The sequence below is a fragment of the Amycolatopsis sp. NBRC 101858 genome (assembly GCF_030269325.1).
GTDB classification, from domain to species: Bacteria; Actinomycetota; Actinomycetes; order Mycobacteriales; family Pseudonocardiaceae; genus Amycolatopsis; species Amycolatopsis ponsaeliensis.
Genome location: NZ_BSTD01000009.1, coordinates 222433 through 280103, shown reverse-complemented (window position 1 = coordinate 280103; position 57671 = coordinate 222433). Strand labels below are relative to the sequence as shown.

Here is a 57671-nt window from a genome sequence, read left to right as displayed (position 1 = left end):
CCGACCGCCGCGATCCGGGCGCCGATCGGCGTCTCCACCAGGGAAAGCTGGGGCACCCCGTGCGTCGCCGCCGCGAGGGCGAGCGTCGCGTCGCCGTCGTGGATGAGTGCGGTACACGTCGGGAGGAGCGCTGCCGGGGGTGCCGTGTCGACCAGGCGGACGTTGGGTGGCATCGATACCCCGGCCGGCGCGGAGTCCGTCGCCCAGACCACTTCCGCGGCAAGGCCGCCGACGGCGTCGAACACCGGGCCCGCCAGCGTCGCGTCCGTCAGCGAGAGCAACACCCGGCCGCGCCTTGCCTTGCGGCGCAACCACTCCGGCACCACCACCGGGCCGAAGTAGGGCACGTGCCGGACCGGACGGACGTCCGACGCGTCCCGCAGCGACGGCGGCACCGTATCGAAAGTGCCAGTGCCGGACGAATCGAGCGGGCCGAGCAGCCGGACTCCGCCCGCAACCGGGGCTCCCGGGGAAGAGACCACGACGTCCGGCCGCCACAGTTCGGCGAACTCGGCCAGCGCCACCGACTCCGTGTCCTCAGTCCCGAGATCGACGGCCACGCAACCGGTACTCAGGATCTCGTCGACGAACGACGCCCGCCCCGCGATCTTCACGTCGTGGCCGGCCGTTCGCAGCGCCCACGCCAGCGGGACCAGGTTGTGCAGCCGCGCGGGCGACGGCGGAGCGGCCAGGAGTACGCGCATGGGATCCACTCCAGAAAAAGGAAACCGGGCCGGCCCGGTGCGGATAGTCGAATTCGAGACTATCCGCGCCGAACCGGCCCGCGAACCCCTACAAATTCCCTATTGCCCCGGCAACGTCACCGCTTCGATCGGGCTGCGCCGCATCGCCAGCCGCGCGGAAAGCGCGGTGACCGGCCAGACGATCAGGAACACCGCGGCGATGACCGCGAGGAACACCCACAGCGGCCCGACCGGCACGACGGTGCCGGACGAGAGCGCCATGGGAATCACCGTGAACAGCGAGATCCCCGTCCCGAGCACCAGGCCGAGCACGGCCAGGATGCCGCCCTCGATCATCAGCATCGACCGCACCTGCCCGCGCCGGGCACCCGCCAGCCGCTGCACGCCGAACTCGCGACGCCGCGAAAGCACCGCCACGGCCAGCGTGTTCACCGCCGCGATCGCCGCGTACGCGATCGCCAGCACGGCCAGCAGGTAGTGGATCATCGCCTCGATGTCGGCACTGGCCGCGAAGCTTTCCGTCACCGCGTCGGAGTCCCCGACGGTGGCGCCCGGCCAGTTCGCCGTCGCCGACGTGACCGCCGAGACGACCGCCGCCGCGTCCTGCCCGTCCGCCGCGCGGACCAGCAGCCGGTTCGCCACCCCGGACGTCGTGTGCGGGGCCAGCAGCGCGGCCGGCAGCACGATGCTGGGGTAGCCCGAAGGGCTGTCCAGCAACGCAACGATCTTCACCTTCGCCTGCGCGCCGTCACCGAGGCGCATGGTGATCTGGTCGCCGAGCTTGAGGTCCAGGTCGTCCGCGATGCCTTCGGGCAGCGCCACCGTCTCACCGGTGAGCTCCCCCAGCGAACCGGACGTCACCGGCGTCGCCAGCACCCCGTTCGCGTCGCGGACGTCGAGGCCGAGCAGCCGGCCCGGATCGCTGCCGTTGCCGTCGTAGGGCTCCTCGATCCAGCCCTGGCTGGTCACCAGCGGCGACACCGACCCGACGCCCGGCGCCTGCCGGACGGCGTCGGCCAGCGCGGGCGAAACCGCACCCGTGCCACTGGTCACCACCGCGTCGGCCTGCAGCTGATCGGCGTAGGCCCCGATGATGGCGTGCTGCTGCGTGGTTTCGGCGTACACGTTGCCGAGCGCGACCGCGGTGGCCAGCGTGATCGGTGTCAGGACGGCGGCGAACGCCACCGCCCGCGTCCGCGAGTTGATCACCGCGAGCACCGCGTCCCGGCCGCCGACCCGCCGGATCAGCGGGCCGAAGCGCGTGGCGACGAACGCCATCAGCTCCGGGCCGATCAGCGCGACGGCGATCGAGCCGGTGAGCACCGCGGGACCGCACACGGCCGACGCGATCTCCACCGGCATGAACAGGGTCGCGACGGCCAGCAGCGCGGTGACCCCGGCGAACACCTTCGCGCCGAAGCGGCGCACGTCGTTCACCTTCGCGGGCGGGATGGACGCCTCGGCGAGCGCCTGCAGCGGCCGGGCCCGCGCCGCCGGCAGCGCGGCGAACCACGCGGCGGCGAACGAGATGGCGAGCGAAAGCACGAGACCGCCGCCGAAGGCGATGATCCCCTGCTGGAACTCCAGCTGGGGCGGGAGCATCCCGTTGCCGGTCGTGAAGCTGAAGATCTCCGTGCCGACGAAGCGGCCGCCGGCCAGCCCGACGAGCGCGCCGAGCACCGCCACCACCATCGTCTCGGCGAGCACCATGCGGTGCACCTGACGCGGGGTCGCGCCGGTGGCCCGCAGGAGCGCGAGCTCCTGCTGCCGCTGCCGCACGGTGAGGCTGATCGTCGCCGACACCACCAGCGCCATGACCACCAGGACCATGCCGCCGAACACGCCGGCGAGCAGGATCAGCGGCAGCTGGGCGCCGTCGATGCCGGGGAACTCGGCGGACCCGCGGTCCGCGCCGGTCAGCACGTTCAGCCCGGGCACCTTCTCGGCGATCCGGGCGGCGAGCTCACCGGCGTCGACGCCGTCCGCCGGGAAGATCCCGGCCAGGTCGACCGTGCCGGGGTGCACCGAGAACTGCTGGGCGTCGGCGGGTGAGAAGAACAGGGCCGGACCGATCGTGTCCGCGTGCGCGACGCCGACGACCACGAAGTCCCGAGGCGGCGCGCCGTTCACGGCGATGGGGACCTGGCCCCCGGTGCGGACACCGGCCGTGGCGGCCGAAGCCTCGTCCAGCACGACCTGACCCGTGGCGCGCGGCTGCGCACCGTCCACCAGGGAGTAAGGCGCCAGCGCGGCCGAGTCCCAGCCGTGCCCGGCCAGCGAAGCGTCGGCGCTCTGCGGCCCGGACGCGGTGACGACGACCGCGGCGAAGGTGGTGTCCGGCACGACCTGCCGCACGCCCGGCACGGACGCGAGCTGGGCCAGCTGGCCGGCCGGGATGCCCGAGCGCTCCCCGTAGGGAACGACCTGCGACTCCTCGTCCGGCAGCTTGAACCCGGCCGAACCGGTCACCACGACCGGCGCGGCGGCCAGCCGCTGCGGCTGGGCGTCGAGCGACAACGCCGTTTCGAACAGGCCGCCGCACGCGATGAGCAGCGAGCAGCCGACCAGGACCGCGACGAACGTCGCCAGCGAGGCGGCCGCGCGGAACCGCAGGCTGGCCAGCGCCATCCGCAGGACCACCCGCCGCGGGCTCACTGCCGCCCCCTCGCCTGCTTGGCCCGGGCACCGAGACGCGCCAGCTCCGCGGCCACCATCTCGACGGCCGGGGTGGCCATCTTGGTCACGATCTGCCCGTCCACCAGGAAGAGCACCTCGTCGGCGAACGACGCGGCGACCGGGTCGTGGGTGACCATGACGATGGTCTGCCCCGCGTCGGCCAGCTCGCGCAGCAGCCCGAGGACCTCGAGCGCGGTGGTCGTGTCGAGCGCACCGGTCGGCTCGTCGGCGAAGGTCACCGCCGAGCGGCCGGCCAGCGCGCGGGCGATCGCCACGCGCTGCTGCTGGCCACCGGACAGCTCGCCGGGCCGGTGCCCGACGCGCTGCGACAGGCCGACCCGCTCGACGACCTGGGCGATCCACGCCCGGTCCGGTTCCTTGCCGGCCAGCAGCATCGGGAGGGTGATGTTCTCCTCGACGTTGAGCGCGGGCATCAGGTTGAACGACTGGAACACGAACGCCACGTGCTCGCGGCGCAGTTCGGTCAGCTGGGTCTCGTTGCGGCCCTTGAGGTCGACGCCGACGAGCGTGACGCTGCCCTCGTCGGGCCGGTCGAGCCCGGCGGCGCAGTGCAGCAGGGTGCTCTTGCCGGACCCCGACGGCCCCATCACCGCGGTGAAGCTGCCGGCGGGGAACTCCACGCTGACCCCGGCAAGCGCGACCACACCGCTCTCGCCGCGCCCGTACGTCTTCTTCACCGAGTCCAGCCGGACGGGCGACCCGGTGGTCGTCAAGGTAGTCATCCCCGCGCGATCCGTTCGTTCGAGCGGTTGCGCGTCGCGAAGTGCCAGGGCACCACGATGAGCGCGCCGCCGATCAGCGGCCAGATGAAGAACGGCGAGTGCAGGCTGAGCGTCGCGAAGCACATGATCAGCCAGATCAGCAGGTGAATGCCGGTGCCGGCGAGCCACACGATCGTGACCACTTTCAGTGCCGTGCGCCCCCCGGCCGTGGAACCGTCTGTCGTCTCGGCCATCTCGGCCCCCGATCTCAGGTACGAACAAATCTGTGTATGGGTTGCACAGTTTAACGTAGTCCTGCTCCGAGGGGAACCCGGACCCCGATGACCGGGACAGGGGTCGCCCTTCAGTCGCCGAGGCGCATCCGGCGGTCCCGCTCCCGCGTGGACCACAGGCCGAGCACGAGCAGGCCGCCGCCGAGCACCGGCCACAGCACCCACGGCCCGTCCCACTGGCCGCTGACCATCCCCAGGGTCAGGTAGACCACGACGTTGACCAGGCTGACCACGACCCAGACCGCCAGCCCGACCCGAGGCGCGGCCTCCAGGATCGGCGGCACCGCGGATGCGGACCGGCCGGAGACGGCGCTGTCCAGCTCCGCGTGGGTGGTGGCGACCCGCACGCGGGCCAGCCTGACCTCGGCGTCTTCGCACCGGCCCTCGGCGCGATCGTGCTCGATCCGCGTGACGGCGAGCTTGCGATCCAGCTCGGTGACCCGCGTACGCTCCGGCCACAGGAGCCGGCCGACGGCCGTGGCCACCGGCCTGTTCTCGCTCACGTCGCTCGCCCTCCGCCCAAATCAGTGTAAGACTCTCACAGTTTACTGCCGGAGCACTCGCCAGGGAAGACGCACCATGCTGGACAGGGACACCACACCGGAGCTGCCCCCCGGGATGACACTGGCCTGGGGCGGCACACCGCCGCCGCGCCGCGGGCCCAAGCCGTCGCACTCGGTGGCGCAGATCGTCGCGGCGGCCGTGGGCCTCGCCGACGCCGACGGCGTCGCCAACGCCTCGCTGCCGAACATCGCCCACGAGGTGGGCGTGACGACCAACGCGCTGTACAGATACGTGAGCTCCAAGGAGGAGCTGACGGTCCTGCTCGCCGACGCGGGCTGGGGCCCGCCGCCCGCGGGCCTGGCGTCGTCGGGCGAGTGGCGTGCCGACGTCCGAGACTGGACGCGGGCGGTGCTCGACCGGCTGCTGAGCCGGCCCTGGCTGCTGGACCTGCCGATGCGCGGCGACCCGGTGACCCCGAACCGCCTCGCGTGGACCGAACTGCTCCTGCGGGCGTGCGCCGCCGCGGGCGTCCGCGGCGAGCACCTGCTCGGCTGCGAAACGATGGTGACGGGGTTCGCCACCGCCGCGGCGGTTCGCCTGGCCACCCCGACGACTCCGGCGGAGGCGTCGGCCGTGCGCGACCACCTCGCACCCAACCTCGCTCGGCACGACTCGGCCGAGCTGGCGGCCCTGGTGTCCGACGGCCGGTACCCGGTCACCGCCGAGGACCGCGAAGCGTTCTTGACCGCCGGGCTCGAGCCCGTGCTGGCGGGAGTGGCCGGGATGGCGAGCATCTTCTGAGCCCGCCATCCCGCCCGGCCGGTGTGCCAGGCCCGGAGGTCCCGAATAAGTCATTCGCGACACCACAGCCGGGTCCGCGAGCCGGCCGGTCGCGGCGGCCGGCCGGTGAGCGCGGGTCGGTCGCGGCAGCCCGAAGGTCTTGAACGACTCATTCAAGACTTGCCACCGGCGCCGGGGCGCGGCCGAGGCCGGCCGCGGCCCGGGAACCCTTGGCATGAACGACTCTTTCACCTCGCCGGACGCCGTGACAGAGTCGTTCATGACGTCCGGCGGCCGTCAGTCCAGGGCCGCGAGCCACTCGGCCACCGCGGCGGCCGTGGTCGGGGCGTCCGTGTCGATCAGCGTGAAGTGGTGCCCCTGGGCGATCTTCACGTCGTCGGCGTGGGACCACGTCGTCTGCCAGTTGCGGGCGTCGGCGTCGAACGGCTCGCCCGCGCGGACCAGCAGCGACGGCGTCGAGATGCCCGCGATCGCGATGCTGGGCAACAGGTCCATGTAGCGGGCCATCGCCGTGAGCTTCGCGCGGTCGAAGGAGCCGTACTGGGATTCGTTCGCCAGCATGCCCTTCGCCAGGTCCGCCGCGCCGTCGCCGATCGCGTCGTCGCCGTTGATCACGTACGTGTCCAGGAGGACGATGCCCGCGGCCGGGGTCCCGGCGCGCTCCAGGCACTCCGCCACCGCGTGCACCAGGATGCCCGCCGAGGAGTAGCCCAGCAGCGCGAACGGCCGGTCGCCGGCGGACTTGCGCAGGCTCTCCGCCAGCACCTCGACGATCGCCTCCGGGGACGACGGCAGCGCCTCCCCCGGCAGGAACCCGGGCATCGGCACGGCGTGCAGCTCGCGGTCGTCGCCGAACCCGGCGGCCAGCTTCGCGTACTGGTAGACGCCGCCGGTCGCGACCGGCGTGCTGAAGCAGAACACCTGTGCCCCGGCCGTGCCTTCCTTGAGCCGCACCGGGGCCGGCAGGCCGTCGATGTCGGCGGACGAGGTGAACGCGGGACGCAGGTTCGCCACCGCAGCCAGCATGCTCAGCCCGTCCTCGACCCGCCCGGCCCGCACCGCGTCGGCGAACACGTCCGCCAGCGCGTCGGGTTCCCCGGCCGGTTCGGGAGCCGGCCCGGAACCGTCCAGTTCGGACAGCAGGTGGGCGGCCAGCCCCGCCGGGGTCTGGTGGTCGAAGACGACGGTCGGCGGCAGCCGCAGCCCGGTGTCCTCGTTGAGCCCGTTGCGCAGCTCGACGGCCGTCAGCGAGTCCAACCCGGACTCCAGGAAGTGCCGCTGCGGCTCGATCGCGCTGCCGCCGGAGTAGCCGAGCAGGCCCGCGGTCCGGTCCAGGACGAGGTCGAGCACGGCCCGTTCCCGCCGCAGCGGTTCGAGTCCGGCCAGGCGCTCCTGCAGCGACGGGCCGCCGGCCGACGCCGTCCGCCGCGTCTGCGGGACGAGCGCCCGGAACGCCGGCGGGACGTCGCCGGACTCCGAAGCGGTGTCCACCTTCATCGGCACCAGCAGCGCCTCCGGCCGGGCGGACGCCGCGTCGAACAGCGCCAGACCCTCCTCAGTGGACAGTGGGGACAGGCCGGTGCGCGTCATCCGCGCCCGGTCGGCCTCGGACAGGCCCGAAGTCGCCTCCCACAACCCCCACGCGAGGGACTGCGCGGGCAACCCCTGGGCACGCCGGTGCGCGGCCAGGCCGTCGAGGAAGCTGTTCGCGGCGGCGTAAGCGCCCTGGCCTGCGTTGCCCAGCAGCCCCGCGACGGACGAGAACAGCACGAACGCGCTCAGGTTCGACGTCAGCCGGTGCAGGTTGAGCGCGGCGTCGACCTTGGGCCGCAGGACCGCGGCCAGCCGGTCGGGGGTCAGCGACGGAAGGGTCGCGTCGTCCACGACCGCGGCCAGGTGCACCACCGCGGTCACCGGGTGCTCGGCGAGCACTTCCGCCAGCGCGTCGGCATCGGCGGCGTCGCAGGCGGCGACCGTGACGGAAGCGCCCAGCTCGGTCAGCTCCTCGACCTGGCCGGGTGCCGCGCCGCGGCGGCTGACGAGCAGCAGGTTCCGCACGCCGTGCTCGGTGACCAGGTGGCGCACCAGCTGGGAGCCGAGCGCGCCGGTGGCTCCGGTGACGAGCGTGGTGCCTTCGAACTTCGACGCGGGTTCCTCGGCCGACGGCGCGAGGCGCGTCAGCCGCCCGCCGTAGGCGACGCCGTTGCGGACGACGAGCTGCGGTTCCCCGGCGGCCGCGAGCCGCGGCAGCAGGGCCGCCGACCCGGCGTGGTCGTCGATGTCGGCGAGCACGAACCGGCCCGGGTTCTCGGACTGCGCGGAGCGGATCAGGCCCCACACCGCGGCACCGGCCAGGTCGGTGACGTCCTCGCCGTCGAGCGCGACCGCGCCGCGGGTGACCACCACCATGGTGGCCTGCGACCCGCTCAGCCGGTCCCGCACGCGGTCGAGCGCCCGGGTCAGCGTCTCGTGCACCGAGCCCGAAGTGGGCAGGTCGAGGACCTCGACGTCGGACACCCGGCCGGCGGGCACCGGAACCGGCTGCCACGCCCAGCCGTGCAGCGACTTGGGCGGGCGGACCACCGAGACGTCCGTCGCCCCGGCCCGCAGCACGAGTGAACCGACCGAAGCGACCGCGCGGCCCGTCTGGTCCGCCAGCTCGAGCGACACGGAGTCGGCGCCGAGCGGGACGACCCGCACCCGCAGCCGGGACGCCCCCGCCGCGTGCAGCTCGACTCCCGTCCACGCGAACGGCAACCCGCCCGCGACCGTGACGGTGTCGCAGAGGCCGATCGCGTGCAGCGCGGCGTCGAAGACGGCCGGGTGCAAGCCGAACCCGGCCACCCCGGCTTCGGCCGGGACGACCTCGGCGAACACCTCGCCGTCGCGGGTCCAGGCCGCGGACAGGCCCTGGAACGCGGGGCCGTAGCCGAGCCCGGCGGCGGCAAACCCTTCGTACAGCCCGTCCAGCGAAATCGGTTCGGCGCCCGCCGGCGGCCACGCGGTCAGGCCGGCGGGCTCCGCGCCGGACGTGGGCGCGAGGACGCCCGTGGCGTGCCGGATCCAGAGGTCGTCGGCCTGGGAGTACACCGAGACCGCGCGGTGGCCGGAAGCGTCCGGCTCGTCGACGACGACCTGCAGCCGGACCTTGCCCAGCTCGGGCAGCACCAGCGGCGCTTCGAGGGTCAGCTCGTCGAGCCGCGGGCAGCCCGCTTCGTCGCCGGCCCGCACGGCCAGCTCCACGAAACCCGCGCCGGGGAAGATGATCGTGCCGCCGACGGTGTGGTCGGCCAGCCACGGGTGCGTGTGCACCGAGATCTGCCCGGTCAGCACCACCTGCGTGGAGCCCGCCACCGCGAGCGAGGCGGAGACCAGCGGGTGCTCGGTCGCGTCGAGCCCGGTCGCGGTGAGGTCGCCGGTGGCGTGCAGGGCTTCCATGTCGACGTCCGGCCAGTACCGGCTGCGGTGGAAGGCGTACGGCGGCAGCGCGACGCGCTCGGCGCCGCGGAACAGCTTCGCGCCGGTCAGGCCGATGCCGTGGGCGAAGAACCGGCCGGCCGCCAGCTGCGCGCCCCGGACCTCCGCCTGTGTCTTGGTCCGCAGCGGGATCACGACGGCGTCGCGCGGGTCGCCGGCCAGGCAGCCCTGGGTCATCGCCGCGAGGGTGCCGTCGGTGCCGAGCTCGACGTACCGGCTGACGCCGGCGGCTTCGAGGGCGCGGACGCCGTCGAGGAACCGGACGGACTGCCGGCAGTTGGCCACCCAGTACTCCGGGTCGGCCCAGCGTTCCGGCTCAACCGCCGCGCCGTCCACTGTGGACACAACGGGGATCCGGGCGGGTTCGTAGGTCAGTTCTTCGGCGATCTCGCGCAGCTCGTCGAGGATCTCGTCGAGCAGTGGCGAGTGGATCGCCTGGCTGATCACCAGCCGCTTGGTCCGCCGGCCCTGCGCCGTGAAGTGCTCGGCGATCGCGAGGACGTCGGTCTCCGCGCCGGAGACCACCAGCGACGTCGGGCCGTTGATCGCCGCGATGTCGCAGGCGGCGGTGAGCAGCGGCGTCACCTCGTCCTCGGCGGCTTCGACCGCGACCACGGCGCCACCGGACAGCTCCTGCATGAGCTGGCCGCGGTGGGCGACGAGCTTCACCGCGTCCTTCAGCGCAAGCACCCCGGCGACGTGCGCCGCGGCGATTTCGCCGACGGAGTGGCCCAGCAGCACGTCCGGGCGCAGGCCCCACGACTCGACCAGGCGGTAGAGCGCGACCTGCATGGTGAACAGCGCGGCCTGGGTGAACGCGGTCCGGTCGAGCAGTTGCGCGTCGGCCGAGCCTTCCTCGGCGAACATGACCTGACGCAGCGAGCGGCCGAGGTGGCCGTCGAACAGCGCGCTGGTCTGCGTGAAGGCGTGCTCGAAGACGGGGAACGCCTCGCACAGCTCGCGGCCCATGCCGGGCCGCTGGGTGCCCTGGCCGGGGAACAGGAACGCCGTCCGGCCGCTTCGAGCGGTCCCCCGCACGACGGCCTGCGAGTCCTCACCCGCCGCCAGCGCGGTGAGCCCGGCGACGAGCTCGTCCCGATCGTCGCCGGCCACCGCGGCGCGGTAGGGCAGCACCGGCTCGCGCACGGCCAGGGAGAAGCCGACGTCCAGGGGATCCGGCTCCGGGTGCTCGGAAAGGTGGGTCAGCAGCGCGGCGGCCTGCAACGGCAGGGCTTCCGGCGTGCGCGCGGTCAGCAGCCACGGCGGGAGCACCGCCGGTCGCTCCCCCGCGGCACGCACCGGCTCGACCGCTTCGGCCGGCGGCGCCTGCTCCAGGATCACGTGCGCGTTGGTGCCGCTGTAGCCGAAGGCCGACACGCCGGCGCGGCGCGGGTGTCCCCGGTCGGGCCACGGGATCGTCTCGGCGAGCAGCCGCACGGCGCCCGCGGACCAGTCGACGTGCGGCGACGGGTCGTCGCCGTGGCGGGTCATCGGCAGCTCGCCGTGGCGCATCGCGAGGATCATCTTGATCACCCCGGCGACGCCGGCCGCGGCCTGCGCGTGCCCGATGTTCGACTTGACCGACCCCAGCCACAGCGGCTCGTCGTCGGAGCGGTCCCGGCCGTAGGTGGCGAGCAGGGCGTTCGCTTCGATCGGGTCGCCCAGCGTGGTGCCGGTGCCGTGGCCCTCGACGGCGTCCACTTCGGACGTCTTCAGGCCGGCGATCTTCAGCGCGCGCTTGATCACGCGCTCCTGCGACGGGCCGTTCGGGGCGGTGAGGCCGTTGGACGCGCCGTCGGAGTTGACCGCGCTCGAGCGGACCACGGCGAGGACCTCGTGCCCGTTGCGGCGGGCGTCGGACAGGCGCTCGACCACGAGCAGGCCGACGCCTTCCGCCCAGCCGACGCCGTCGGCCGCGGCCGAGTAGGCCTTCGTCCGGCCGTCGGACGCGGTGCCGCTGTTGTCGAAGTGCACGAACGGTTCCGGCGAGACCAGCGCGGCCACGCCGCCGGCCAGGGCCAGCGAGCAGTCCCCCTGGCGCAGTGCCTGGACGGCCAGGTGCAGCGCCACCAGCGACGACGAGCAGGCGGTGTCGATCGAGACCGCGGGGCCTTCCAGCCCGTAGGTGTAGGCGACGCGGCCGGACACGACGCTGCCGAGCGCGCCGGAGCCGCGGAACAGGCCGTTGTGCTCGACCGTGCCGAGCGGGCCCGGGTCGTAGTCGGACTGCATCACGCCGGCGAACACGCCGGTGTCGGTGCCCTTGAGCGACAACGGGTCGATGCCCGCGGACTCGCAGGCCTCCCAGCACGCTTCGAGGAGCATCCGCTGCTGGGGGTCCATCATCACGGCTTCGTTCGGGCTGATGCCGAAGAAGCCGGCGTCGAAGTCGGTGGCGCCGGTGACGAACCCGCCGTTGGGCTCCTTGCCCGCGGCCGAGGCCATGCCGAGCCAGTAGTCGAGGTCCCACGAACGGTCCTCGGGGAACCGCGAAGTGCCGTCGCGGCCGGCCGCGACGAGCTCCCACAGCTCGTCCGGGGTGGTGACGCCGCCGGGGAAGCGGCAGGCCATGCCGACGATCGCGATCGGCTCGTCGGTGCTCGCGGTGACTTCTTCGGTCTCGCTCGCGTCGCCGAGTTCGCCCAGCAGCGATTCGTGCAGGTGCGCCGCGAGGTCGCCGGCGGTCGGGTAGTCGAAGACGAGCGTGGCGGTCAGGGTCAGGCCGGTGGCCTCGTTGAGCGCGTTGCGCAGCTCGACCGCGGTCAGCGAGTCGAAGCCGAGGTCCTTGAACGCGCGGTCGGCGTCGACCAGGTCGGCCGAGCCGTGACCGAGCACGGCGGCCGAGTGCTGGACCACCAGGTCCAGGAGGTGGTCGCGGCGCTTCTCCGCGGGCAGCCGGATCAGCTTGCCCAGCAACGAGTCCGCGCCCGCCTCGCGGCCGGACACCGTCCGCCGCGACGCCGGGACGAGGCCGCGCAGCAGGTCGGGAAGCCCGCCACCGGCCTCGCGCAAGGCGGGCAGGTCGAGCTTGATCGGGACGTACAGGTCGCCCGCCGCACCGATCGCGGCGTCGAACAGGGCCAGGCCCTCGTCCACGCCGAAGGCGCCGAGGCCGCGCTTGCCGTGGGTTTCGCCGGCCATGCCGGCCGCCGACTCCCACATGCCCCAGGCCAGCGAGTGCCCCGGCTTGCCTTCGGCGCGACGCACCGCGGTGAGCGCGTCCAGGAAGGCGTTGGCGGCGGCGTAGTTGGCCTGGCCCGGCGCGCCCAGCACGCCGGCGGCCGAGGAGAACGTGACGAACGCGGTGAGGTCACCGGCCAGTTCGTGCAGGTGCCAGGCGGCGAGGGCCTTCGGGTCGAAGACGCCGTCGACGCGCTCGGGGGTCATCGACGCGAGGACGCCGTCGTCGAGCACACCGGCCGCGTGGACGACCGAGTTCACCGGGTACTTCTTCAGCAGAGCACGGACCTTCGTGCGGTTCGCGAGGTCGGCGGCCACGACGGTCGCCTCGGCGCCCAGCTCCGCCAGCTCGGCGACGAGTTCCGCCGCGCCCTCGGCTTCCGGGCCACGACGGCTCACGAGCACGAGGTCCTTGACTCCGTGCTGCCGCACGAGGTGCTTCGCGACGAGCTTGCCCAGCGCACCGGTGCCCCCGCTGAGCAGCACCGTGCCCCACTCGGGCGTCTCACCGGCGTCGGGCACCGCGCGGGCCAGCCGCGGCACGGTCACCTGGTCACCGTCGACGCGGACGAACGTCTCGTCGGCGACGGCGATCGCGGCGAGCTGCTCCGCCGTCGCGGTGCCTTCGACCAGCACGATCCGGCCCGGGTTCTCGACCTGCGCCGAGCGGACGAGCCCGGCGACGGCGGCCCCGGCCAGGTCGGCCGGGGTGACGACGATCAGGCGTCCCTCGGCTTCCTGCACCGCGAACAGTGCACTGTGGACTGCCTTCTTCGCGGCGGCCGCGTTCGTGCCGGGCTTCACCTCGTACACCGTGAAGTCCGTTTCGGACGCGTCCGGCAGCGTCGTGGGCACCCAGTCGACGCGGTAGAGCGAGTCGGTGCCGGGCGCGACGCGGGCCGCGGCGAGCTGTTCCTCGCTGATCCGGCGCAACCGCAGCGTGCCGACGCGGGCGACCGGCGCCCCGGTGGAGTCGGCCAGCCGCAGCTCGACCGTCTGCTCGCCGGTGGGCCGGACGTGCACTCGCAGCGCGGCCGCGCCCGCGGCCAGCAGTTCGACGTCGGACCAGGAGTACGGCAGCGTCGTGCCCTCCCCCGCGGCGCTGCTCAGGCCGACGGCGTGGAGGGACGCGTCGAAGACCGCGGGGTGCAGGCCGAACGCTTCGGCGCCGAGCCGGTCCTGCTCGGGCAGGGCGACTTCGGCGAAGATGTCGTCACCGGACCGCCAGGCCGCGCGCAGGCCCTGGAAGACCGGGCCGTAGTGCATGCCGGCCTCGGCCAGCAGCTCGTACATGCCGTCGAGGTCGACGACCTCGGCGCCGGCGGGCGGCCACGCGCTCAGGTCGAACGTGGCGGCGGCCGTGGCGGGCGCGAGCGTGCCGTCGGCGTGCCGGGTCCAGCCGGCGGCCGCGGCGAGGTCGTCCGGTCGCGAGTGGACACTGATCGGGCGGGAGCCGTCGGCGGCGGGCTTGCCGATCCGCACCTGGATCCGCGCGGCGCCCTTGGCGGGCAGCACCAGCGGCGCGTGCAGGGTCAGGTCGCGGACGCGGCCGCAGCCGGCCTCGTCGCCCGCGCGGACGGCGAGTTCGACGAAAGCCGTACCGGGCAACAGGATCGCGCCGCCGACGACGTGGTCGGTGAGCCACGGGTGGGTGGCGGCGGAGATCCGGCCGGACAGCAGCACGCCGTCGGCGTCGGCCAGCAGGGTGGCCGCGCCGAGCAGCGGGTGGTCGACCGGGTCGAGGCCGATCGAGGAGACGTCGCCGGACTCGTTCGACACCTCCAGCCAGTACCGCTGGTGCTGGAAGGCGTAGGTCGGCAGGTCCGCGCGGCCCGCGCCGCGGGCGGCGAAGTGCGCGGCCCAGCCCGGCACGACACCGCGGACGTGCAGGGTGGCGAGCGCGGTGGCGATGGCGACGTCTTCCGGGACGTCCCGGCGTTGCGCCGCGACGGCGACCGCGGTGTCGGCGGACTGCGGGACGGCGGCGGTCAGCGGCGCGTCCGGGCCCAGCTCCAGGAACCGGTTGACGCCCTCGGCGGCCAGCGCGCGCACGGCGTCGGCGAACCGGACCGGCTGCCGGACGTTGGTCACCCAGTACTCGGGATCGGTCAGCTCGGCGGAGACCTCGGCGCCGGTGACGCTCGAGACGACGGTCAGCTCGGGCTGCGCGTAGGTGAGACTCTTCGCCACGGCACGGAACTCGGCGAGCATCGGGTCCATCAGCCGCGAGTGGAACGCGTGCGAGACCTTCAGCCGCGTCGTCCGGCGGCCGGCGTCGACGAACTTGTCGCCGATCGCGATCACCGCGTCTTCGTCGCCGGAGATGACGACGGAGCGCGGGCCGTTGACGGCGGCGACGTCGACTGTCCCTTGTGGATCGTAGGCGGCCACCTCGTCCGGAGTGCCTTCGACGGCGACCATCGCACCGCCGGCCGGCAGCGCCTGCATCAGGCGGCCGCGGGCGGCGACCAGCTTCGCGGCGTCGGCGAGGGAAAGCACACCGGCGCAGTGCGCGGCCGCGAGTTCGCCGATGGAGTGGCCGCAGACGGCGTCCGGGACCAGGCCCCACGACTCGACCAGCCGGAACAACGCGACCTCGAAGGCGAACAGGGCCGCCTGGGTGTTCCCGGTCTGCGACAGCGCGTCCGCGTCGGTGTCGATCACTTCGCGGATCGGCCGGTCGAGGTGCTGGTCCAGTTCGGCGCAGGTCTCGGCGTACGCCTGGGCGAACGCCGGGTACTTCGCCAGCTCGCGGCCCATGCCGGGCCGCTGGGAACCCTGGCCGGAGAACAGGAACGCGGTGTTCGTTTCGCCGCGGGCGACACCGGTCAGCGCGCCGGGCTCGCCGTCGGCGAACGCGCGCAGCGCGGCGATCAGCTCGTCGCGGCCGCTCGCCACGACGGCGGCGCGGTGGTCGAGGTGCGTGCGCCCGGCGGCCAGCGTCGCGGCGACGTCGAGCGGCAGCGCGGGGTTCCCGTCGAGGTCCGCGAGCAGCCGCGTGGCCTGCGCCCGCAGCGCCTGCGGCGTCCGGCCGGACAGCACGAACGGGATCGCGGCGTCGTCGCGCGGGGTCTCCTCGGTTTCCTCGGGGTCCGGGGCTTCTTCGAGGATGACGTGGGCGTTGGTGCCACTCAGGCCGAAGCACGAGACGGCGCCGCGGCGCGGGTGCCCGTTACGCTCCCAGGTGCGCCGCTCGGTGAGCAGCTCGACCTGCCCGGCACTCCAGTCGACCTGCGTCGTCGGCTTGTCGACGTGCAGGGTCTGCGGCAGCACCTCGTTGTTCAGGGCCAGCACGATCTTCAGCACGCCGGCGACGCCGGACGCGGCCTGCGTGTGGCCGAGGTTGGACTTGACGGAACCCAGCCACAGCGGCGAAGTGCGCTCCTGGCCGTAGGTGGCGAGCAGCGCGCCGGCTTCGATCGGGTCGCCGAGCTTGGTCGCGGTGCCGTGCGCCTCGACGACGTCGACCTCGTCCGGGCTGACGCGGGCGTTCGCGAGCGCCTGGCGGATCACGCGCTGCTGGGCGGGACCGTTGGGCGCGGTCATGCCGTTGGACGCGCCGTCCTGGTTGATCGCGGTGCCGCGCACGATCGCGAGCACCGGGTGGCCGTTGCGGCGGGCGTCGGACAGCTTCTCCACCAGCAGCATCCCGCAGCCCTCGGACCAGCCGGTGCCGTCGGCGGAGTCGGCGAAGGCGCGGCAGCGGGCACTGCGGGCGAGCGTGCCGTCGAGGCTGAACTCGACGAAGGTGCGCGGCGTCGACATCACCGAAACACCGCCCGCGAGCGCGAGCGAGCATTCGCCGGAACGCAGGGCCTGCACGGCCATGTGCAGCGCGACGAGCGAAGACGAGCACGCCGTGTCGATGGTGACGGCGGGCCCTTCGAGGCCGAAGGTGTAGGCGAGCCGGCCGGAGATGACGCCGGAAGAGCCGTAGCTGCCCTGGTAGTTGTGGTACATCGTGCCGGCGAAGACGCCGGTGGCGCTGCCCTTCACCGAATGCGGGGCGATGCCCGCGCGTTCGAAGGCCTCCCAGGAAGTTTCCAGCAGGAGCCGTTGCTGCGGGTCCATGAGCAGGGCTTCGCGCGGGCTGATGCCGAAGAGGTCGGCGTCGAACTCCAGCGCGTCGTGGAGGAAACCGCCCTCCCGCACGTAGCTCGAGCCCGGGCGCTCCCCGGACGGGTCGTAGAGCCGGTCCAGGTCCCAGCCGCGGTTCTCGGGGAACTCGCCGATCGCGTCGACGCCGCCGTCCAGCAGCCGCCAGAGCTCTTCCGGGGTCGTGGCGCCACCCGGGAACCGGCAGGCCATGCCGATGATCGCGATCGGTTCCCGCGCGGCTTCGGTCAGCCGCCGGTTCTTCTCGCGCAGCCGTTCGCTCTCCTTGAGGGAGGCACGGAGCGCACCGACCAGCTTGTCTTCGGAGTTGCCCACGAGTCCTCTTTCCTTCCACGTCGCCTGCGCTGGAAAGGGGGATCGCGCACCCCCACAGCAATGCGATCGACGATACGAGCGCGCCGCGGGCGCACCCACCCCTAATGGCCCCGGACAACGCGGGAACCGCGCCCCTAGCCGCCGTCCCGCGCCCCCGCCAAGGTCCGCTTTAGACGGTCTTTAGGGGTTGTCGGTCGCGACCGGCGGATGTCAGATTTCGTGAAAGAAACTTCCGTTGCCCGTGATGCCGTGCGACGGCACTTCCATCAGCACGAAGACTGGGGATCCGGTATGCACAGGAAAATTGGCAAGCTGCTGGTCGTGGGAGCACACGGCGACGACGAAACGCTCGGCGCGGGCGGCACCATCGCCCGGCTCGCCGACGAGGGTGTGACGATCTCGCTCTGCATCCTCACCAACGACGACGGCTCGCGGTCCTCGAACGGCGCCGGGGTCGTCAACCGCACCGCCGCGATCGAGCTGGCCGCGAAGACGCTCGGCATCGAACGCGTGCGCATCCACGAGTTCGGGGACAACCGCCTCGACACCGTCAGCCACCTCGAGCTCAACCGGGTGGTGGAGCACGAGGTCCGGGACTTCGAGCCCGACACCATCCTCACCACGAGCATGTGCGACCTGAGCACCGACCACGCCCTCGTCAGCCGCGCCGCCCGGGTCGCCGGCCGGCCGGGCAAGGGAAGCGTGCAGGAGGTACGGACCTTCGAGATCCGGTCCGCCACCGACGTCGGCGAGGCGTCGGGGCTGCCGGTCACCTTCCGCCCCAACTGCTGGCAGCGCCTCGAGGAGACGCACGTCGAGCGCAAGATCGAAGCGCTGCGCGCGTACGGCAAGGAACTCGAGCCCTGGCCCCACCCGCGCAGCGAGCGGGGCGTGCGCGCCCTCGCCGAATACCGCGGCTCGCAGATCTCCACCGAACTCGCCGAAGCCTTCGAAATCGTCCGGGTCGTGCACTGACCCTTCCACCGTGCAAGAGACGGGTGAACCGCAATGACGAGTACTGTCGCTGAACACGAAATCCTGGCCGAACTGAACGAGCTGACCTCCGTCGCCGTCATCGGAATGGGGTACGTCGGCCTGCCGACCGCCCTCGGCCTGCACGAGAGCGGGGTCGGCATCATCGGCATCGACCTCTCGCAGAACCGCCTCGACGCGATCCGCTCCGGCGAGGTCGACCTGATCGAGGCCGACCACCGCCGGCTGGAGAAAGCCGTGCACCAGGAGGACTTCCAGCTCACCGCCGACCTGGCGCGGATGACCGAGGCCGACGCGGTCCTGGTGTGCGTGCCGACCGGGCTGGACGAGTACCTGATGCCCGACCTCGGCCCGCTCGAGAGCGCCTGCACGGCGCTGATCGCGCACGCCCGGGTCGGCCAGACGCTGATCCTCACCTCCACCAGCTACGTCGGCACCGCCGGGCGGCTGCTGGTGAAGCCGCTGGTCGCCAAGGGGTTCAAGGTCGGCCGCGACATCTTCGTCGCGTCCAGCCCCGAGCGCATCGACCCCGGCAACGTCACGCACACGCAACAGGAGACCCCGCGTGTCCTGGGCGGCGTGACGCCGGCGTGCACCGCGATGGCGCAGCGCGTGATCAACCTGCTGACCCCGGCGGTGCACTGCGTCAGCTCGGCCGAGGTCGCCGAGCTCACGAAGCTGTACGAGAACACCTTCCGCGCGGTGAACATCGCGCTGGCCAACGAGTTCGCGGAGATCAGCGACGGCTTCTCGATCGACCCGATCGAGGTGATCGACGCGGCGGCGAGCAAGCCCTACGGCTTCATGGCCTTCCACCCCGGCCCGGGTGTCGGCGGGCACTGCATCCCCTGCGACCCGCACTACCTGCTCTGGCAGCTGCGCGCGACGCAGCACAACGCACCGCTCGTCACGCAGGCCATGCACGCCATCGCCGAACGGCCCAAGCAGGTCGTCGACCGCATCGCCAACACGTTGTCCCGCAACGGGAAGGGCCTGGCGGGCACGCGCGTGCTGGTGGTCGGCGTGACGTACAAGCCCGGCGTCCAGGACGTCCGGTCGTCGTCCGCGTTGGACATCATCGACCTGCTGGCGGCGAAGGGCGCGAAGGTCGGTTACCACGACCCGCTCGTGTCGACCATCCGCGTCACCGGCGGCCAGCTCGACAGCGTCGTCGAGCCGGACGGCGACGACTGGGACGTCGCGCTGATCCACACCGTCCAGCCCGGCCACGGGTACGACTGGCTCGGGCAGTGCCCGCTCGTCATCGATGCCACCTACCGCTTCGACCCCGCGCTCTTCGCGAACTGAGAGGACTTCCGACGTGCGTTACCTCATCACCGGCGGCGCCGGCTTCATCGGCTCCCACCTGACCGAGCACCTCCTGGAGCACGGCCACGAGGTCGTCGCGCTCGACAACCTCAGCACCGGCACGCTCGACAACCTCGCCGGCGTCCGGGACAACCCGGCGTTCCGGTTCGTCCGCGGCTCGGTGACCGACCCCTCGGCGGTCGAGGCCTGCATGGCCGGCATCGACGCGATCTTCCACCTCGCGGCCGCGGTCGGCGTCTTCACGATCCTCGACAAGACGATGGAAAGCCTGCGCACCAACCTGCACGGCACGGAGACCATGCTGGACGCGGCGCTGCAGCACGACGTGCCGATCCTGGTCGCGTCGACGAGCGAGATCTACGGCAAGAACACCGCCGACGGCCTCACCGAGGACGCCGACCGGATCATCGGCTCGCCGCTGAAGAACCGCTGGTCGTACGCGGAGGCCAAGGCGCTGGACGAGACGTTCGCGTACCTGTACGCGGTCGAGCACGGCCTGCGCACGGTGATCGTCCGCCCGTTCAACACGGTCGGCCCGCGCCAGACCGGGCGTTACGGCATGGTCATCCCGCGGTTCGTCAAGCAGGCCCTGGCGGGCGAGCCGATCACGGTGTTCGGCGACGGCCAGCAGACGCGGTGCTTCTGCCACGTCCACGACGTCGTCCCGGCGCTGGTGGCGCTGCTGGCCGACGAAACGGCGTACAGCAAGGTGTTCAACCTCGGCAGCACCGAGCAGACGACGATCGCCCAGCTGGCCGAGCGCGTGATCTCGGCGACGGGCTCGGCGAGCACGATCGCGAAGGTGCCGTACGAGGAGGCGTACGGCGACGGGTACGAGGACATGCAGCGCCGCATCCCGGACTGCACGAAGGCGAAGGGGCAGATCGGCTTCTCGCCGACCCGGACGCTGGACGACATCATCGCCGCGGTGGTCGCCGACCAGCGCGGTTCCTGAGCCGCTCCCGCGGTACCGAAGGGGCCTTTCCTCGCGTGGTGCGGGGAAAGGCCCCTTCATCGCGGTGCGGGGTTCTTCGGTGGCGGGCCGAGCTTGCGGTAGACCGCCTCGAGGAGACCGCCTGCTTCCGACGCCGGGATGCCCAGCGCCTCCGCGATGGCTTCGAGCTCCGTCGCGTCCGCGGCCAGCTCGGCCACGCGCAGCTCCACCTCGCTCAACAGCACCTTCACTGCGCACCCTCGGCGTCGGCGAACTCGCCCGCCAGCGCAGCCCGGCCGGCGACGCCCAGTTTGCGGTACACCCGGGTCAGGTGCTGCTCCACCGTGCTCACCGTGATGTACAGCGTCTCCGCGATCTGCCGGTTCGTCCGGCCCTCCACCGCCAGCTCGGCCACCCTCAGCTCCGCCTCGCTCAGCACGGACGCCGACGACGACGCCACCGGCTCCGGGCGCGCGACCGGGCGGGGCACCGCCGGCCGGGACCGGCCCTGCCGCGGCACGTGCACCGCCTTCACCAGGCTGCCGGCGCGTTCCGCGCGCTGGCTCAGGTGGTTGATCGTGCGCATCGTCTTGGCCAGCTCCAGCCGGTCGCCGGACGCCTTGAACGCCTCCGCCGCCCGGTTCAGCAGCCCCGGGCGGGCCGCCGCGTCACCGGCCAGCGCGAGCACCCGCAGCGCCGACCCGCGCGAGTACGCGTCGGCCGGCCCCGCCAGGGACTGCCGGGCCAGCTCGACCGCCATGGCCGTGTTGCCCAGCCCGAGGTTCGCCTCCGCGAGGTCGGCCTGCCACGGCAGGACCGCCGGGAGCTCCAGGTCCTGCTCGTGCAGGATCCGCCGGCACTGCTGCAGGTCGCTCACGGCCGCGAGACCGCGGTTGGTCGCCAGGTGGAAGTGCCCGCGCGCCCGCAGGTAGCGGACGCCGCCCAGGGTCGCCCACACCGCGTCCGGCAGCGGGTGCCGCAGCACCGCCGCCGCGTCCTTGAACGCCCCGGCCGCGGTGTGCGCGATCAGCAGCGTGGCCAGCGGGTAGCTGATCGCGACGCCCCAGTTCGGCGCGTCCAGCATGCCCAGTGCCCGCGTGCCCAGGTCCACGGCACCGGGGACGTCGCCCCGGCGCAGCCGCAGGCTCGCGCCGATCGCGTCGAGCATCGCCTTCCACGTGATGGCGCCGCGGTATTCGGCTTCCTCGCTGAGCGACGTGCACCAGCCTTCCGCGCGGTCGGCCTTGTCGTCGTGGGCCAGCGCGAGGATCGCGGTCGCCAGCGCCTCCAGCGAAGTGTCCGAAAGCCGGCAGTTCTGCAGGATCCGTTCCGCGCACGCCGAAGTCGTCTCGGTACCCCCGGTGCGCCACATCGCGGCCAGCGAGTTCGCCGTGTGCAGCCAGGGATCGCCCGGGTCGGCTGTCGTCGTCGTAACGCCGTAGTGCCAGTAGCCGGCGAGGATGAGCTCCGCCGACGTGCGCGGGTCGAGCGGTTCGACGTCGTTCTCGAGCGCGGCGAACGCGCGCTCGAAGGTGTCGCGGTCGCCCAGCCACAGCGACTGCCGCGCGAGGCCGAGCCGGTCGGAGGCGTCCAGCGAGCCCGCCTCGCGCAACGATCTCAGGTGCGGCGCGGCGGCGGCCGGGTTGACGCGCCAGGTGATCTTGGCGAGCAGCTGGGAGATCGTCTGCTGCTCCCATCGCGCCTTCGCGACCGACGCGGCGAGCTTCAGGCAGCGGGTGGCGAAGTCGATGTCGTCGCCGAGCATCACCTGCTCCGCCGCCGCGACCAGCACCGGCAGCGCCCACTCGGCCTCCGCCTCGCCGGCGGCGACCAGGTGCCGGGCGACTTCGGCGGGACTGAGCCCGCGGGCGTGCTTGACCTCGGCGGCCCGGACGTGCAGGCGGACCTTCTCCGGCCCGCGCAGCCCGCACACCACCGCGGCGGCGGCCGGCGGCCGGAACCGGAAGCCCGCGACCAGGCCCGCGTCGGCGAGCCGCCCGGTGGACGCCTCGGCCTCCAGGGGGTCGACCCCGGCGACGATGGCGACGGCCTCGGTGGTGACGTCGCTGTCCAGCACGGCGATCGCGGTCGCCACCTCGCGCAGTGGCGAGCCGTAGCGGTGCAGCAGCCGCTGCACGGCTTCGGAGTAGGCCGAGCCGGTGTCCGCGCTGCCGCGGTGGGCGTCGACCAGCGCCCGGACCAGCAGCGGGTTCCCGGCGCTCAGCTCGTGGATCCGTTCGGGCAGCCCGTCGCCCTCCACCAGCTCGGCGATGGCCTGCACCGACAGCGGCGTCAGCTCGACGTGCCGGTGCGGCAGCGAGGTGAACGGCGAATCGGCGTACGAGCCGTCGGCGTGGTTCAGGACCAGCAGCAGCGCCGCTGAAGGCGCCCGCCGCTGCAGGCGCAGCAGGAGCCGCGCCGAGGTCTCGTCGACGTGGTGGAGGTCGTCGACGGCCACCAGCACCGGGCGTTCCCGGGCCAGCCGGTGGATCGCGCTGCACAGCTCGGCGATCCGCTCGTCGACGTCACGCTCGTCGGCCGCGCTCCCGGTCAGGGACGGCGGCAGCAGCGGGCTCGCCAGCAGCTGGTCGATCACGCCGCCGTCGACGTCACGCTCGTCGGCGGCGCCGGCCGCGGTGAGCGTGACGATCCCCAGTTCCTTGGCCCGCACCACCACCTGGTGCTGCAGGTGTGTCTTCCCGCTGGCCGGTCCCCCACCGACCAGCACCGTCTCTCCCACGCCGGCGTCGCATTCGATCAACAGGTCCTCGAGAAAAGCCAAGGCCCCCTGCGGATTTTCGCGGCGGTTCTGCCCCCAGATCGCGCCCATCGCAAGCTCCTCGAAGCAGGCGGTTGTCTTCCTGCCCCTACGACGTTCGCAGCAGGCGCCTAAGCAGGGCCAACCGCGATCTAAAGTCACCCAACGGAGTGAATCCGACACAGTTTCGGTAGGGGTTGCCAGTGCGGGGAAAGCCCCGAACACTTCGGAAACTGTGACTGCCCTGAACGAACGAACGAGCCGGTGGATCCGGCGCTTCCACGTGGCCGACGACGCCGCCGTGCGGCTCGTCTGCCTGCCGCACGCGGGCGGGTCCGCGACGGCTTACTTCCCGTTCTCGCGCGCGGCCACCGCCGCCGGGCTCGACGCCGACGTCGTCGCCGTCCAGTACCCCGGCCGCCAGGACCGGCTGGGCGAACGCTGCTACGACGACGTCGACGCCATGGCCGACGCGATCGCCGACGACCTCGGCCCGTGGTTCGACCGGCCGGTGGCGCTCTTCGGCCACAGCATGGGCGCGACGCTCGGCTATGAGGTCGCCCGCCGGCTCGAAGCGCGGGGCGCGGCGCCGCTGGGGCTGTTCGCGTCCGCCTGCCGGGCGCCGTCCGCCCAGCGGATCGAGTACGTCCACCAGCGCGACGACGACGGCCTGATCGCGGCGCTCAAGGAGCTCAGCGGCACCGACAGCGCGGTGCTGGGCGACGACGAGCTGCTGCGCATGGTGCTGCCCGCGATCCGCGGCGACTACACGGCGGTCGAGACGTACCGCCACCGCCCGGGAACCGAGCTGGCATGCCCGATCCACGTCCTGGTGGGCGACGACGACCCGGTGACGGAGATCGCCGAGGCGGACGCCTGGCGCGCCCACACGACCGGCGAGTGCGTCGTGGAGGTGTTCCCCGGTGGGCACTTCTACCTGAACGCGCAGCTGGAAGGCGTGCTGGCCAGTGTCAAGGCCCGGCTGGGTGACTGGAGCCCCTAGGGGGTGGGGTGGGGAAACCCCAGGCGGAGTTCAGGTGCCGACCCCATGGTTCGGCGGGCCCCGGTCCGCGAAACTGGGTACATCGAAGAAAACGACCTGCCCCCGGAGGTAGTCATGATGGCGATCCAGACCGTTCCCGGCGTCACCCAGCGGATGCTCCCCAACGGCCACCTCCGGCTGAGCTGCCGCAACACGAGCCGCCAGGTCGAGTGCGAGCCGGTGGCGGCGGCGATGTGGATCGCGCTGAAGCAGCACAACGGCGACGTGGACCGGGCGAGCGCGGTCCTGGCGGCCCTGTGGGAGACGGACGTCGAGGACACCCGCTACGACATGATCCTGCTGGCGGGCTCGCTGTGTTCCCTGGGGCTGCTGGCCGAGGTGTGAGCCCCCCGCGGCGGACGCCTGGGGGCGTTCGTCCGGGGGTTGGTTTCGGCTCGCGTCGAGCGCCCGGAGTGGCGATCCGCGAGCCTGCTGTCTTCGTTTCCCGCGCACTCGCGTGGTGCGCCCCTCTCTCGCGTTGACCGCCCCACTGTGCGGCGGTCCGCGAGCCCGCTGCCCTTCGTTTCCCCGCGCAGTCGCGCGGTGCACTCTGACTCGCGCTGAACGCCCCACCGCGCGCCGATCCGCGGACCCGGCCGACGAAGGATCGTGAATGAGTCGTTCACGACATGCGGCAGCGCGATCGCCCCTCGGGCCGCGCATTCTCGGGCTCGCGTCGAGCGCCCTTGAGCGGCGATCCGCGGGCCCGCTGCCCTTCGTTTCCCGCGCAGTCGCGCGGTGCACTCTGACTCGCGCTGAACGCCCCACCGCGCGGCGATCCGCGGGTCCGGCGTCACTTCTCTTGCACTGATGCGGAACTGCTCACCCGCCGGCTCGGCCGGCGCGGAGCGCATCCCAACCTCGCGTCGAGACGCCCCACTGTGCGGCGGTCCGCGATCATTCAAGACACGGCAAGCCCCTCCCGCACAAAGAAAGGGACCGCTTCCGGCGCCATTGGCGGAAGCGGTCCCCTGAAGCCCGGCCGGGGGAGGTGGCCGGGAGCTCTATCCCTGGGACTCCAGCTCTTCGTCCAGCATCGCGAACAGCTCGTCCGCGCCCGCCTCCTCGAGTTCGCGGTCGGCCGGGGAGAACGTTGCCACCAGCTCTCGGAGCCGACCTACCGCAGCAGCGCGCGAAGATGCGTCCAAAGTCCGCAGCTCCGTCTCCAGGTCCGCCAGCCGGACCTCCACCGCGGATGGCGGCTCGGTCAGCCCCGCACCGAGGAACGAAGCCAGTGCGCCCGCCGACGGGTGGTCGAAGATCAGCGTGGCCGGGAGCCGTTGGCCGGTCAGGGATTCCAGGCGGTTGCGCAGCTCGATCGCCGTCAGCGAGTCGAAGCCCAGCTCGATGAAGCCCTTGCGGGGGTCGATCGCGTCGCGGCGCTCGTGGCCGAGGACCACCGCCGCCGTGCCGCAGACCACGTCCAGCAGCGCGCGGCCCCGCTCCGCCGCCGGCAAGGCCACCACCCGGGCCCACGAGTCGTCCACGACCTCCGCGCGACGGCGGACGCCGCCGCGGACCAGGCCCCGGAGCATCGCCGGGACGCTGTGCGCGTCGGCCCGCACCCCGGACATGTCCAGCCGGACCGGCACCAAAGACGGCTGCGAAGTCCCGAAAGTCGCGTCGAACAGCGAAAGCCCGTCCGCGAACGACAAGCCCAGCACGCCCGAGCGGGCCATCCGGATCAGGTCGGTGTCCGCCAGCTCGTTCGACATGCCACCCTCGGACCACAACCCCCACGCCAGCGACACCGCGTGCCGCCCGGTGGCCGCCCGGTGGTGGGCCAGCGCGTCCAGGAAGACGTTCGCCGCCGAGTAGTTCGCCTGCCCCGCCGCGCCGAGCGTGCCGCCCGCCGACGAGTACAGCACGAACGGAATGTCCAGCGAAGCCGTCAGCGAGTGCAGGTTCCACGCCGCGTCGACCTTCGGCCGCAGCACCGCGTCCATCCGCTCGGGCGTCAGCGCGAGCAGCACGCCGTCGTCGACGACGCCCGCCGTGTGCACGACCGCCGCCAGCGAAACCCCGTCCAGCAGCGCCGCCACCGCGTCCCCGTCCGCGAGGTCACAAGCCTCCAGCGCGACAGACGCGCCCAACGCGGTCAACGAAGAAACCAGCTCGGACGCCCCCGGCGCCGAAGCACCACGACGGCTCGTGAGCAGCAGGTGCTTGACGCCGTGGTCGGTCACCAGGTGCCGCGCGATCAGCTGCCCCAGCACGCCGGTACCGCCGGTGACCAGCACGGTCCCGTCGGGATCCAACCCGGCGACCGCGGGTGTGGGCACGAACTTCGCCAGCCGGTGCACCAGCACCGCGCCATCGCGCACCGCGACACCCGGCTCGTCGGCGTACATCGCCCCGAGCACCGCATCGAGGGGCACCGAACCGCCGTCGACATCGACGACCATGAACCGGTCCGGGTACTCCAGCTGAGCCGTCCGGATCACGCCCCACAGCGCGGCGTGCGTCAGATCCTCGACGCCCTCCTCGGGACGCGTCCCGATCGCGCGTGCAGCGACGACGACCAGCCGGGAAGACGCGAGAGTCTCTTCGGCGACCCAGGCCTGAGCCAGCGCCAGCAACCGGTGCGTCGCCTCACGAGCCGCGACCGGCGAAGCCGAGTCAGGCGCCACGAACGGCGCGAACACCACATCCGGCGCCACCCCATGGGAAACCAAAGCAGCGAGGTCCACATAGGACTTACCCGGCAGCCCGAAGCCACTCCCGAGCACCGCCGAAGTGACCCCCGAGACGGCGTCACCGGAGAACGGCTGCCACTCGACGCGGAAGAGCGAGTCGTCCACCGCCGAGCGCGTGGCCCGGAACGCGTCGGCCGCGATCGGCCGCAGCGAAAGCGATTCGACGCTGAGCACCGGCGCACCGGTGGCATCGGTCGCGCTCAGCGAGACGGTGTTCTCGACATCCGAAGAGATCAGCACCCGCAGTTCGGCCGCCCCAGCAGCGTGCAGCGACACGCCCGACCACGCGAACGGCAGCACCGGCTTGTCCTCGGTCGGCCCGGCCAGGCCGATCGTGTGCAGCGCGGCGTCGAGCAGGGCCGGGTGCAGGCCGAACGCCGAGGCGTCCGCGTCCTCCGGCAGCGCGACTTCGGCGGCCAGTGTGTCGCCGTCCTGCCACACGCGGCGCAGCCCGGCGAACACCGGTCCGTAGTCGAAGCCCTGCGCGGCGAGGTCGTCGTAGCGCGAGGTCACGTCGATCTCGACCGCCCCCGCGGGCGGCCACTCCGGCAAAGCCGCCGGACTCGAGACGAACGAAGACAGCCGACCAGAGCCGTGCTGCACCCACTCGGCCGCGTCCTCGGCCTGGGAATAAATCGACAGAGAGCGCTGCTCCGATTCGAGAGCACCGACGACGACCTGCAGCCGGACGGCCCCTTCCGAAGGCACGATCAGCGGCGCGGCCAGGGTCAGCTCGTCGAGCCGCCCGCAGCCGACCTCGTCACCGGCGCGGACCGCCAGCTCGACGAACGCCGTGCCGGGGAACACCAGCGAACCCTGGACGACGTGGTCGGCGAGCCACGGCTGCGTCGAAGCCGAAAGCCGGCCGGTCAGCACGGCACCCCCGGAATCGGCCGCGACGACGACGGCACCCAGCAGCGGGTGCTCGGCGTCGCGCTGCCCGACCTCGGCGACGCCGCGGACGCGGGCGCCGGTCGGGTTCTCCAGCCAGTACCGCTTGCGCTGGAACGCGTAGGTCGGCAGCTCGACCGCCGTCCCGCCGGCGTAGAACGCCGAGAAGTCCACAGTGGACCCGCTGACGAAGAAAGCGGCAACCGCGGCGGCCGCCGACTCGGCTTCGGGCCGGTCCTTGCGCAGCACGGGGACGAACGTCGCCCGGTCGTCGTCGCCCAGGCACGTCTGCCCCATCGCGGTGAGCACCGCCGACGGGCCGACCTCGACGAACGTCGTGACACCCCCGTCGAGCAGCGTGCGGATCCCGTCGGCGAACCGGACGGCGTCGCGCACCTGGCTCACCCAGTACTCCGGCGAGGTCAGGTCGGCGTCCGGCGAAACCGTCGAGACGATCGGGATCTCCGGCGCGCGGTAGGTCAGGTTCCGGGCGATGAACGCGAAGTCGGCCAGCATCGGCTCCATCAGGGCCGAGTGGAACGCGTGCGAGACCTTCAGCCGCGTGGTCTTCGAGAACTTCGAGGCCACGGTGAGCACCGCGTCCTCGTCGCCGGAGAGCACCACGGACGCGGGTCCGTTGACGGCGGCGATCGACACGCCGTCGCTCAGCAGTGGCAGGACATCGGCTTCGGCGGCCGCCACGGCGACCATCGCGCCCCCGCTGGGCAGCGCCTGCATCAGCCGCGCCCGGGCCGTCACCAGCGTGCAGGCGTCCTCGAGCGAGAGCACGCCGGCGACGTGCGCCGCGGCCAGCTCCCCGATCGAGTGCCCGAGCAGGTAGTCCGGCTGGACGCCCCACGACTCGAGCAGCCGGAACACCGCGACCTCGATCGCGAACAACGCGGGCTGCGTGTACCCGGTCTCCTCGGAGCCGAGCACGGTCTTCAGCGGGACGTCCAGGTGCTTGTCCAGCTCGGCGACGACCAGGTCGAAGACCTCGGAGAACGCGGGGAACGCCGCCGCCAGCTCCAGGCCCATCCCGGCGCGCTGCGCACCCTGGCCGGTGAACAGGAACGCCGTACGGCCGGAACTCGCGACCCCTTCGACGACACCCGACGGACGGCCCGCCGCGTACTCGGTGAGCGCCCGGATGGCGCCCGCCCGGTCGGCGGCCACGACCCCGGCGCGGTGCTCGGCCAGGGTCCGGGTGGTCACCAGCGAGTATCCGACGTCCATAGTGGACCCGTCCACAGTGGTCAGCTTGCCCGCCTGCGCCCGCAGCGCCTCGGGGTCGTTGGCGGAGAGCAGCCAGGTCACCGGGCCTTCTTCACCGGAAGAGGCAGCCACCGGGTCGCCCTGCTCGACGATCACGTGCGCGTTGGTCCCGCTGATGCCGAACGACGACACCCCGGCGCGACGCGGCCGTCCCGTCTCCGGCCACGGCCGTTCGGCGGTGAGCAGCGAGACGGTGTCCGTCCATTCCACGTGCGGCGACGGCTCTTCGGCGTGCAGCGTGCGAGGCAGAACTCCGCGCCGCAACGCCTCCACCATCTTGATCACGCCACCGACGCCGGCGGCCGCCTGCGTGTGGCCGACGTTCGACTTGAACGACCCGACGTGCAGCGGCCGCTCCGGCGTCGCCGCCTTGCCATAGGTCGAGATGAGCGCCTGCGCCTCGATCGGGTCACCCAGCTTGGTGCCGGTGCCGTGCGCCTCGACGGCGTCCACATCGGACAGTTCCAGTCCGGCGTCGGCCAGCGCCGCGCGGATCACCCGCTGCTGTGCGGGCCCGTTGGGCACGGTGATGCCGCTGGACGCGCCGTCGGAGTTCACCGCGCTGCCGCGCAGCACGGCCAGCACGTGGTGGCCGTTGCGGCGTGCGTCGGAAAGCTTCTCCAGCAGCAGCATCCCGGCGCCCTCGGAGCAGCCGACGCCGTCGGCGCCGCTGCCGAACGCCTTGCACCGGCCGTCCGGGGACAAGCCCTGCTGCTCGCTGAAGTAGACGAACATGTCCGGCGTCACCATCACGGTCACGCCGCCGGCCAGCGCCAGCGAACACTCGCCGCGGCGCAGGGCCTGCGCCGCCCAGTGCAGGGCGACCAGCGACGACGAGCACGCCGTGTCCACCGACACCGAGGGGCCTTCGAGCCCGAGGGTGTAGGAGATGCGGCCCGACACCAGGCTGCCGTCGCTGCTGCCGGCGCCGTAGTCGTGGTACATCACGCCCGCGAAGACGCCGGTCTTGCTGCCGCGCAACGTCGAGGGCACGATGCCCGCGCGTTCCACGGCCTCCCACGCCGTCTCCAGGACGATCCGCTGCTGCGGGTCGAGCGTGCGGGCCTCACGCGGGGAGATCCCGAAGAACTCCGGCTCGAAGTCGGCGGCGTCGTAGAGGAAGCCGCCTTCCTTCGAGTACGTCGTCCCGGGCCGGCCCGCGGGATCGAAGAGCGACGCGGTGTCCCAGCCGCGGTCCTCGGGGAACTCGCCGACGGCGTCGGTGCCGCTCGCGACGAGCTCCCACAGCTGCGACGGCGTGGTGACCCCGCCGGGGTAGCGGCAGCCCATCCCGATGATCGCGATCGGCTCGCTCATCGCCGCGGTGAGCTTCTGGTTGTCCGCCTTGAGCCGCTCGTTGTCCATCATGGACTGGCGCAGCGCGGCGACGATCTGCTCTGTCGATGGGCCGGTCACTGGGACTCCTCTGTGTGCGTGCCCGCCATCGCGGACTTGACCAGGTCGGCCAGGTCCATCCCGGCGATGGCGGCCACTTCGTCGGTTCCGTTGGCCTCGGCCACTTCTTCGACCGGCTCGCCGAGCTCGGGCAGCAGCTCCCCGAGCAGGAACCGGGTCAGCGGCAGCGGGCTCGGGTAGTCGAAGATCAGCGTCGCCGGCAGGCGCAGCCCGCAGGCGGCCCCGAGCCGGTTGCGCAGTTCCAGCGCCGCCAGCGAGTCGATGCCCAGGTCGGTGAAGCCCTTCTCGACGCCGACCGCCGAAGCGTCGTCGTAGCCGAGGACGCCCGCCGCGTGCTCGCAAACCAGCTGCAGCAGCGCGGTTTCCCGCTCGTCGGCCGACATCACGGTCAGCTTCTCGGCGAACCCGGCCTCGGGGGCCGCCGTCGCCGGACCCGCCGCCGCGGCAGCCCGCCGCGGGGTGGCCGTGACCAGGCCCCGCAGGAGCGGTGCCAGCCGGTCGGCTTCCTTCAGGTCGGCGAGCTGCACCGGCACCAGCGTCGGTTCCCCGGCCGCGAGCGCGGCGTCGAAGAGCGCGAGCCCGTCGGTGACGGCCAGCTCCGCGACCCCGTATCGGGCGACGTGCGTCAGGTCGACCGCGTCGCCGCTGCCCTCCCAAGGACCCCAGGCCAGCGACGTCGCCGGGAGGCCCAGCGCCGTGCGGTGCTCGGCCAGTGCGTCGAGGAAGACGTTGCCCGCCGCGTAGTTCGCCTGCCCGGCGGCGAGCAGCAGGCCGCCCGCCGACGAGTAGAGGACGAACGCCTTGAGGTCCAGCGAAGCGGTCAGCTCGTGCAGGTGCCAGGCCGCGTCCACCTTGGGGCGCAGGACGTTCCCGACCTGCTCCGGGGTGAGCGCGCTCAGCACCGCGCTGTCCATCTGGCCGGCGGCGTGCACCACGGCGGTGAGGTCCGGCAGCGACTCGATGAGCGTGGCCAGCTCGGCCCGGTCGGTGACGTCGCAGGCCGCGACGGTCACCTCGGCACCCTGCTCGGCCAGCTCGTCGACGAGTTCGCGAGCCCCGGCCGCCTCGAGACCGCGACGGCTGGTCAAGACCAGGTTCCGGGCCCCGCGGGTGACGAGGTGCCGGGCCAGGTGCCCGCCGAGCAGCCCGGCGCCGCCGGTGATGAGCACCGTGCCGGCCGGGTCCCACTCGATCGGGTCGCCGAGCGTCGTGACCTTGGCCAGCCGGGGCACCCGGACCTCGCCGACCCGGACGATCGCTTCCGGCTCACCGGAGGCGACCACCGCGGGCAGGGCCCGCGTCGACTGGGACAGATCGTCGACGTCGACGATCTGGATCCGCCCGGGGTTCTCCGCCTGCGCGGCCCGGACGAGCCCCCAGACCGGCGCCTGCGCGAGGTCCGCGTTGTCGGCCACGGCGTTGCGCGTGACGACCAGGAGCTTGCCCTCGAAGCCGTCGAGCCAGGCCTGCAGCTGCCTCAGGGTTTCCTGGACCGTGGCGTGGACGCGGGCCGGGACGTCCCCTTCGGCCGCGCCGATCGGGAGGACCAGGACGTCGGCGGCCACCAGCTGCTCGTGGGTCGGGACGCCGAGGCCGAGGTCGTCGGTGCCGAGCACGGCCCAGCCTTCGAGCGACTTGACCAGGCGGACGCCGGCCGCGGGCTGCCAGTCGATCCGGTACAGCGAGTCGGGCACCTTCGCGCCCAGCTGGCCTTCCGACACCGGCCGCGTCACCAGCGACTCGATCCAGGCGACCGGCGAACCGGTCGCGTCGGCCAGCGCCAGCGAGGCGTCCTTGCCCTCCTTGCGGACGTGCACCCGCAGTGTCGTGGCTCCGGCCGCGTGCAGCGAGACCTGGTTCCAGGCGAACGGGATCGTCGTCTCGGTCAGCGCCTTCGGGCCACCGGGGACGAGGAAGTCCGTCGCGCCCAGCGCCGAGTCGAGCAGCCCCGGGTGGAGACCGAACTCCCGGGAATCGGTGCCCTCGGGCAGCGCCACCTCGGCGAACACCTCCCCGTCGCGCAGCCAGACCGCGCGCAGGTTCCGGAACACCGGGCCGTAGCCGAAGCCGAGCCCGGCCAGGTCGTCGTAGAGCCCGGTGAGGTCGGCGGCTTCGGCGCCCTCCGGCGGCCACACCGAGAGGTCGAACTCCGCCGGCTGGGCCCCGGCGGCCAGGGTGCCGGCCGCGTGCTGGGTCCAGACGTCGTCGATCCGGGAGTGCACCGACAGCTCACGACGGCCGCCCGCGCCCGGCGCGCCGACGACGACGCGGATGTCGACGCCGCCTTCGGCCGGGAGCAGCAGCGGGGCCTGCTGGGTCAGCTCCTCCAGGACGTCGCAGCCGACCTGGTCGCCGGCGTGCAGGGCCAGCTCGACGTACGCGGTGCCCGGCAGCATCGTCCGGCCCATCACCACGTGGTCGGCCAGCCAGGTCTGCTTGTCGACCGCGAGCCGGCCGGTGAGCACCGCGCCGCCGTCGGGCAGCTCGACCAGCGCACCCAGCAGCGGGTGCCCGGCGGCCTTGGCGCCCAGCGAGCCGACGTCGCCGGTCCGCTTCGTCGCGTTGAGCCAGTACTCCTTGTTCTGGAAGGCGTACGTCGGCAGGTCCACAGTGGCCGCACCGCGCCCGGCGAACACCGCACTCCAGTCGGGCTTCGCCCCGCGCGAGTACAGCGTGGCGAGCGCGGTGAAGAGCGTCTGGACTTCGTCGCGGCCCCGGCGCAGCGCGGGCACGCCCACGACGCGGTCGGGCCGGTCCGCGAGCGCTGTGTCGCACTCGCGGGCCATGCCGGTCAGCACCGCGTCCGGGCCCAGCTCGACGAACCGGGTGACCCCGGCCGAGAGCAGCGCGCCGACGCCGTCGGCGAAGCGGACGGCCTCCCGCACGTGGTTCACCCAGTACTCCGGCGAGCACAGCTGTTCGGCGGTGGCGATCCGGCCGGTCACGTTGGAGACGACCGGGATGCTCGGCGCCGAGTAGGTCAGTTTCTCGGCCACCACGGCGAAGTCGGCCAGCATCGGTTCCATCAGCGAGGAGTGGAAGGCGTGCGAGACGACCAGCTGCTTCACGCGCCGTCCGGCTTCCTTGAAGGCGGCCATGGCGGCCTTCACCGCTTCCTCGGGTCCGGAGATGACGACCGAGCGCGGGCCGTTGACCGCGGCGACGTCGACCCCGGCCGGGAGCGCGGCCCGCACCTCGTCCTCGGTGGCCGCGATCGCCGCCATGGCGCCCCCGGACGGCAGCGCCTGCATCAACCGGCCGCGAGCGGCGACCAGGGCACACGCGTCGGCCAGGGAGAAGACCCCGGCGACGTGCGCCGCGGCCAGCTCGCCGATCGAGTGCCCGGCGACGTAGTCCGGCGTGACGCCCCACGACTCCACCAGGCGGTAGAGCGCGACCTCGATCGCGAACAGCGCGCACTGCGTGTACGCGGTCTGGTTCAGCAGCTCGCTGCCGTCCCAGATGACGTCCTTCAGCGGGACCTCGGTGTCGAACAGGCCGCAGGCCTCGTCGAAGGCGCCGGCGAAGACCGGGAAGGCCTCGTACAGCCGGCGGCCCATGCCCGGCTGCTGCGCGCCCTGCCCGGTGAACAGGAACGCGGTCAGGTCGGCCGCGCTGGTCGCGCCGGTCACCGTGCCCGCCGGGGTCCCGCCGGTGGCGAGCCCGTCGAGGGCCTTCAACGCGGCGTCTCGGGTCGCGGCCAGGACCACCGAGCGGTGGTCGAGGGCCGCTCGCCCGGTGGCGAGCGAGTAGCCGACGTCGGTGAGGTCCAGCTCCGGGTTCGACCGGATCCACGCGGCCATCCGGGCCGCCTGGTCGGCGAGCGCCGCCGCAGTGGTGCCGGCGATCGGCAGCGGGACCGACGTCAGCGGCGGGGCCGTCCGGCGCGGACGCTCCACAGTGGACGGAGGTGCCTCTTCGATGATGATGTGCGCGTTGGTGCCGCTGATGCCGAACGACGAGACGCCGGCACGGCGCGGGCGGCCGTTGGGCAGCCACGGCCGGGCCTCGCTCAGCAGCTCGATGTCGCCGGTGGTCCAGTCGACGACCGGGGACGGCGCGTCGATGTGCAGCGACTTCGGCAGCATGTTGTGCCGCATGGCCTGGACGACCTTGATCACGCCCGCCGCGCCGCCGGAGGCCTGCGCGTGGCCGATGTTGGACTTCACCGAGCCCAGGTACAGCGGCCGCCCGTCCGGCCGGTCCTGGCCGTAGGTGGCCAGCAGCGCCTGCGCCTCGATCGGGTCACCCAGCTTCGTGCCCGAACCGTGCGCCTCGACGGCGTCCACTTCGGACGGCGTCAAACCTCCGGCCGCCAGGGCCGCGTGGATCACGCGTTCCTGCGACGGCCCGTTTGGCGCGGTGAGGCCGTTGGACGCGCCGTCCTGGTTGACGGCGCTCGAACGGACCACCGCGAGGACTTCGTGGCCGTTGCGCTGCGCGTCGGACAGCCGCTCCAGCAGGAGCAGGCCCGCGCCCTCGGCCCAGCCGACGCCGTCGGACGCCGCGGAGAAGGACTTCGACCGGCCGTTGGGCGAAAGGACGCCCTGGCGGCTGGAGTCGACGAACAGGTCCGGCTGCGAGAGCAGCGTGACGCCGCCCGCGAGGGCCAGCCCGCACTCCCCCGCCCGCAGCGCCTGCACCGCGAGGTGCAGCGTGACCAGCGAAGACGAGCACGCGGTGTCGACCGTCATGCACGGGCCTTCCAGCCCCAGCAGGTAGGAGATGCGGCCGGAGACGACCGCGCCCGAGCTGCCGTTGGGGATGTAGGCGGCGACGTCGAGGGGCGCGCCGGGGACGCGGCTGCCGTAGTCGTCGTACATCGCGCCGGTGAAGACGCCGGTCATGCTGCCGCGCAGCGCGGTCGGGTCGATGCCGGCCCGCTCGATGGCCTCCCACGCCGTCTCCAGCAGGAGCCGCTGCTGCGGGTCCATGGCCAGGGCCTCGCGCGGGCCGATGCCGAAGAACGCCGGGTCGAACAACGTGCCTTCGTGGAGGAAGCCGCCTTCGCGGGCGTAGGTCTTGCCGCGCTTGCCGCGCTCGGGGTCGTAGATGCTCTCGATGTCCCAGCCGCGGTTGGTCGGGAACTCCGACACCGCGTCGACCTCGTCGACCAGCAGCTGCCAGAGGTCCTCCGGCGACCGGACGCCGCCGGGGTACCGGCAGGCCATGCCGACGATCGCGATCGGCTCCTGCATCGACGCGTTGGTCCGGGTCGTCGTGGCCGGGACCTTCGCGACCGCGCCGAGCAGCTTGCCCTTGACGAAGTCCGCCACCGCCTTGGCGGTCGGGTGGTCGAAGATCAGCGTCGCCGGCAGGGTCAGGCCGGTGGCGGTGCCGAGCAGGTTGCGCAGCTCGACCGCGGCGAGCGAGTCGAAGCCGAGCTCCTTGAACGCGCGGGTGCCGTCCACTTCGGACTTGTCCGCGTAGCCGAGCACGGTGGCCACCTGAGTGCGGACGATGTCCAGCAGGACGCGGTCGCGCTCGTTGTCGGCCAGCGAAGCCAGCTCGGCGGCCAGTGCGTTGTCGGCCGCCTTCGCCGCCTTGGCGGTCCGGCGGGCCTTCGGCGGGACGAACCCGCGCAGCAACGCCGGCAGGTCGTCGGTCCGGGCGCGCAGCGCCGCGACGTCGACCCGCAGCGGGGCGATCACGGCGTCCTCGGCGGCGGTCGCCGCGTCGAACAGCGCGAGTCCCTGCTCCGCGGTGACGGCCGGGAGGCCGAGCCGGGCCATCCGGGCGAGGTCGGCTTCGGCCAGCTCGCCGCCGAGGCCGGTGTTCTCGGCCCAGAGACCCCAGGCCAGCGCCGTCGCCTTGAGGCCGGACGCCTTCCGGTGCTCGGCGAGGCCGTCGAGGAACGCGTTGGCCGCGGCGTAGTTCGCCTGGCCCGCGGGCAGCACCTGGCCGCCGGCGGAGGAGAACAGCACGAACGCGGCGAGGTCGTGGGTCAGCTCGTGCAGGTGCCAGGCGGCGTCGACCTTGGCCCGCAGGACCGAGTCGAGCCGGTCGGCGGTCAGCGAGTCGAAGACGCCGCTGTCGGCCGTGCCCGCCGCGTGCACCACGCCGGTGAGGTTCTCGATCGCCCCGAGCAGGCTCTCGACCTCGGCGCGTTCGGTGACATCGCACGCGGCGACCCGCACCCGGGCACCCAGGTCCTTCAGGTCCTCGACCAGCTGCCGGGCGCCCGGCGCGCCGAGCCCGCGACGGCTGGTGAGCACCAGGTCGGTGACGCCGTGCTCGGCCACCAGGTAGCGGGCCAGCAGGCTGCCGAGCCCGCCGGTGCCGCCGGTGATCAGCACGGCGCCGGTGCCCCACGGCGAGGCGTCGCCGGACTCGGTCTTGGCGTACCGCGGCACGAGCACCGCGCCGTCGCGGATCGCGGCCTCGGGTTCCCCGGAAGCGACGACCGCCGCGATCGAGGCGGCCGCTGTGCCGGAATCGGCGTCGACGACGAACACGCGCCCGGGGTGCTCGGCCTGGGCCCCGCGGGCCAGACCCCACAGCAGCCCCTGCGTGACGTCCACAGTGGACTCACCGGCGGGCACCGCGTCCTGCGTCACCACGGCCAGCTTGGTGATCCCGAACCGGGGCTCGGCCAGCCAGGCCTGCAGCTCGGCGAGCAGCCACGCGGCATTCTCGCGGGCCGCGGCCGGGACGTCACCTTCGGCGCCCGGCACGGTCAGCGTGATCAGGGCCGGCACCGGCTCGCCGCGGTCGATCACCGCGATGAGGTCGGCGAACCCGGCGTAGGTGGCGGCCACCCCGACGCGACCGCGGCCGATGGCGACCACTTCGGCGTCGGACTGCGGCACGGAGACGGGCTGCCAGGCGATCTTCAGCAGCGATCCGTCCACTTCGGACGAAGCCGTCAGCTCCCGGCGGACCGGACGCGAGACGAGCGAGTCGATGGTCGCGACCGGACGGCCTTCGCTGTCGGCCACCTCGATGGCCGACACCTCGTCGCCGTTGAGCCGCTCGATCCGCACCCGCAGCACCGAAGCGCCGGCGGCGTGCAGCGTGACGCCGTTCCAGACGAACGGCAGCAGGGTCGCACCGCCCGGGTCGCCGAGCAGGTCGGCGTGCATGGCGATGTCGAGCAACGCCGGGTGCAGGCCGTACAGGTTCGCCGTCGACGCCGCCGGTTCCGGCAGCGCGACCTCGGCGAAGACCTCGTTGCCCCGCCGCCAGGCGGCCTTGAGCCCCTGGAAGGACGGGCCGTAGCCGTAGCCGCGCTCGTCGAGCAGGGTGTAGGCGCCTTCGACGATGACGGGCGTCGCCCCGGCCGGCGGCCACTCGGTGAGCCCGGCGGGCTCGGGCCGCGGCGCCGCGGACAGCGTGCCGATCGCGTGCTGGGTCCACTCTTCGCCGTCGGCAGGCCGGGAGAACACGGTGACCGGGCGGCGGTCGCCGTCGGCGGGGCCGACCACGACCTGGAGCGCGACGGCACCGTCCGGCGGCAGGACGAGCGGCGCCTGCAGCGTCAGCTCTTCGACCGTCGAGTGGCCGACCTGGTCGCCGGCCGCGATGGCGAGCTCGACGAACCCGGTGCCGGGCACCAGGATCGCGCCCTTCACGACGTGGTCGGCCACCCACGGCACCGACCCGGCGGACAGCCGGCCGGTGAGCACGGTGGTGTCCGAACCGGACAGCGGCACGACCGCGCCCAGCATCGGGTGCGGCAGCGGCTGCTGGCCGACCGCCGTCACGTCGCCGGACGGCGTCGCGTCGAGCCAGAAGCGCTTGTGCTGGAAGGCGTACGTCGGCAGGTCGAGCCGGACCGGGCCGTCGCCGAGCACGCGGTCCAGCGTGGCGGCGCCGCGGGTGTGGAGGCGGCCGAGCGCGGCCAGCGCGGTGCGCACCTCGTCCCGGTCGCGGCGGCCGAACGGCACGAACGCGGCGTCCGGGTCGATCTGCCGGCCGAGCGCGGTCAGCACGCTGTCCGGCCCCAGCTCGAGGAACGTCCGCACGCCGTCGGCGGCCAGCGCGGCCACCGCGTCCCCGAAGCGCACGGCTTCGCGGACGTGGGTGACCCAGTACTCCGGCGACGTCAGGTCGGCGCCGGGGGAAACCGTGGAGAAGATCGGGATCCGCGGCGCGTGGAACGCCAGCCCGGCGGCGATCTCGCGGAACTCGTCGAGCATCGGCGCCATCAGCGGCGAGTGGAACGCGTGGCTCACGCGCAGCCGGCGCGTCCGGACGTCGGCGACCGTGGCCGCCCGCTCGATCCGCGCGACGACCTCGGCGACCCCGGAGACCACGACCGACGCGGGACCGTTGACGGCGGCGATGCTGACCTCGTCCTCGTGCCCGCGGATCAGCTCGCGCGCGGCCTCTTCGGTGGTGGCCAGCGAGACCATCGCACCCCGCGGCTCGCTCAGCGAGCCCATGAGCCGGCCGCGCGCGGCGACCAGCTTCGAAGCGTCTTCGAGGGAGAGCACCCCGGCGACGTGCGCCGCGGCCAGCTCACCGATCGAGTGGCCGGCCAGGGCGTCGGGGACGATCCCCCACGACTCGGCGAGCCGGAACAGCGCGACCTCGACCGCGAACAAGGCGGTCTGGGTGTACTGCGTCTGGTCGAGCAGGCCGCGGTCCGCCAGCGCCGTCGTGCCGAAGACGACGTCCCGCAGCGGCACGTCCAGCAGCGGGTCGATCGCGGCGCACACGGCGTCGAACGCCGCCGCGAAGACCGGGTAGGTCTCCGCCAGCGCGGCCCCCATCCCGACCTGCTGCGCGCCCTGCCCGGAGAACAGGAACGCCAGCTTGCCCTCGGTGACGACATCGCCGGCCTGCTCCCCGGTCGCCAGCGCGTCGAGGCCGGCGGCCAGCTCGGCCGGGGTCCCGGCGACGACCACCGCACGGTGCTCCAGCGCCGACCGGGTCGAAACCAGCGAACGCGCCAGCTCGGCGACCGTGATGTCTTCGTGGTCGGCGAGGTATTCGCGCAGCCGGGCGGCCTGGCCGCGCACGGCGGCCGGGGTGCGCCCGGAGAGCGCGACCGGGACGACGGCGTCGGGCTGCGGCTCGGCCGGCTGCTCGACCTCGGCGTCGGCCGGGGCCTGCTCGATGATCACGTGGGCGTTGGTGCCGCTGATCCCGAACGACGAGACGGCGGCCCGGCGCGGGTGGCCGTTGGGTGACCAGTCGCGCGACTCGGTCAGCAGCCGCACCGCACCGGTGTCCCAGTCGACCACAGTGGACGGACGATCGACGTGCAGGGTCTGCGGCAGCTGCTCGTTGCGCAGCGCCATGACCATCTTGATGATGCCGGCAACACCGGCGGCGGCCTGGGTGTGGCCGATGTTCGACTTGATCGAGCCGAGCCACAGGGGCTGGTCCTCGGCGCGGTCCTGGCCGTAGGTGGCGAGCAGGGCCTGCGCCTCGATCGGGTCGCCCAGCGTGGTGCCGGTGCCGTGGCCTTCGACGGCGTCCACTTCGGACGGTGCGAGACCGGCATCGGCCAGTGCCTTCGCGATCACGCGCTGCTGCGAGGGACCGTTCGGGGCGGTGAGGCCGTTGGACGCGCCGTCGTGGTTGACCGCGGAGCCCTTGAGCAGGGCGAGGACCGGGTGGCCGTTGCGCTTGGCGTCGGAGAGCCGCTCGACGAGCAGCATGCCGGCGCCCTCGCCCCAGCCGGTGCCGTCGGCCGAGTCCGCGAACGAGCGGCAGCGACCGTCGGCGGACAGCCCGCGCTGGCGGCTGAAGTCGACGAACGTGTCCGGAGTGGACATCACGGTGACACCACCGGCGAGGGCCAGGGTGCACTCGCCGCGGCGCAGGGCCTGGACCGCCCAGTGCAGGGCGACCAGCGAGGACGAGCACGCCGTGTCGACGGTGACCGTCGGGCCTTCAAGGCCGAGGGCGTAGGACACGCGGCCGGAGACGACGCTGGCGAGGCTGCCGTTGCCGAGGTAGCCCGCGATGTCGTCGGACACCGTGCCGAGACGCGTGCCCCAGTCGTGGTACATGACGCCGGCGAACACGCCGGTCGCGCTGCCGCGCAGGGAGACCGGGTCGATGCCGGCCCGCTCGAACGCCTCCCAGGACACTTCGAGCAGCAGCCGCTGCTGCGGGTCCATCGCGGCCGCTTCACGCGGGCTGATCTCGAAGAAGTCGGCGTCGAACTCGGCGGCGTCGTGCAGGAACGCGCCGTGCTTGACGTAGCTGTGGCCGGGCTTTCCGGGCTCGGGGTCGTACAGCGCGTCGACGTTCCAGCCGCGGTCGGCCGGGAACGGCGTCAGCGCCTCTTCCCCACCGGCGACGAGCCGCCACAGGTCCTCCGGCGTCGCCACGCCACCCGGGTAGCGGCAGGCGATGCCGACGATGGCGATCGGCTCTTCCGGGTCGGCCGTGGTCACCGGCGCGACCGGCGTCGTCGGGGCGAGCCCGGCGACGCGCGTGACCAGGTACTCGGCGAGCGCACGCGGGGTCGGGTGGTCGAACACCAGCGTCGCGGGCAGCCGCAGGCCGGTGACCGAGTCGAGGATGTTGCGCAGTTCCACGGCGGCGAGGGAGTCGAAGCCGATCTCGCCGAACGGGCGCGACGGGCTGATCGCCGACGGGCCGTCGTGGCCGAGCACGGCCGCGACGTGGGTGCGCACCAGGTCGAGCACCGCGCGGTCGCGGTCGGCCTCGGACAGCGAGACGAACCGCTCGGCGAACTGCCGTTCCGGCGTGAGTTCGCCCGAGACCGCGGCGACGCGACGCCGGTTCGCGGGGGCGAGGCCACGCAGGAGCGCCGGGACGTCCTCGCGGGCGCTCAGTGCGGCGCGGTCGACGCGGGTCGGCACGACGTTCGCCGTGTCGCTCGCGACCGCGGCGTCCAGCGCGGCCAGGCTTTCGGACGCGGTCAGCGGGGCGAGGCCCAGCCGGCCGATCCGGCTCAGGTCCTTTTCGGACAGTCCGGCGCTCATGCCGAGCGCGGCGCCCTCGTCGGTCCACAGGCCCCAGGCCAGCGACGTCGCGGGGAGGCCCTGCTCGCGGCGGTGCTCGGCGAGCGCGTCGAGGAAGGTGTTGCCCGCGGCGTAGTTGGCCTGGCCCGCGCCGTCGACCAGACCGGCCGACGACGAGAACAGGACGAACGCGGCCAGGTCGGAGGTCAGCTCGTGCAGCGCCCACGCGGCGTCGACCTTCGGGGCGAGGACGGCGTCGAGGCGGTCTTCGGTGAGCGAGCCGATCATCGCGTCGTCGAGGACACCGGCGGTGTGGACGACGGCGGTCAGCGGCTGCTCGATCTTCTTCAGCGCGGCCGACAGCGACCGCTTCTTCGTGACGTCACCGGCGATGACCTGCACCGTGGCGCTCTCCGACAGCTCGGCGACCAGTTCGGCCGCGCCCGGGGCGTCGTTCCCGCGGCGGCTGAGCAGCACCAGGTGCCGGACGCCGTGCGTGGTGACGAGGTGCCGGGCGACCTGCGCGCCGAGGCCGCCGGTGCCGCCGGTGACCAGCACGGCGCCGTCGGCCTGCCAGGCCGGCGTGTCGGTGTGCAGGCGGACGAGCCGGGCGGCCCGGACCTGGTCGCCGTCGACCCGCAGCTCCGGCTCACCGGACGCGAGCGCGGTGGCCAGGGTCTTCGCGGTGGTCTCGCCCTCGATCAGGACGATCCGGCCCGGCTGCTCCGCCTGCGCCGAGCGCACCAGCCCGCGCACCACGGAGTCGGCGAGCGAGCCGGGCGTCCGGAGCACGAGCTTGGCCGCGGCGAAGCGCTCGTCGGCGACGAACTCCTGGAGGACGGCGAGCACGCGGTGGGCGACCTGCTTGGCCGCCGCCGGGATGCTCCGGCCCTTCGCGGCGACCGGCACGACGATCGTGTCCGGCACCTCGGTCAGCTCGGCCAGGCCGGTGACCTCGGTGACCGGGAAATCCCCTTCGGCGGCCGCGACCGGCGTCCATTCGACGGTGTGCAGCAGGTCCTGCGCGCGCGGGCCGAGGTCGGCGCCGCTGACCGGGCGGGAGCGGAACGACTCGACCGACAGCACCGGCGTCCCCGCCGGGTCGGTGACCTCCAGCGAGACGCCGCCGGTGGCGGGCGAGGTGATCCGCACCCGCACCTCGGTCGCGCCGGAGGCGTGCAGCCGCACACCGGTCCAGGCGAACGGCAGGCGGATCTCGTCGGCTTCGCGAGCCTCGCCCGGGGCGAAGTCGGTGGCGTGCAGGACCGCGTCGAGCAGCGCCGGGTGGATCCCGAAGTCCTCGTCCCGGGTCGGCAGGGCGACCTCGGCGAACACGACGTCGTCGCGCTTCCACGCCGTGCGCAGCCCCTGGAACAGCGGGCCGTAGCCGTACCCCTGCGCCGCCAGCTCTGCGTACAGCTCGTGCGTGGCGACGACCTCGGCGCCCGACGGCGGCCACTCGGTGATCGGCGCGGGCTCGGCGGCCTCCGCCTCGGCCAGCACGCCGGCGGCGTGGCGGGTCCAGGCGACGTCCTGCTCGGTCCGCGAGTAGAACTCGATGGTGCGGCGGCCGTCCTCGACCGGGCCGACCACGGCCTGCACCTCGGCCCCACGGCCGTCCGGCACGGCGAGCGGCGCCTGCAGGGTCAGCTCGTCGACGACGTCGCAGCCCGCCCGCTCGGCGGCGTGCAGGGCCATCTCGACGAACGCGGTGCCGGGCAGCAGGGCCGTGCCGGCGATGGTGTGGTCGGCGAGCCACGGGTGCGACCGCAGGCCGATCCGGCCGGTCAGGACCAGGCCGTCGTGGTCGGCCAGGCCGATCTCGGCACCCAGCAGCGGGTGGCCGGAGGCGAGCTGGCCGAAGCCGGCCGCGTCGCCGTGGCCCGGTGCGGTGAGCCAGAAGTGCTTGCGTTGGAAGGCGTACGTCGGCAGGTCGACGGCGTTGGCCGGGCCGAAGAACGCGGTCCAGTCGACCCGCACGCCGCGGGTGTGCAGCCGGCCGAGCGCGCCGGCGAGTGCCGGGACCTCGGCGTGGCCGCGGCGCTGCGCGGGGACGAAGGTGATGTCGGTGCCGTGCGGGCCGGTGGCGGCCATGGCCGCGAGGACGGCGTCCGGGCCGATCTCGAGCGCGGTGGTGACCCCGGCCGCGGCGAGCGCGGCGACGCCGTCGGCGAACCGCACGGCGCGCCGGACGTGGTAGAGCCAGTAACCGGGCGAGCACAGCTCTTCGGCGGTCGCCAGGCGGCCGGTGACGTTCGAGACGACCGGGATCGACGGCGGCGCGAAGTCGACGACCTCCAGGACCTCCCGGAACTCGGCGAGCATCGGCTCCATCAGCGGCGAGTGGAACGCGTGCGAAACGCGCAGCTCGCTCGTCTTGCGGCCCTGCGCGCGGAACACCGCGACGACGGCCTCGACCGCGTCCCGCGCACCGGAGACGACGACGGACGCCGGGCCGTTGATCGCGGCGATGCTGACACCATCGGTGAGCAGCGGCAGGACCTCGTCCTCGGTGGCGGCGACCGCGACCATCGCGCCACCCTCGGGCAGCGCCTGCATGAGACGACCGCGCGCGGCGACGACCAGGCAGGCGTCCTCCAGCGACCAGACGCCGGCGATGTGCGCGGCGGCCAGCTCGCCGATCGAGTGCCCGAGCAGGACGTCCGGCCGGACGCCCCACGACTCCAGCAGCCGGGCCAGCGCGACCTCGATCGCGAACAGCGTGCACTGGGCGTACTGGGTGCCGTTCAGCTCGTCGGCGTCGTCGCCGAAGAGGACGTCGCGCAGCGGGCGGTCCATCTGCACGTCGAGGTGGTCGATGGCCTCGTCGAAGACCTCGGCGAAGACCGGGTGGGCCAGGTACAGCTCCTTGCCCATGGCGAGCCGCTGCGAACCCTGGCCGGTGAACAGCATCGCGAGCTTGCCCGGCGTGCGTTCGCCGATGACGACGGAAGAGTCCTGCTCCCCCGCGGCGAGGGCCTTCAACCCGCGGACGGCGTCCTCGGTGCTCTCGGCGACGACGACGGCGCGGTGGTCGTGCGCGGCGCGCGTGCCGGCCAGCGAGAAGCCGATCTCGGTGAGGTCGGCGGACTCCACTGTGGACACGAGCTTTTCGGCCTGCGCCCGCAGGGCTTCCTCGCTGCGGGCCGAGACGACGAGCGGCACGACCGGGAGCGGCTGGGTGTCGACGGTCTCGTCGGCGGTGGCCGGCGCCTGCTCGATGATGACGTGCGCGTTGGTGCCGCTGACGCCGAACGACGAGACACCCGCGCGGCGCGGACGCTCGACCGCGGGCCACTCGCGGGCCTCGGTCAGCAGCTCGACCGCGCCCGCGGTCCAGTCGACGTGCGGGGTCGGCGCGTCGACGTGCAGGGTCTTCGGGAGCCGGCCGCGGCGGATCGCCTCGACCATCTTGATCACGCCCGCGACGCCGGCCGCGGCCTGCGTGTGGCCGATGTTGGACTTGATCGAGCCGAGCAGCAGCGGCCTCTCACGGCTTTGGCCGTAGGTGGCGAGCAGGGCCTGCGCCTCGATCGGGTCGCCGAGCCGGGTGCCGGTGCCGTGCGCCTCGACGGCGTCCACTTCGGACGCTTCCAGCCGGGCGTCGGCGAGCGCGCGGTGGATGACGCGCTGCTGCGACGGGCCGTTGGGGGCGGTGAGGCCGTTGGAGGCCCCGTCGGAGTTGATGGCGGTGCCGCGGACGACGGCGAGCACGGTGTGCCCGTTCGCGACCGCGTCGGACAGGCGTTCCAGCACCAGGACACCGACGCCCTCGGCGAACCCGGTGCCGTCGGCCCCGGCGGCGAAGGCCTTGCAACGGCCGTCTTCGGCGAGGCCGCGCTGGCGGCTGAACGCGGTGAACGTGCCGGGCCCGCCCATGACGGCGACGCCGCCGGCGAGCGCGAGCGGGGTCTCGCCGCGGCGCAGGGACTGCACGGCGAGGTGCAGCGCGACGAGCGAGCCGGAGCACGCGGTGTCGACGGTCAGCGTCGGGCCTTCGAGGCCGAGCGCGTAGGCGACGCGGCCGGAGACCACGCTGGGCGCGTTGCCGGTGAGCATGTACCCGTCGAGGCCGTCCGGGGCCTCGTGCAGGCGCGGGCCGTACTCCTGGGCCTCGGCGCCGATGAAGACGCCGGCGGGCGTGCCGCGCAGCGTCGTCGGGTCGATCTTGGCGCGCTCCAGGGCTTCCCAGGCGGTCTCGAGGACGAGCCGCTGCTGCGGGTCCATCGCGGACGCCTCGCGCGGGGCGATGCCGAAGAACCCGGCGTCGAACTCCCCGGCGTCGGGCAGGAACCCGCCGGAGGTGACGTAGCTGCTGCCCGGGCGGTCCGGGTCCGGGTCGTAGAGGCCGTCGAGGTCCCAGCCGCGGTCGGTCGGGAACCCGGTGATGGTGTGCACCTCTTCGGCGACGAGCCGCCAGAGGTCCTCGGGCGAGGCGGCCCCGCCCGGGTAGCGGCAGCCGATGCCGACGATCGCGACCGGCTCGTCGGTGTCACCGGCCGCGATCGGTCCACTGTGGACGACCTCGGCGCCGAACACCGCCGCGTGCAGGAAGCGCGCGACGGCGACCGGCGTCGGGTGGTCGAAGGCCAGCGTGACCGGCAGGTCGAGCCCGGTGGCCTCGGTGAGCCGCGCGTGCAGCTCCACCGCGGCCAGCGAGTCGAACCCGTGGTCGGAGAACGCCTTTTCGGGGTCCAGTACCGCCGGGACGTCCGGCCGGGCCGCCAGGAGCGCGGCCCGCGTGGCGTCGTGGACGACGTCGGCCAGGAATGCCGAGCGGTCACCGGGGGGCAGTTCGGTCAGCCGCTCCGCGAACCCGGACGCCCGATTCGATTCGGTTTCAAACTCACGCATTCCGCACTCCACCGCTGTAGCAAGCCAGCACTCAAGGTCGTCTTTTTCGATCGTAGGTCGGCACGCAGCGCCGCCGGATCCCCTGAAAACGCTTCTAGGGGCGGGAAGTCACCACGCGATGCGCAGCAGCGAAGGCCCGCGCACGATCACGCCGTACTCCCACTTCACACCTTCACGCCCGTCCGCGAACCGCAGGTCCGGGAACCGCGCCAGGATCGCCTTCAGGGCTTCCTGCAGCTCCAGCCGGGCCAGCTGCGCGCCGATGCAGTGGTGCGGGCCGTGGCCGAACGCGACGTGCGGGTTCGGCTTGCGCGTCAGGTCGATGCGGTCCGGGTCGGCGAACACCTCGGGGTCGCGGTTGGCCGCGTGCAGCGCCGGCAGCACCGGGTCGCCCGCGCGCACCACGACGTCGCCGAAGCGGATGTCCTCGGTGGCGTAGCGCGCGAACATCGCCGCGGTGTTGATCGGCACGTACCGCAGCAGCTCCTCGATCGCCGTCGGCATCAGGTCCGGGTCCGCGCGCAGCTGGGCCAGCAGCTCGGGCTGCGTCAGCAACGTGAAGATGAAGCTCGGCAGCGCCGTCGACACCGTCTCGACGCCACCGGTCAGCAGGCCCGCACCGGCGATCGAGATCAGCTCGTTCTCGGTCAGCTTGTCCCCCGCGTCGCGGGCGTAGACGAGCGCGCCGAGCAGGTCGTCGGTCGGCTCCTCGCGACGCTGCGCCACCAGCCCGGCGACGTAGTTGTCGAGCTGGTCGCCGTAGACGTCGAGCACGTCACCCTTGGCCGTGGCGTCGCTGACCAGCGCCTGGGTCCACTCGCGGAAGATCTTGTGGTCCTCCTGCGGCACCCCGAGCAGGTCGCAGATCACGGTGACCGGCAGCGGCCGGGCCAGCTCCTCGACGAGGTCGGCGCTGTCGCCGTGTGCCTGCATGTCGTCGAGCAGCCGGTTGACCAGGTCCTTGACCCCCTCGCGCATCTGCTCCAGGCGACGCGCGGTGAACGCCTTGCTCACCAGGCGGCGCAGCCGGGAGTGGTCCGGCGGGTCCATCCCCATGATGCCGTCGCCCATCTGCTGGCGGCGCATCCGCGGCTGGTCGAGGCCCTGCGCGAGCTCCCGGCTGAACCGCGGGTCGGTCGTCACCAGCTTGACGTCGGCGTACTTCGTCGCCAGCCAAGCCGGTTCGCCGAAGGGCATCTGCACCCGGCTCATCGGCTCTTCGCGCTGCAAGATGTGGTACTGCTCGGAAACGGAGATCTCGTGCATGTCGAACGGATACGCACGGACTGTCCGGCGTGAACTCGTCACGACTCGCCCCCAATCGCTCTCATCGGTTGTTCCAGCGCCTCGGCGTCGTAGACGTTCTGGATGTGGGAAAGCGCCGACATCAGCGTCGACGAAGTGATCCGGTCCGCGTGGTGGCGCTCCACCACGTGGCGCAGCGGCAGCGACCCGAGCTCCGACCAGCCGAGCCGGCCCGCCGGGTCGAGGTAGCTGCGTGCCTGCCCGGCGTTGTCCGGGTGCAGGCAGTACGGGACGTCGAGCAGGCCGCGCTTGAACGCGACGACGATCGCGCGGCCGAGGTCGGCGTGGCTGTTCAGCACGGCGTCGACGAGCGCGTACGCCTCGCGGTAGACCTGGTTGTCCCGGTCCACAGCGGCCTTGCCGGTGACCGACCGCGCCACCGCGCCGGCGTGCTCCAGCGCCGCGACGTTCTCGGCCACGGTCGGGATCCGGTGCGCCTCGGCGGTGGTCTTGACGATCAACCGTTCCGACCCGGTCGTCACGGCCAGCTCGGCCGCCGTCCCGAGCAGGCCCCGCGCGCCCTCCGACGTCCGCGGGAACAGGCCCATGTAGGCGTAGATCACGACGTGCCAGGTGGCGTCGGGCATCAGCTCGGCGCACAGCCGGCGCAGCGCGGAGACCGCCTCCTGGTCCTGGGTCATGTTGGTCTGCTGGGCGTAGCTCACCGAAATGCTGCGCACACCCTTGCGGTAGAAGAACAACGCCTCCAGCACCGACAGCGCGACCAGCTCGCTCGGCGGGCAGAGCTGGCCCATCATGCAGCCACCGAAGGTTTCCAGGTGCGGCCGGCCGGCCGGGTGCTCGGCGTCCAGCAGCAGGTCGCAGCAGTGCGCCCAGTTGCGCACGGACTCGTCCAGCGGCGTCCGGCTGTAGGGCAGGCAGTAGGAGACCGGGCCGCCCTCGGTGGCGTGCAGGCCGGCGGCGATCATGGCGCGGAAGATGTCCGCGGGCCGCGCCGAACCGTGGCGCACTTGCACCGGGAAGTCCGGGCCTTCGAGGCCGTCGAGCATCTCGCGCGTGACGTCGGCCGGGTGGTTGACGATCGGGTAGCCGTTGAGGGCGATCCCGTTGCGCAGCGCGTGCGCCACCGACGCGGTGTCGCAGACGCGCGTGTAGCTGTCGAGCGTGACGGTGCCGACGGTCGCGGCGGCCGCGCTCTTGGTCGCGGCCAGCCCGGCACGCATGACGGCCGGGTCCGCGAACCCCATGCGGGGCTGCACGACGAGCTCGCCGGCGGCGTGCCGTCGCGCGACGAACTCTTCGAAGCTCACGCCTCCACCTGGGTCGCACCCGCCGAGAGCGTCGCGGCGAACCGGCGGAACGACGCCGCGCCCTGCTGGTCGTCGAACACCGCGTCGAACCCCGCGAGCAGCAGCTGCGCGGTCTCCTCCGCGGTCAGCGCGCCGCCGACGCCGAGCTTGCCGCCGATCACCACCGGCATGGTGCGCAGCTCGGCCAGGGCGCGCAGCCGCTGGATCACGCGCAGGCCGTCCTGGTGGCCGTGGCCGTTGACGCTGCTCAGCACGAGCATCGCCGGGCGGCGGCTCAGGCACTCCGACTCCAGCAGCTCGTCGGGCACGCACGCGCCGAGGTTCACCACCTCGAAGCCCAGCTCGCCGACGAGCAGCTCGAGGTAGACCAGGTTCCAAGTGTGCGAGTCCGACGCCATGCTGCTGACGATCACCGTGCGCCGGGAGGGCCCGGTGGCGATCCCGCCGCCGTAGGCCCGCAGTTCTTCCGTCATGGCGACACCTCGTAGACGCGCTGGTAGTCCAACCGCGACACCGAGACGACCTCGCCGCCGCGCACCACGACCTCCGTCGGCGCGGGCCGGCCGAGGAAGCTGATCAGGCTCGCGGTGACGCCGTAGGCGCCGACGTTCGGCACGGTGACGACGTCGCCGGAAGCCAGCTCGGGCAGCTTCGCGGCCTTGGCGAGCGAGTCCCCGGGAGTACACAGTGGACCGACGAGGCTGCCGGTCGCGTCGCCGGTTTCCTCGATGCCGACGGCCGCGGGGAGCAGCCTGCCGATCCCGGACAGCCCGCCGACGACGTTGATCCCGGCGTCGAGCACGACGAACCGGCTGCCGCGGCTGTCCTTGACGTTCACCACGCCGGCCAGCAGCGAACCGCAGCTGCCGGACAGGTACCGGCCCGACTCGCAGGCCAGCTCGATCCCGCCGTCACGCCACTCGGGCAGGTGCAGGTCGAGCAGCGTCTCCAGCCCCGAGCGCAGCTTCGGGTAGTCGGTGCGCGGGCCGGGGACGGCGTACGGCGAGGAGAACCCGCCGCCGATGTCCAGGATTTCGAGCGGCAGCCCGACCTCGTCGCGCAGCTTCGCGGCCGACGTGAGCACGAACTCGTACTCGCCGAGCAGAGCGTCTTCGTCCTGAGCGTTGCTCATGGTGAAGAAGTGCGCGCCGACGACGCGGGCACCCGGCACCGCCTTGAGCGCGGGCATGATCTCGGGCAGCGTCTCGGCGTCGATGCCGAACTGCGACGGGCGGCCCATCATCCGGATGCCGGTGCCGCCGCTGCTCGCGGTGGTGTTCACGCGCAGCAGCGCGGACGCGGTGACGCCGTGCTTCTCCGCGGCGGCCCCGACGTGCTGCAGGTCGGTCAGCGACTCGACGGAGAACAGCCGGACGCCGGTCGCGATCGCGTGCTCCAGCTCGGCGTCCGTCTTGCCGGGTCCGGTGTAGAGGATCCCGGCCGGGTCGAACCCCGCCTGCAGCGCGTTGGCGAGTTCGCCGGTGGAGCTGATCTCCGCGCGGCACCCGCCGCTGCGCAGCTCGCGGGCGATTTCGGGGTGGGGGTTGGACTTCAGCGCGTAGAACAGCTGGAAGCCTTCGGGCAGCATGCCGAACAGCTGGTCGCGCGACTCGGCGACGACGTCGAGGTCGTAGACGTAGATGGGCGTGCCGTACTCGCCGGCGATGTCGGTGCTCATTTGCGGGCGCCTTCCACGAGCAGGGCGAGTTCCTTCGTGGCGTTCTTGCCGTGCGCCGTGAGCGGGAACTCCTCGACCACGTGGCACAGCGACGGGACCTTCTGCGGTTCCAGCCGCTTGGCGAGTTCGCGCAGCACCGCCGTGGGCGCCAGGTCGGTCTCGACGCAGATGGCGAGGTCCCGCGTGTCGCTCGGCGGGATCGCGCCCGCCGCGCGGACGCCGGGGATGTCCATCGCCGCGGCTTCGATCTCCAAAGTGGACATCCGGATGCCCTTGCGCTTGAACATGTCGTCGCGGCGGCCCTCGAAGTAGAGGTAGCCGTCGGCGTCGAGGCGGCCGTAGTCGCCGGTGTGCAGGCGCAGCTCGCCGGTGGTCTCGTCGCGGCGGAACGCGCGGGCGGAGATCTCGGGGGCCCGCCAGTAGCCGGGCATCACGTGCGGGCCGGCGGCGACGATCTCGCCGATGTCCCCGGCCGGCAGCTCGGTCCCGTCGGCGGCGAGGATCAGCACGGACGTGCCCGGCAGCGGCAGCCCGGACGAACCGGGGCGCTCGGTGTCCTCGGCCGGCGGCATGATCGTGATCCGCTTGCACTCGGTCTGGCCGAACTGGCGGACGACCTTGGCATCGGGGAAGGCCGCGCGCAGCTGGGCGATGGTGGCGTCGGGCAGCGCGGCGCCGGTGTTGGTGAACAGCCGCACGGGCGCGGCGGGCTCGGTGTCGCGCGCGGCGAGCGTGGCGATCATGGTGGCCAGCGACGGGACGATCGGCACGACCGTGGCGCCGACCTCGCGCATCCGCTGCAGCAGGCGCAAGTCCGACTCGGCGTCGGCGAGGACGATTTCACTGCGGCCGACGGTGGACATCAGCACCTTGTAGAGGCCGTAGTCCCAGGACATCGGGAACCGGCAGAACACGACGTCGTCCTGGCGGTAGCCGAGGACTTCCTGGATGGCGCGGGTGGCGAAGGTGACCTGGCGGTGCGGGCCGATCACGCCCTTCGGCGCGGCGGTGCTGCCGGAGGTGTAGACGAGGACGGCGATGTCGTCTTCGCTCACCTCGACGGCTTCCTGTTTCTCGCCCAGCGCGTGCTCGACGTCAGTCCAAAAGGGACCGAACTCCTCGGGGGTGAGCACGAGGACCGGTTCGGCGTTGGCCACGACGGAGTCGAAGTGGAACTTCTTCATGGCCGGGTTGATCGGCACGAACACCGCACCCCGGCGCGAAGTGCCGTAGAAGAGGGCGACGAGCGCGCGGTCGGTGGGCAGCTGCACGACGACGCGGCCGCCGTGCCCGACTCCGCGCCGCGCGAGCACCACGGCGACGGCGTGGCTCCACGCGTCGAGCTCCGCGTAGGTCCACGCACCGACGCGATCGCGGACCGCCGACGCCCCGGCCGCATCGGCCACCGCGGCGTCGAGCAGAGAATGGACCAAGGAATCGTTCACGACTGCCACTCCGTAAGGACTCGAAGGATCACCGTGCCGGCGTGGAAGACACACACCTGGAGACGCTTCGAAAAGCTAGCCGTGCTGACCTGCGGATCCCCACCCCTAACGGCCCCTAACCCCCGCGCCGGGCGACGGCACGCGAACGACCCGTCCACCGCGCCGGGCGTGGTGGACGGGTCGGTGCCGGGCTCGATCAGCCCACGGGGACCGGGGCCAGGATCTCGGCGGCCCGCGCCGCGAGGGTCTTGCGGTCGATCTTGCGGTTGGAGTTGAGCGGGAACTCGTCGACGTGCCGGTAGTGCCGCGGAATCACGCCCTCCGGCAGCACCGCCCGCAGCGCGCGCACCATCTCGAGCACCGGCCGCTCGCCGCCGGTGTAGAACACGAACAGCTCGGTCCCCGCGTCCCCGGCGACGCCGAGCGCCACCACGTCCTGGACGCCGCAGTCGCGCAGGGCGTGCTCGACCTCCGTCAGCTCGACGCGCCAGCCGAGCACCTGCACCTGGGAGTCCAGCCGCCCGAGGTAGGCCAGGTCCGCGCCGCCGAGCCGGCGGACGCGGTCACCCGTGCGGTAGAAGCGCTTGCCGTCCCGCTCGAGGAACCGGCCCCGCTCGTCGGCCGGGTCGAGGTAGCCCGGGGTCATCTGCGGTCCGGCGATGCACAGCTCGCCTTCGCCGGCGTCTTCGTCCAAGAGCAGGTAGTCGTGCCCCGCGTGCACCTCGCCGATCGGCACCACGCCGTTCACCGCGACCCGCGGCGTCTCGACGTCGTCCCAGCGGTACCCCGACACCGTCACCGTCAGCTCGGTGGGGCCGTACAGGTTCTCCACGATCGACGACGACGCCGCGGCCCGCCAGTCGGCCGTGTCGCGGACCGTCAGCGCCTCGCCCGCGAAGAAGCTCCACCGCAGGCCCGGCAGCGCACCCGGGGTCAGGCCGCCGGTGCGGCGGACCAGGTCGATCGCGCTCGGCGTCGAGAACCACACGGTGAGCCCGCGCTCGGCCGCGAACCGCGGCAGGTTCCGGTACGCCCCGCCCGGCAGCACCACCGCCGGCGCGCCCGCGCCCCACGCGCAGAACAGGTCGAACATCGCGCAGTCGAAGTTCAGGTCGAACGTCTGCGAGAACACGTCGTCCGGGGTGAAGTCGTACCGCTCGTCCAGCAGGCCGAAGTAGTGGTCGAGCGCCGCGCGCCCGATCCGCACGCCCTTGGGGCGCCCGGTCGAACCCGACGTGAACAGCACGTACGACGTGTCGGCGGGCGCCAGCGGCCCCGACAGAGCCTGTGAAGCCCGCGGCCGGTCACCGCACTCCGGCGCCAGCACGGGCACCCCGTCCGGCACCACCGCGAGACCGCGCTCGTCGGCGACGATCGTGTCGATCCCGGCGGCCTCGACCATCTGGGCGGTCCGCGCGGCCGGGAAGTCCGGGCGCAGCGGGACGATCGTGGCACCGGCGTACAGCCCGGCCAGGATCCCCGCGTAGGCCGTGACCCCCTTGCCCGCCAGGACCCCTACGGTGCGGGCGCCGGTCTCGGCCAGCGCACCTCCCCACAGCAGGGCCAGCTCGTGCAGCCGGTCGTAGGTGAGGGTCTGGTCGCCCACGTGGACGGCCACGCCGCCGCCGGAGCGTTCGAGACCGCGCAGGAACCGCGTGTGCGGCCCACCCGTAAGACCCGTGTCCATCATCGTCCTCCGCGTGAAATAGGGGTGCCGATGCGTCATCCGGGACGGCGACGCGCGGTAGAGTCCAAAACCGAACCGGGCGGTCGGTTTCCTCTCGGTAGATCCCAACCTAGCGATCCGGAGTAGCCATGTGGGACAGCACTTTCGACGAGACGCTGCGCTCGTACCTCCCCTTCCTGCCCGCCGAGGAGGCGCTGACCGCCGAGACGCCGCTGCGGGAGTACGGGCTGGACTCGCTCGCCACCGTTGAGCTGCTCTCCGTGCTGGAGCAGAGCTACAACGTGCGGTTCGAGGACGACGCCCTGAACCTGGAGACGTTCGAGAACCCCGGCCGGCTGTGGACCACGCTGGCCGCCCTGCAGCCCGCTAGCTGACCCGCGACGGTCCTGCTCCCCGGCGGCGGGGCTGCAGGGCCATCCGCGGGTTCACCGTGACCACCTCGAAGCGGCTCGTGGTGACGCGGACGCGCCCGAACAGCGTGTCCGGCCCCGCGATCCAGAGCTTGCGCACGCCGTTGTCCGCCAGCGTCGAGACGACGTCCGGCCAGCGCAGCGGTTTGACGATGCTGTCGAGCAGCATCGTGCGCACCTGCTCGCCGCTGCGCAGGACCTCACCGTCCTGGTCGGCGACGATCGGCAGCAGCGGGTCGTGGAACTCGAGGTCGCCGAGCACCTCGTCCTCCGCCTTGCGGCGCAGCGCGCCGAACGCACGCGAGTGCAACGGCGGCCGCATCGTGTAGAGGGAGAGCCCGCCCATGCTCCGGACCGTCTGCTTGAGCCAGTCGAGGTTCCGCTCGCGCAGCGAGACCATGTAGAAGTCGTGGTCGATGTAGCACGAGATGTCGAACCACTCGCCCTTCGCCTCCAGCTGGGACAGGGCGTCGGTGAGCTTTTCCTCCGGGGTCCGGACGAACGAGTGCGTCACGACGTCGGTGTACTCCGTCGCGAAGAACTCGGTGAGGCAGCGGGCGAGCTCCGCCGTCATCCACACCGCGTCCGGGAAGGTCAGCGACCCGGCGTACACGCTGGCCGGCTTCTCGCCGAAGCTCGGGCCGGCGCAGTAGTCGGGGCTCATCCCCTGCTCCTCCTCGGCCCACTGGGCCAGGGCGACGCAGGTGAGCATGAACCCGACCTGGGCGTAGGACGAGTAGTCGCCCTCGGTCTCGCGGAAGCGGTCGACCAGCGAATAGCCGAGCCGGTCGTTCGCCTGCGAGATCAGCCTGCGGGCGAAGGGGTTGATGAGCAGGAACTTGCCGAAGTCGGCGAAGCGACAAGGGCTCATCCCGGGGAAGACGACCGCCGATCCCGGCCGGGTGGCCTCATCCATGGCTGGCGACCTCTCGTTCGGCGACCCGGCTCGCGGGTGCGGTGGGCTGGATGTCCTGGAGGAATCCCAGCAGGACTTCGCGGAACCGTTCGGGCTCCTCGAGGTGGGGGACGTGGCTGGAGTCTTCGAAGATCTCCCAGCGCACGTCGTGGATCCGGTCGAAGTACGGCTGGATCGTGACGGGGGTGGCTTCGTCGTGCCGCCCGGACACGAGCAGCGTCGGTGCCTCGATGTCGTCGAGGTACTCGATCACCGAGTAGTCCTTGAGCGTGCCGCTGACGGTGAACTCGCTCGGGCCGTTCATCGTGGCGTAGACGGTGTTGTCGTCGGCCATCTCCATGAACGAGGCCAGGTAGTCGGCCGGCCACGGCAGCACGCGGCAGACGTGCCGGTCGTAGAACGCGCGCATCAGCTCGAAGTACTCCGGCGCGTCGGTGGTGCCGGCGGCTTCGTGCGCCCGCAGCTGGTCGTCGACGCCCGGCGGCAGCTGGGCGCGCAGCACGTCCATCTCCTGGCGCCACAGCGGGTACGACGCCGGCGAGTCGGCGATCACCAGCCCGCGCAGCCCGTCCGGGCGCTGCGCGGCGTGCCGTGCGACGACCAGGCCGCCCCACGACTGTCCGAAGAGGACGTAGTTGTCCTCGATGCCCAGGTGCTGCACCAGGTTGTCCAGCTCGTCGCCGAACAGCTCCGGCGTCCAGAACCCCGGGTCCTGGCCCGGCAGCCGGGTCGAACCACCGCTGCCCAGCTGGTCGTAGTGCACGACCGGGAACCCGTGCTCGGCGAGCGAGCAGAGGTTCAGCAGGTAGTCGTGCGTGCTGCCCGGCCCGCCGTGCACCACGACGACGGCGGGCAGCTCGCCCCCGGTGGTACCGGTGACCCGGTACCAGGTGCGGTACCCGCCGAAGGGAACCCAGCCCTTCGCGATCGGTGCCACGGCCATGCTCATCACCTCTTCGTTTCCCTCACCCCCGGCGCACGCGGCCGGACCCACGTTCATGTCTAGCCGCCGCGGGCCCGCCGGATCCAGCCCCTAAGGGGCATCTAAAGCCGTTCCAAACCCTGCTCGCCCTGCCTAGCGCACCGCGTCGCGTGGGGGAAGGAATCCGTGGCGGAACAGGGGTTCTCGACCCCTACCGCCGCGTTGCCGGGTCGGCCGGACGGCGCGCCGCCACTACCTTTTCCCTTGTAGCGGTGTTTCGCCCCCGAGTTCGGAGAGTGCGTCGATGCGCGTCATGATGATGGTGTTCCCGACGAGGACGCACGTCTACAGCATGGCCCCGGTGGGCTGGGCGCTCGCCGCGGCCGGGCACGAGGTGCGCTTCGTCGGCCAGTGCAACCCGCGCGAGGTGGCGTCGTTCGCCGAAACCGGCCTCGACGCGATGTGGTTCGGCGACGAGCTCGACATCGCCCGCCACCGGCAGCTGCAGATGGACGGCGACAACGCCATGCAGGGCGGCTTCCGCATCTCCGAGAGCCGGCCGGAGCGCTACACCGAGGAGTACGTCCGCACCGTCTACGAGCACTGGGTCGAGGTCTTCCGCTGGACCACCCCGGACTCGCTGCTCGACGAGCTGGTGCGCTTCGCGAAGGGTTGGCAGCCCGACCTGGTCGTGTGGGACCCGATGATCTACGCCGCCCCGATCGTCGCGCACGCCCTCGGCGTCCCGCACCTGCGGATGATGTACGCGGCCGACCAGACGGCGCGGATCGCCGCGCAGTACCGGGACCTCAGAGCGAATCACCCCGAGGACACGACACCGGACCCGTTCGTCGAATGGATGTCCGCCGCGGTCGGCCGGTTCGGCGCCTCCTACGACGAGTCCCTGCGCCACGGCGTCAAGACCCTCGACTGCCACCCGTCCTACCTGCGCTACGGCGGCGTCGACGTCGACTACGTGCCGGCGCGGTTCATCCCGCAGAACAAGCCGATGGCCATCCCCCGCTGGGTGCTGGAAAAGCCGGAGCGCCGGCGGGTCATGCTGACCCTGGGCATCTCCAACCGGCAGGTGCTCGGCGTCGAGGAGACGTCGGTGGCCGACCTGCTCGACGGGCTCGCGGACCTCGACGTCGAGGTGATCGCGACGCTCAACGCGTCCCAGCTGGCGTCGGTGAAGAAGATCCCCGACAACGTGCGCGCGGTGGACTTCGTGCCGATGAACGAGCTCCTCGCGAGCTGCTCGGCCATCATCCACCAGGGCGGCGGCGCGACGATCGGCAACGCGGTCGTCAACGGCGTCCCGCAGCTCGTCATCCCCGGCACCACCTGGAGCGAGCGGGTCTCCGCCGTCGCGCAGGAGAAGCGCGGCAACGGCCTGGTGCTCGACCTCGAGGACGTCACGCCGCAATCCGTCCGAAGTGGACTGAACCGGCTGCTGGAGGAACCGTCCTTCCGGGACTGCGCGCTCGAGGTCCGCGACGAGATGCTGGCCACGCCGACCCTGGACGACCTCGTGCCGGAGCTGGAACGGATCGCGCGATGCCGGTGACCCCGCGCCCGAAGGTGGTGCGCACCATCGGCTTCCTCATCGGGAGCCTGCCGCTGCGGATCGCCGCCTTCGTGGTCACGCTGGTCACCATGCTGCTCGGGATCGCGACCACCATGCTGTGGGTCGGCATCCCGATCCTGATCACCGCCACCTCGATGGTCCAGAGCTTCGCCCGCTTGGAGCGCCGCTGGGTCGGCACCATGCTCGGCGTCGACGTCCCGCCGCCGCGGCGCCGGGAGCACGGCCCCGGGCTGCTGCAGACGTGGCAGGTCCGGCTGGTCGACCAGGCCACCTGGCGCGAGGTGAACTACGTGCTGCTCGCCTTCCCGCTGGGCATCGTGGAGTTCGTCGCCGGGATCGTCTCGGTAGCCGTGCCGCCGTTCGGGATCTTCGTCGCGCCGCGGATCGGCGCCCTGCACGCCGCGCTGACGGCGTCGATGCTGGGCCCGGACCGCACGGCGCAGCTGGAAGCCCGGACCCGGCAGCTGAGCGACTCGCGCGCCCGCGGCGTCGACGCCGTCGAGGCCGAGCGCCGGCGCATCGAACGCGACCTGCACGACGGCGCGCAGCAGCGGCTGGTGTCGGTCGCAATGAGCCTGGGCCGCGCC

General features: G+C 72.8%; 26 protein-coding genes and 1 pseudogene (2 of these 27 only partly in view). 9 read left to right on the top strand and 18 right to left on the bottom strand.

The window, feature by feature from the left end; translation table 11 throughout:
• The 5 genes from QSK39_RS51665 to QSK39_RS51645 form a co-directional block, all read right to left on the bottom strand.
• A protein-coding gene (locus QSK39_RS51665) for a nucleotide disphospho-sugar-binding domain-containing protein (RefSeq protein ID WP_285485204.1) crosses the window boundary here: on the bottom strand, positions 1-704 show its 5' portion. 130 nt of this gene lie to the left of the window's left edge; 704 of the gene's 834 nt are visible here — the first part of the coding sequence; the start codon lies at positions 702-704; the stop codon falls past the left edge of the window.
• 99 nt (positions 705-803) lie between these two features.
• Positions 804-3359 carry an ABC transporter permease gene (locus tag QSK39_RS51660; protein WP_285485203.1) on the bottom strand — a complete coding sequence of 852 codons (2556 nt, stop codon included), beginning with the start codon at positions 3357-3359 and terminating at the stop codon, positions 804-806.
• Positions 3356-4123 carry an ABC transporter ATP-binding protein gene (locus tag QSK39_RS51655; protein ID WP_285485202.1) on the bottom strand — a complete coding sequence of 256 codons (768 nt, stop codon included), beginning with the start codon at positions 4121-4123 and terminating at the stop codon, positions 3356-3358. The genes QSK39_RS51660 and QSK39_RS51655 overlap by 4 nt, the downstream gene beginning before the upstream one ends.
• Positions 4120-4356 carry a hypothetical protein gene (locus QSK39_RS51650; RefSeq protein ID WP_284746750.1) on the bottom strand — a complete coding sequence of 79 codons (237 nt, stop codon included), beginning with the start codon at positions 4354-4356 and terminating at the stop codon, positions 4120-4122. Before QSK39_RS51650 ends, QSK39_RS51655 begins: the two co-directional genes overlap by 4 nt.
• Positions 4357-4466: 110 nt before the next feature.
• Entirely contained in the window at positions 4467-4898 is a 432-nt protein-coding gene (locus QSK39_RS51645; RefSeq protein WP_285485201.1) for a hypothetical protein, read from the bottom strand.
• A 76-nt stretch (positions 4899-4974) separates the two neighbouring features.
• Here QSK39_RS51645 and QSK39_RS51640 point away from each other — a divergent pair, with 76 nt between their 5' ends.
• The gene (locus QSK39_RS51640; RefSeq protein ID WP_285485200.1) at positions 4975-5700 is read left to right on the top strand and encodes a TetR/AcrR family transcriptional regulator; all 726 of its coding nucleotides are present in this window, start codon (positions 4975-4977) and stop codon (positions 5698-5700) included.
• Positions 5701-5976: 276 nt separating this feature from the next.
• On the opposite strand, the pseudogene QSK39_RS51635 reads toward QSK39_RS51640, so the two are convergent.
• Positions 5977-16782, bottom strand: a pseudogene (locus QSK39_RS51635) (SDR family NAD(P)-dependent oxidoreductase); the annotation flags it as partial.
• Positions 16783-17079: 297 nt separating this feature from the next.
• On the opposite strand from QSK39_RS51635, the gene QSK39_RS51630 reads away from it, so the two are divergent.
• Genes QSK39_RS51630 through QSK39_RS51620 form a run of 3 tightly spaced genes read left to right on the top strand, consistent with a single transcriptional unit; the run spans position 17080 to position 20065 of the window.
• Positions 17080-17763 carry a PIG-L deacetylase family protein gene (locus QSK39_RS51630; protein ID WP_285485198.1) on the top strand — a complete coding sequence of 228 codons (684 nt, stop codon included), beginning with the start codon at positions 17080-17082 and terminating at the stop codon, positions 17761-17763.
• 33 nt (positions 17764-17796) lie between these two features.
• Positions 17797-19089, top strand: a complete 1293-nt coding sequence (locus QSK39_RS51625; RefSeq protein ID WP_285485197.1) for a nucleotide sugar dehydrogenase — start codon at positions 17797-17799, stop codon at positions 19087-19089.
• Positions 19090-19102: 13 nt separating this feature from the next.
• Positions 19103-20065, top strand: a complete 963-nt coding sequence (locus QSK39_RS51620; RefSeq protein WP_285485196.1) for an NAD-dependent epimerase/dehydratase family protein — start codon at positions 19103-19105, stop codon at positions 20063-20065.
• A 56-nt stretch (positions 20066-20121) separates the two neighbouring features.
• Here the strand turns inward: QSK39_RS51620 and QSK39_RS51615 are convergent, their stop codons facing one another.
• Positions 20122-20295 (bottom strand): hypothetical protein, encoded by a 174-nt coding sequence (locus QSK39_RS51615; protein ID WP_285485195.1) that lies wholly within the window; start codon positions 20293-20295, stop codon positions 20122-20124.
• Positions 20292-22874 carry a helix-turn-helix transcriptional regulator gene (locus QSK39_RS51610; protein WP_285485194.1) on the bottom strand — a complete coding sequence of 861 codons (2583 nt, stop codon included), beginning with the start codon at positions 22872-22874 and terminating at the stop codon, positions 20292-20294. The genes QSK39_RS51615 and QSK39_RS51610 overlap by 4 nt, the downstream gene beginning before the upstream one ends.
• 163 nt (positions 22875-23037) lie before the next feature.
• On the opposite strand from QSK39_RS51610, the gene QSK39_RS51605 reads away from it, so the two are divergent.
• Together QSK39_RS51605 and QSK39_RS51600 are read left to right on the top strand one after the other, a co-directional pair.
• Positions 23038-23805 (top strand): thioesterase II family protein, encoded by a 768-nt coding sequence (locus QSK39_RS51605; RefSeq protein ID WP_353051131.1) that lies wholly within the window; start codon positions 23038-23040, stop codon positions 23803-23805.
• Positions 23806-23922: 117 nt separating this feature from the next.
• Positions 23923-24189 carry a hypothetical protein gene (locus tag QSK39_RS51600; protein ID WP_285485193.1) on the top strand — a complete coding sequence of 89 codons (267 nt, stop codon included), beginning with the start codon at positions 23923-23925 and terminating at the stop codon, positions 24187-24189.
• A gap of 659 nt (positions 24190-24848) precedes the next feature.
• On the opposite strand, the gene QSK39_RS51595 is transcribed toward QSK39_RS51600, so the two are convergent.
• The 8 genes from QSK39_RS51595 to QSK39_RS51560 all read right to left on the bottom strand — a co-directional run bounded on the left by QSK39_RS51595 (position 24849) and on the right by QSK39_RS51560 (position 53248).
• On the bottom strand, positions 24849-30122 hold the full coding sequence (locus tag QSK39_RS51595; protein ID WP_285485192.1) for a type I polyketide synthase: 5274 nt from the start codon (positions 30120-30122) through the stop codon (positions 24849-24851).
• The gene (locus QSK39_RS51590; RefSeq protein WP_285485191.1) at positions 30119-45862 is read right to left on the bottom strand and encodes a type I polyketide synthase; all 15744 of its coding nucleotides are present in this window, start codon (positions 45860-45862) and stop codon (positions 30119-30121) included. Before QSK39_RS51590 ends, QSK39_RS51595 begins: the two co-directional genes overlap by 4 nt.
• A 108-nt stretch (positions 45863-45970) precedes the next feature.
• Positions 45971-47128: a cytochrome P450 gene (locus QSK39_RS51585; protein ID WP_285485190.1), complete on the bottom strand. Its 1158-nt coding sequence runs from the start codon at positions 47126-47128 to the stop codon at positions 45971-45973.
• A 38-nt stretch (positions 47129-47166) separates the two neighbouring features.
• On the bottom strand, positions 47167-48438 hold the full coding sequence (locus QSK39_RS51580; protein ID WP_285485189.1) for a methylaspartate mutase: 1272 nt from the start codon (positions 48436-48438) through the stop codon (positions 47167-47169).
• On the bottom strand, positions 48435-48911 hold the full coding sequence (locus QSK39_RS51575) for a cobalamin B12-binding domain-containing protein (RefSeq protein ID WP_285485188.1): 477 nt from the start codon (positions 48909-48911) through the stop codon (positions 48435-48437). The genes QSK39_RS51580 and QSK39_RS51575 overlap by 4 nt, the downstream gene beginning before the upstream one ends.
• A complete protein-coding gene (locus tag QSK39_RS51570; RefSeq protein ID WP_285485187.1) occupies positions 48908-50116 on the bottom strand; it encodes a type III PLP-dependent enzyme domain-containing protein in 1209 nt (402 codons plus the stop codon). Before QSK39_RS51570 ends, QSK39_RS51575 begins: the two co-directional genes overlap by 4 nt.
• On the bottom strand, positions 50113-51561 hold the full coding sequence (locus tag QSK39_RS51565) for an AMP-binding protein (RefSeq protein WP_285485186.1): 1449 nt from the start codon (positions 51559-51561) through the stop codon (positions 50113-50115). Before QSK39_RS51565 ends, QSK39_RS51570 begins: the two co-directional genes overlap by 4 nt.
• Before the next feature lie 196 nt (positions 51562-51757).
• On the bottom strand, positions 51758-53248 hold the full coding sequence (locus tag QSK39_RS51560; RefSeq protein ID WP_285485185.1) for an AMP-binding protein: 1491 nt from the start codon (positions 53246-53248) through the stop codon (positions 51758-51760).
• Positions 53249-53376: 128 nt separating this feature from the next.
• Here QSK39_RS51560 and QSK39_RS51555 point away from each other — a divergent pair, with 128 nt between their 5' ends.
• Positions 53377-53622, top strand: a complete 246-nt coding sequence (locus QSK39_RS51555; RefSeq protein ID WP_284750721.1) for a phosphopantetheine-binding protein — start codon at positions 53377-53379, stop codon at positions 53620-53622.
• Here the strand turns inward: QSK39_RS51555 and QSK39_RS51550 are convergent.
• The gene (locus QSK39_RS51550; protein ID WP_285485184.1) at positions 53615-54574 is read right to left on the bottom strand and encodes an ACP S-malonyltransferase; all 960 of its coding nucleotides are present in this window, start codon (positions 54572-54574) and stop codon (positions 53615-53617) included. The two genes, QSK39_RS51555 and QSK39_RS51550, sit on opposite strands and share 8 nt — an antisense overlap.
• Positions 54567-55517: a proline iminopeptidase-family hydrolase gene (locus tag QSK39_RS51545; RefSeq protein WP_285485183.1), complete on the bottom strand. Its 951-nt coding sequence runs from the start codon at positions 55515-55517 to the stop codon at positions 54567-54569. The genes QSK39_RS51550 and QSK39_RS51545 overlap by 8 nt, the downstream gene beginning before the upstream one ends.
• 283 nt (positions 55518-55800) lie before the next feature.
• Between QSK39_RS51545 and QSK39_RS51540 the strand changes: the two genes are divergently transcribed.
• Together QSK39_RS51540 and QSK39_RS51535 are read left to right on the top strand one after the other, a co-directional pair.
• Positions 55801-57063 (top strand): nucleotide disphospho-sugar-binding domain-containing protein, encoded by a 1263-nt coding sequence (locus QSK39_RS51540; protein WP_285485182.1) that lies wholly within the window; start codon positions 55801-55803, stop codon positions 57061-57063.
• Positions 57054-57671: the 5' portion of a sensor histidine kinase gene (locus tag QSK39_RS51535; protein ID WP_285485181.1), read on the top strand. The gene runs 498 nt beyond the window's last position; only the first 618 of its 1116 coding nucleotides appear in the window; the start codon lies at positions 57054-57056; its stop codon lies off the right edge, out of view. Before QSK39_RS51540 ends, QSK39_RS51535 begins: the two co-directional genes overlap by 10 nt.

Bases quoted from the DNA above. Each gene is read 5' to 3' on its own strand.
- QSK39_RS51590 (WP_285485191.1), bottom strand. From the start codon at position 45,862: ATGCGTGAGTTTGAAACCGAATCGAATCGGGCGTCCGGGTTCGCGGAG.
- QSK39_RS51600 (WP_285485193.1), top strand. From the start codon at position 23,923: ATGGCGATCCAGACCGTTCCCGGCGTCACCCAGCGGATGCTCCCCAAC.
- QSK39_RS51625 (WP_285485197.1), top strand. From the start codon at position 17,797: ATGACGAGTACTGTCGCTGAACACGAAATCCTGGCCGAACTGAACGAG.
- QSK39_RS51655 (WP_285485202.1), bottom strand. From the start codon at position 4,123: ATGACTACCTTGACGACCACCGGGTCGCCCGTCCGGCTGGACTCGGTG.
- QSK39_RS51550 (WP_285485184.1), bottom strand. From the start codon at position 54,574: ATGGATGAGGCCACCCGGCCGGGATCGGCGGTCGTCTTCCCCGGGATG.
- QSK39_RS51570 (WP_285485187.1), bottom strand. From the start codon at position 50,116: ATGAGCACCGACATCGCCGGCGAGTACGGCACGCCCATCTACGTCTAC.
- QSK39_RS51640 (WP_285485200.1), top strand. From the start codon at position 4,975: ATGCTGGACAGGGACACCACACCGGAGCTGCCCCCCGGGATGACACTG.
- QSK39_RS51630 (WP_285485198.1), top strand. From the start codon at position 17,080: ATGCACAGGAAAATTGGCAAGCTGCTGGTCGTGGGAGCACACGGCGAC.
- QSK39_RS51540 (WP_285485182.1), top strand. From the start codon at position 55,801: ATGCGCGTCATGATGATGGTGTTCCCGACGAGGACGCACGTCTACAGC.
- QSK39_RS51650 (WP_284746750.1), bottom strand. From the start codon at position 4,356: ATGGCCGAGACGACAGACGGTTCCACGGCCGGGGGGCGCACGGCACTG.
- QSK39_RS51610 (WP_285485194.1), bottom strand. From the start codon at position 22,874: ATGGGCGCGATCTGGGGGCAGAACCGCCGCGAAAATCCGCAGGGGGCC.
- QSK39_RS51555 (WP_284750721.1), top strand. From the start codon at position 53,377: ATGTGGGACAGCACTTTCGACGAGACGCTGCGCTCGTACCTCCCCTTC.
- QSK39_RS51575 (WP_285485188.1), bottom strand. From the start codon at position 48,911: ATGACGGAAGAACTGCGGGCCTACGGCGGCGGGATCGCCACCGGGCCC.
- QSK39_RS51560 (WP_285485185.1), bottom strand. From the start codon at position 53,248: ATGGACACGGGTCTTACGGGTGGGCCGCACACGCGGTTCCTGCGCGGT.
- QSK39_RS51585 (WP_285485190.1), bottom strand. From the start codon at position 47,128: ATGCACGAGATCTCCGTTTCCGAGCAGTACCACATCTTGCAGCGCGAA.
- QSK39_RS51545 (WP_285485183.1), bottom strand. From the start codon at position 55,517: ATGGCCGTGGCACCGATCGCGAAGGGCTGGGTTCCCTTCGGCGGGTAC.